General features: G+C 64.1%; 59 protein-coding genes (2 of these 59 running past the window's edge). 35 read left to right on the forward strand and 24 right to left on the reverse strand.

What is annotated here, in order from left to right; translation table 11 throughout:
• On the reverse strand, positions 1–821 hold the 5' portion of the coding sequence (locus tag ACYJ11_RS09905; protein ID WP_461647651.1) for an amidohydrolase. The gene continues 676 nt to the left of window position 1, outside the view; only the first 821 of its 1,497 coding nucleotides appear in the window; the start codon lies at positions 819–821; the stop codon falls past the left edge of the window.
• Positions 822–902: 81 nt separating this feature from the next.
• On the opposite strand from ACYJ11_RS09905, the gene hmgA reads away from it, so the two are divergent.
• Positions 903–2,120, forward strand: a complete 1,218-nt coding sequence (gene hmgA, locus ACYJ11_RS09910; protein WP_461647652.1) for a hydroxymethylglutaryl-CoA reductase (NADPH) — start codon at positions 903–905, stop codon at positions 2,118–2,120.
• 21 nt (positions 2,121–2,141) lie between these two features.
• On the opposite strand, the gene ACYJ11_RS09915 is transcribed toward hmgA, so the two are convergent.
• Both ACYJ11_RS09915 and ACYJ11_RS09920 read right to left on the reverse strand, forming a co-directional pair.
• Positions 2,142–2,495, reverse strand: a complete 354-nt coding sequence (locus tag ACYJ11_RS09915) for a hypothetical protein (RefSeq protein WP_461647653.1) — start codon at positions 2,493–2,495, stop codon at positions 2,142–2,144.
• Positions 2,492–3,016, reverse strand: a complete 525-nt coding sequence (locus ACYJ11_RS09920) for a DUF5817 domain-containing protein (protein WP_461647654.1) — start codon at positions 3,014–3,016, stop codon at positions 2,492–2,494. Before ACYJ11_RS09920 ends, ACYJ11_RS09915 begins: the two co-directional genes overlap by 4 nt.
• Before the next feature lie 92 nt (positions 3,017–3,108).
• On the opposite strand from ACYJ11_RS09920, the gene ACYJ11_RS09925 reads away from it, so the two are divergent.
• Entirely contained in the window at positions 3,109–3,447 is a 339-nt protein-coding gene (locus ACYJ11_RS09925; protein ID WP_461647655.1) for a cupin domain-containing protein, read from the forward strand.
• Positions 3,448–3,484: 37 nt separating this feature from the next.
• Positions 3,485–4,348: a hypothetical protein gene (locus tag ACYJ11_RS09930; protein ID WP_461647656.1), complete on the forward strand. Its 864-nt coding sequence runs from the start codon at positions 3,485–3,487 to the stop codon at positions 4,346–4,348.
• Here the strand turns inward: ACYJ11_RS09930 and ACYJ11_RS09935 are convergent.
• The gene (locus tag ACYJ11_RS09935) at positions 4,300–4,524 is read right to left on the reverse strand and encodes a hypothetical protein (protein WP_461647657.1); all 225 of its coding nucleotides are present in this window, start codon (positions 4,522–4,524) and stop codon (positions 4,300–4,302) included. The two genes, ACYJ11_RS09930 and ACYJ11_RS09935, sit on opposite strands and share 49 nt — an antisense overlap.
• Positions 4,525–4,605: 81 nt before the next feature.
• Here ACYJ11_RS09935 and ACYJ11_RS09940 point away from each other — a divergent pair, with 81 nt between their 5' ends.
• A complete protein-coding gene (locus ACYJ11_RS09940) occupies positions 4,606–4,833 on the forward strand; it encodes a DUF7860 family protein (protein WP_170098389.1) in 228 nt (75 codons plus the stop codon).
• 146 nt (positions 4,834–4,979) lie between these two features.
• On the opposite strand, the gene icd is transcribed toward ACYJ11_RS09940, so the two are convergent.
• Positions 4,980–6,242, reverse strand: coding sequence for an isocitrate dehydrogenase (NADP(+)) (icd, locus tag ACYJ11_RS09945; protein ID WP_005535880.1), 1,263 nt, complete (start codon positions 6,240–6,242; stop codon positions 4,980–4,982).
• Positions 6,243–6,392: 150 nt separating this feature from the next.
• On the opposite strand from icd, the gene ACYJ11_RS09950 reads away from it, so the two are divergent.
• Both ACYJ11_RS09950 and map read left to right on the forward strand, forming a co-directional pair.
• On the forward strand, positions 6,393–7,235 hold the full coding sequence (locus ACYJ11_RS09950; protein ID WP_461648432.1) for an isoaspartyl peptidase/L-asparaginase: 843 nt from the start codon (positions 6,393–6,395) through the stop codon (positions 7,233–7,235).
• Positions 7,236–7,278: 43 nt separating this feature from the next.
• The gene (gene map, locus ACYJ11_RS09955) at positions 7,279–8,175 is read left to right on the forward strand and encodes a type II methionyl aminopeptidase (protein ID WP_005535878.1); all 897 of its coding nucleotides are present in this window, start codon (positions 7,279–7,281) and stop codon (positions 8,173–8,175) included.
• A gap of 211 nt (positions 8,176–8,386) precedes the next feature.
• On the opposite strand, the gene ACYJ11_RS09960 is transcribed toward map, so the two are convergent.
• Entirely contained in the window at positions 8,387–8,584 is a 198-nt protein-coding gene (locus ACYJ11_RS09960) for a DUF7835 family putative zinc beta-ribbon protein (protein WP_170098386.1), read from the reverse strand.
• 243 nt (positions 8,585–8,827) lie between these two features.
• Between ACYJ11_RS09960 and ACYJ11_RS09965 the strand changes: the two genes are divergently transcribed.
• From ACYJ11_RS09965 to ACYJ11_RS09980, 4 genes are all read left to right on the forward strand, one after another.
• The gene (locus ACYJ11_RS09965) at positions 8,828–9,364 is read left to right on the forward strand and encodes an HIT family protein (protein ID WP_170098385.1); all 537 of its coding nucleotides are present in this window, start codon (positions 8,828–8,830) and stop codon (positions 9,362–9,364) included.
• Between the two features lie 130 nt (positions 9,365–9,494).
• Positions 9,495–10,382, forward strand: coding sequence for a ubiquinol-cytochrome c reductase iron-sulfur subunit (locus ACYJ11_RS09970; RefSeq protein ID WP_461647658.1), 888 nt, complete (start codon positions 9,495–9,497; stop codon positions 10,380–10,382).
• A 46-nt stretch (positions 10,383–10,428) separates the two neighbouring features.
• Positions 10,429–11,343, forward strand: a complete 915-nt coding sequence (locus tag ACYJ11_RS09975; protein ID WP_461647659.1) for a cation diffusion facilitator family transporter — start codon at positions 10,429–10,431, stop codon at positions 11,341–11,343.
• 33 nt (positions 11,344–11,376) lie between these two features.
• Positions 11,377–11,763, forward strand: coding sequence for a DoxX family protein (locus ACYJ11_RS09980; protein WP_170098382.1), 387 nt, complete (start codon positions 11,377–11,379; stop codon positions 11,761–11,763).
• 43 nt (positions 11,764–11,806) lie between these two features.
• Here the strand turns inward: ACYJ11_RS09980 and ACYJ11_RS09985 are convergent, their stop codons facing one another.
• Together ACYJ11_RS09985 and deoC are read right to left on the reverse strand one after the other, a co-directional pair.
• The gene (locus ACYJ11_RS09985; RefSeq protein ID WP_461647660.1) at positions 11,807–13,090 is read right to left on the reverse strand and encodes a tRNA (N(6)-L-threonylcarbamoyladenosine(37)-C(2))-methylthiotransferase; all 1,284 of its coding nucleotides are present in this window, start codon (positions 13,088–13,090) and stop codon (positions 11,807–11,809) included.
• Positions 13,091–13,140: 50 nt separating this feature from the next.
• Positions 13,141–13,836: a deoxyribose-phosphate aldolase gene (gene deoC, locus ACYJ11_RS09990; protein ID WP_005535869.1), complete on the reverse strand. Its 696-nt coding sequence runs from the start codon at positions 13,834–13,836 to the stop codon at positions 13,141–13,143.
• A gap of 153 nt (positions 13,837–13,989) precedes the next feature.
• Here deoC and ACYJ11_RS09995 point away from each other — a divergent pair, with 153 nt between their 5' ends.
• Positions 13,990–14,826: a DUF63 family protein gene (locus ACYJ11_RS09995; protein WP_461647661.1), complete on the forward strand. Its 837-nt coding sequence runs from the start codon at positions 13,990–13,992 to the stop codon at positions 14,824–14,826.
• 8 nt (positions 14,827–14,834) lie between these two features.
• Here ACYJ11_RS09995 and ACYJ11_RS10000 read toward each other — a convergent pair whose 3' ends face one another.
• On the reverse strand, positions 14,835–15,248 hold the full coding sequence (locus ACYJ11_RS10000) for a hypothetical protein (RefSeq protein WP_461647662.1): 414 nt from the start codon (positions 15,246–15,248) through the stop codon (positions 14,835–14,837).
• Positions 15,249–15,489: 241 nt separating this feature from the next.
• Here ACYJ11_RS10000 and ACYJ11_RS10005 point away from each other — a divergent pair, with 241 nt between their 5' ends.
• Entirely contained in the window at positions 15,490–15,999 is a 510-nt protein-coding gene (locus ACYJ11_RS10005) for a hypothetical protein (protein ID WP_461647663.1), read from the forward strand.
• A gap of 1 nt (position 16,000) precedes the next feature.
• Here ACYJ11_RS10005 and ACYJ11_RS10010 read toward each other — a convergent pair whose 3' ends face one another.
• Positions 16,001–16,222 carry a hypothetical protein gene (locus tag ACYJ11_RS10010; RefSeq protein ID WP_005535862.1) on the reverse strand — a complete coding sequence of 74 codons (222 nt, stop codon included), beginning with the start codon at positions 16,220–16,222 and terminating at the stop codon, positions 16,001–16,003.
• Positions 16,223–16,308: 86 nt separating this feature from the next.
• Between ACYJ11_RS10010 and ACYJ11_RS10015 the strand changes: the two genes are divergently transcribed.
• The gene (locus ACYJ11_RS10015) at positions 16,309–17,034 is read left to right on the forward strand and encodes a nucleoside phosphorylase (RefSeq protein ID WP_170098375.1); all 726 of its coding nucleotides are present in this window, start codon (positions 16,309–16,311) and stop codon (positions 17,032–17,034) included.
• A gap of 115 nt (positions 17,035–17,149) precedes the next feature.
• On the forward strand, positions 17,150–18,664 hold the full coding sequence (locus ACYJ11_RS10020; RefSeq protein ID WP_461647664.1) for an HPP family protein: 1,515 nt from the start codon (positions 17,150–17,152) through the stop codon (positions 18,662–18,664).
• Here ACYJ11_RS10020 and ACYJ11_RS10025 read toward each other — a convergent pair.
• Positions 18,661–19,869 (reverse strand): NAD-binding protein, encoded by a 1,209-nt coding sequence (locus tag ACYJ11_RS10025; RefSeq protein WP_461647665.1) that lies wholly within the window; start codon positions 19,867–19,869, stop codon positions 18,661–18,663. The two genes, ACYJ11_RS10020 and ACYJ11_RS10025, sit on opposite strands and share 4 nt — an antisense overlap.
• Before the next feature lie 29 nt (positions 19,870–19,898).
• On the opposite strand from ACYJ11_RS10025, the gene ACYJ11_RS10030 reads away from it, so the two are divergent.
• The 3 genes from ACYJ11_RS10030 (at position 19,899) to ACYJ11_RS10040 (ending at position 23,366) form a co-directional block, all read left to right on the forward strand.
• Positions 19,899–21,179 carry a potassium channel family protein gene (locus ACYJ11_RS10030; RefSeq protein ID WP_461647666.1) on the forward strand — a complete coding sequence of 427 codons (1,281 nt, stop codon included), beginning with the start codon at positions 19,899–19,901 and terminating at the stop codon, positions 21,177–21,179.
• Positions 21,176–22,966 carry a cation:proton antiporter regulatory subunit gene (locus ACYJ11_RS10035; protein ID WP_461647667.1) on the forward strand — a complete coding sequence of 597 codons (1,791 nt, stop codon included), beginning with the start codon at positions 21,176–21,178 and terminating at the stop codon, positions 22,964–22,966. The genes ACYJ11_RS10030 and ACYJ11_RS10035 overlap by 4 nt, the downstream gene beginning before the upstream one ends.
• 121 nt (positions 22,967–23,087) lie before the next feature.
• Positions 23,088–23,366 (forward strand): ubiquitin-like small modifier protein 1, encoded by a 279-nt coding sequence (locus tag ACYJ11_RS10040; RefSeq protein ID WP_461647668.1) that lies wholly within the window; start codon positions 23,088–23,090, stop codon positions 23,364–23,366.
• 18 nt (positions 23,367–23,384) lie between these two features.
• Here ACYJ11_RS10040 and ACYJ11_RS10045 read toward each other — a convergent pair whose 3' ends face one another.
• The 3 genes from ACYJ11_RS10045 to gatD form a co-directional block, all read right to left on the reverse strand.
• Positions 23,385–25,040: a histidine kinase N-terminal 7TM domain-containing protein gene (locus ACYJ11_RS10045; RefSeq protein ID WP_461647669.1), complete on the reverse strand. Its 1,656-nt coding sequence runs from the start codon at positions 25,038–25,040 to the stop codon at positions 23,385–23,387.
• A 51-nt stretch (positions 25,041–25,091) separates the two neighbouring features.
• On the reverse strand, positions 25,092–25,982 hold the full coding sequence (locus tag ACYJ11_RS10050; RefSeq protein WP_461647670.1) for a GNAT family N-acetyltransferase: 891 nt from the start codon (positions 25,980–25,982) through the stop codon (positions 25,092–25,094).
• Between the two features lie 93 nt (positions 25,983–26,075).
• Positions 26,076–27,323: a Glu-tRNA(Gln) amidotransferase subunit GatD gene (gene gatD, locus ACYJ11_RS10055; RefSeq protein ID WP_461647671.1), complete on the reverse strand. Its 1,248-nt coding sequence runs from the start codon at positions 27,321–27,323 to the stop codon at positions 26,076–26,078.
• A 220-nt stretch (positions 27,324–27,543) separates the two neighbouring features.
• On the opposite strand from gatD, the gene ACYJ11_RS10060 reads away from it, so the two are divergent.
• The 3 genes from ACYJ11_RS10060 to ACYJ11_RS10070 all read left to right on the forward strand — a co-directional run bounded on the left by ACYJ11_RS10060 (position 27,544) and on the right by ACYJ11_RS10070 (position 30,640).
• Complete coding sequence (locus ACYJ11_RS10060) at positions 27,544–28,143, forward strand: DUF5789 family protein (RefSeq protein ID WP_461647672.1); 600 nt, start codon at positions 27,544–27,546, stop codon at positions 28,141–28,143.
• A 73-nt stretch (positions 28,144–28,216) separates the two neighbouring features.
• A complete protein-coding gene (locus tag ACYJ11_RS10065) occupies positions 28,217–28,726 on the forward strand; it encodes a hypothetical protein (RefSeq protein WP_461647673.1) in 510 nt (169 codons plus the stop codon).
• A 348-nt stretch (positions 28,727–29,074) separates the two neighbouring features.
• A complete protein-coding gene (locus tag ACYJ11_RS10070; RefSeq protein WP_461647674.1) occupies positions 29,075–30,640 on the forward strand; it encodes a Na+/H+ antiporter NhaC family protein in 1,566 nt (521 codons plus the stop codon).
• A gap of 32 nt (positions 30,641–30,672) precedes the next feature.
• On the opposite strand, the gene ACYJ11_RS10075 is transcribed toward ACYJ11_RS10070, so the two are convergent.
• From ACYJ11_RS10075 to ACYJ11_RS10085, 3 genes are all read right to left on the reverse strand, one after another.
• Positions 30,673–31,320 carry an ArsR/SmtB family transcription factor gene (locus ACYJ11_RS10075; RefSeq protein ID WP_170098363.1) on the reverse strand — a complete coding sequence of 216 codons (648 nt, stop codon included), beginning with the start codon at positions 31,318–31,320 and terminating at the stop codon, positions 30,673–30,675.
• A gap of 69 nt (positions 31,321–31,389) precedes the next feature.
• On the reverse strand, positions 31,390–32,706 hold the full coding sequence (locus tag ACYJ11_RS10080) for a hypothetical protein (RefSeq protein ID WP_461647675.1): 1,317 nt from the start codon (positions 32,704–32,706) through the stop codon (positions 31,390–31,392).
• Positions 32,707–32,802: 96 nt separating this feature from the next.
• Positions 32,803–33,447: a DUF1405 domain-containing protein gene (locus ACYJ11_RS10085; RefSeq protein WP_461647676.1), complete on the reverse strand. Its 645-nt coding sequence runs from the start codon at positions 33,445–33,447 to the stop codon at positions 32,803–32,805.
• Between the two features lie 148 nt (positions 33,448–33,595).
• Here ACYJ11_RS10085 and ACYJ11_RS10090 point away from each other — a divergent pair, with 148 nt between their 5' ends.
• The 4 genes from ACYJ11_RS10090 to ACYJ11_RS10105 all read left to right on the forward strand — a co-directional run bounded on the left by ACYJ11_RS10090 (position 33,596) and on the right by ACYJ11_RS10105 (position 37,023).
• The gene (locus ACYJ11_RS10090; RefSeq protein ID WP_461647677.1) at positions 33,596–33,961 is read left to right on the forward strand and encodes a DUF5802 family protein; all 366 of its coding nucleotides are present in this window, start codon (positions 33,596–33,598) and stop codon (positions 33,959–33,961) included.
• A gap of 49 nt (positions 33,962–34,010) precedes the next feature.
• A complete protein-coding gene (locus ACYJ11_RS10095) occupies positions 34,011–34,904 on the forward strand; it encodes a Vms1/Ankzf1 family peptidyl-tRNA hydrolase (protein ID WP_461647678.1) in 894 nt (297 codons plus the stop codon).
• Between the two features lie 74 nt (positions 34,905–34,978).
• Positions 34,979–35,989 carry a DUF1611 domain-containing protein gene (locus ACYJ11_RS10100; protein WP_461647679.1) on the forward strand — a complete coding sequence of 337 codons (1,011 nt, stop codon included), beginning with the start codon at positions 34,979–34,981 and terminating at the stop codon, positions 35,987–35,989.
• On the forward strand, positions 35,986–37,023 hold the full coding sequence (locus tag ACYJ11_RS10105; protein WP_461647680.1) for a dipeptide epimerase: 1,038 nt from the start codon (positions 35,986–35,988) through the stop codon (positions 37,021–37,023). Before ACYJ11_RS10100 ends, ACYJ11_RS10105 begins: the two co-directional genes overlap by 4 nt.
• Before the next feature lie 44 nt (positions 37,024–37,067).
• On the opposite strand, the gene ACYJ11_RS10110 is transcribed toward ACYJ11_RS10105, so the two are convergent.
• The 4 genes from ACYJ11_RS10110 to ACYJ11_RS10125 all read right to left on the reverse strand — a co-directional run bounded on the left by ACYJ11_RS10110 (position 37,068) and on the right by ACYJ11_RS10125 (position 40,681).
• The gene (locus ACYJ11_RS10110) at positions 37,068–37,541 is read right to left on the reverse strand and encodes a peroxiredoxin (protein ID WP_188978012.1); all 474 of its coding nucleotides are present in this window, start codon (positions 37,539–37,541) and stop codon (positions 37,068–37,070) included.
• An 81-nt stretch (positions 37,542–37,622) separates the two neighbouring features.
• A complete protein-coding gene (locus tag ACYJ11_RS10115) occupies positions 37,623–39,569 on the reverse strand; it encodes a hypothetical protein (RefSeq protein ID WP_461647681.1) in 1,947 nt (648 codons plus the stop codon).
• 57 nt (positions 39,570–39,626) lie between these two features.
• A complete protein-coding gene (locus ACYJ11_RS10120; RefSeq protein WP_005535825.1) occupies positions 39,627–40,139 on the reverse strand; it encodes a gamma carbonic anhydrase family protein in 513 nt (170 codons plus the stop codon).
• 110 nt (positions 40,140–40,249) lie between these two features.
• Positions 40,250–40,681 (reverse strand): universal stress protein, encoded by a 432-nt coding sequence (locus ACYJ11_RS10125; RefSeq protein ID WP_170098353.1) that lies wholly within the window; start codon positions 40,679–40,681, stop codon positions 40,250–40,252.
• Positions 40,682–40,863: 182 nt separating this feature from the next.
• Between ACYJ11_RS10125 and ACYJ11_RS10130 the strand changes: the two genes are divergently transcribed.
• From ACYJ11_RS10130 to ACYJ11_RS10150, 5 genes are all read left to right on the forward strand, one after another.
• Positions 40,864–41,430 (forward strand): HTH domain-containing protein, encoded by a 567-nt coding sequence (locus tag ACYJ11_RS10130; protein WP_005535821.1) that lies wholly within the window; start codon positions 40,864–40,866, stop codon positions 41,428–41,430.
• 58 nt (positions 41,431–41,488) lie between these two features.
• Positions 41,489–43,417, forward strand: coding sequence for a threonine--tRNA ligase (gene thrS / locus ACYJ11_RS10135; RefSeq protein ID WP_461647682.1), 1,929 nt, complete (start codon positions 41,489–41,491; stop codon positions 43,415–43,417).
• A gap of 94 nt (positions 43,418–43,511) precedes the next feature.
• Positions 43,512–44,552 (forward strand): hypothetical protein, encoded by a 1,041-nt coding sequence (locus ACYJ11_RS10140; protein WP_461647683.1) that lies wholly within the window; start codon positions 43,512–43,514, stop codon positions 44,550–44,552.
• A gap of 48 nt (positions 44,553–44,600) precedes the next feature.
• Positions 44,601–45,503: a diacylglycerol/lipid kinase family protein gene (locus ACYJ11_RS10145; protein ID WP_461647684.1), complete on the forward strand. Its 903-nt coding sequence runs from the start codon at positions 44,601–44,603 to the stop codon at positions 45,501–45,503.
• A gap of 105 nt (positions 45,504–45,608) precedes the next feature.
• Positions 45,609–47,537 carry an SLC13 family permease gene (locus ACYJ11_RS10150; protein ID WP_461647685.1) on the forward strand — a complete coding sequence of 643 codons (1,929 nt, stop codon included), beginning with the start codon at positions 45,609–45,611 and terminating at the stop codon, positions 47,535–47,537.
• Positions 47,538–47,556: 19 nt separating this feature from the next.
• On the opposite strand, the gene ACYJ11_RS10155 is transcribed toward ACYJ11_RS10150, so the two are convergent.
• A complete protein-coding gene (locus tag ACYJ11_RS10155; RefSeq protein ID WP_461647686.1) occupies positions 47,557–48,399 on the reverse strand; it encodes a PspA/IM30 family protein in 843 nt (280 codons plus the stop codon).
• Positions 48,400–48,459: 60 nt separating this feature from the next.
• Here ACYJ11_RS10155 and ACYJ11_RS10160 point away from each other — a divergent pair, with 60 nt between their 5' ends.
• The 6 genes from ACYJ11_RS10160 to ACYJ11_RS10185 all read left to right on the forward strand — a co-directional run bounded on the left by ACYJ11_RS10160 (position 48,460) and on the right by ACYJ11_RS10185 (position 52,580).
• On the forward strand, positions 48,460–49,053 hold the full coding sequence (locus tag ACYJ11_RS10160) for an alpha/beta hydrolase (protein WP_188978026.1): 594 nt from the start codon (positions 48,460–48,462) through the stop codon (positions 49,051–49,053).
• Positions 49,054–49,184: 131 nt separating this feature from the next.
• Positions 49,185–49,358: a hypothetical protein gene (locus tag ACYJ11_RS10165; RefSeq protein WP_170098345.1), complete on the forward strand. Its 174-nt coding sequence runs from the start codon at positions 49,185–49,187 to the stop codon at positions 49,356–49,358.
• 66 nt (positions 49,359–49,424) lie between these two features.
• Positions 49,425–49,616, forward strand: coding sequence for a hypothetical protein (locus tag ACYJ11_RS10170; protein WP_461647687.1), 192 nt, complete (start codon positions 49,425–49,427; stop codon positions 49,614–49,616).
• Positions 49,617–49,693: 77 nt separating this feature from the next.
• Positions 49,694–51,355, forward strand: a complete 1,662-nt coding sequence (locus ACYJ11_RS10175) for a CTP synthase (protein ID WP_461647688.1) — start codon at positions 49,694–49,696, stop codon at positions 51,353–51,355.
• Positions 51,355–52,272: a glutamine-hydrolyzing GMP synthase gene (gene guaA, locus ACYJ11_RS10180; RefSeq protein WP_005535811.1), complete on the forward strand. Its 918-nt coding sequence runs from the start codon at positions 51,355–51,357 to the stop codon at positions 52,270–52,272. The genes ACYJ11_RS10175 and guaA overlap by 1 nt, the downstream gene beginning before the upstream one ends.
• Positions 52,269–52,580, forward strand: coding sequence for a DUF7126 family protein (locus ACYJ11_RS10185; RefSeq protein WP_461647689.1), 312 nt, complete (start codon positions 52,269–52,271; stop codon positions 52,578–52,580). Before guaA ends, ACYJ11_RS10185 begins: the two co-directional genes overlap by 4 nt.
• A gap of 27 nt (positions 52,581–52,607) precedes the next feature.
• Here ACYJ11_RS10185 and ACYJ11_RS10190 read toward each other — a convergent pair whose 3' ends face one another.
• Together ACYJ11_RS10190 and ACYJ11_RS10195 are read right to left on the reverse strand one after the other, a co-directional pair.
• Entirely contained in the window at positions 52,608–53,282 is a 675-nt protein-coding gene (locus ACYJ11_RS10190) for an MBL fold metallo-hydrolase (protein ID WP_461647690.1), read from the reverse strand.
• Between the two features lie 76 nt (positions 53,283–53,358).
• Positions 53,359–53,527, reverse strand: partial view of an aldo/keto reductase gene (locus ACYJ11_RS10195; protein WP_461647691.1) — the 3' portion only. 656 nt of this gene lie beyond the right edge of the window; the window shows 169 of its 825 coding nt (coding positions 657–825); its start codon lies off the right edge, out of view; it ends in the stop codon at positions 53,359–53,361.

A 53,527-nucleotide genomic window follows, 5' to 3' on the forward strand; every position in this document is an offset into this window, starting at 1 on the left:
GTTCCGGCCCCGAGCGACCCGTCGGTGTACGCCTTGATCGCGCCCGTCCGGACGCGGTCGCTCCCGTGGTTCGTCACCAGACCGAGTTCACTGATTGCATCGAGGTGGTCCGCCCAGTAGTTGAGGCGGACTCGCAGGGAAAGGGTGTTCTCGGTGTCTAAATCGCGGTACACTCGTGGGGCATGCGACTGCCGCACCATGTCGTGGACGGCGGTGATCCCCTTCGAGAGCGCCACTTCCTGTGCGGCCAGCAGGTACTCCCGAGTCTGTGTGTAGTCGGGCGCGATGGCGTCGAAGACGGCCTCAGCGGCTTCCTCGACGAGAACGCCGGTCGGCGCGCCGTCTTCGGTCCGAACGCCGTCGTCGGGTAGATCCAGCACGTCCAGCGCGGTGTGGTTCACCGATACCGTGTGGATGTCCTCCCGCGCGGCCGCGACCGGACGTTCAGTGCTTACCCGGTCCAGTGTCGCCGCCTGCAGCAGGTCGCCGTCCCAGTCACTCTCGTCGTAGCCGAAGCCGAGTATCCAGCCCTCGCCGTCGTCGGCCGCCAGCAGCCGGTCGATGCAGTCGTCTGGGCCGTCTGCCCCGGCAAGGTCCGCCTCGACCGCACGCCGGCCGACAATGTCCAGATGCGTGTGGGCGTCGATGAAGCCGGGCAACAGAACGCCACCGCGACAGTCGACGATCTCGGCACTCGCCGTCGAGAGTTCGGCCGGGTCTCCGACAGCGGTAACTGTGCCGTCCGTTACTGCGACCGCGGACGCCGGGTCGTCGCCGGTCAGTGGTCGCACCTCACAGTTCGTGAATACGCGGTCGACCATACAGACGCCGGGCGCGGCGACTGCAAAACTCTTGGCCCGCCAAGAGCAACTGTTAGGAGTCCCGAAGCCACACCGGTCAGTATGACCGACTCCGACGTCGTCGCGCTCGCAGAGCGCGTTCGTGACGGTGAGTTGCGGCTCTACGAACTGGAAGACCACGCTGACCCCGACACTGCGGCGGCGGCTCGCAGACACCTGCTGGCCGAGGAGACCGACACGGACCTCTCTGCTGTCGGCGACTACACCTTCGACGCCGCCGACGCCGAGAGCAACATCGAGAACATGGTCGGTGCGGCACAGGTCCCGATGGGCGTTGTCGGCCCGTTGCCTGTCGACGGCGGGGCCGCCGAGGGTGACCACCACCTCCCGCTGGCGACCAGCGAGGGGGCGCTGCTGGCCTCGGTCAACCGCGGTGTCTCGACCATCCGCACCGCCGGCGGTGCGACCGCTCGCGTCCTCAAATCCGGGATGACCCGTGCGCCGGTGTTTCGCGTCGAGGACGTAGCCGAGGCGGGCGAGGTGTCGGCCTGGGTCCGCGAACATGTCGACGTTCTGGCCGACGCTGCCGAGTCGACGACGAGCCACGGCGAACTGCAGGACGTGACACCCTACGTCGTCGGCGACAGCGTCTTCTTGCGGTTCTCCTACGATACCAAGGACGCGATGGGGATGAACATGGCCACCATCGCGACAGAGGCGGCCTGCGATGTCGTCGAGTCCGAGACGCCGGCCGACCTCGTGGCGCTGTCGGGCAACCTCTGTTCGGACAAGAAGCCCGCCGCCATCAACGCCATCGAGGGACGGGGCCGCACCGTCGCCGCCGACGTGCTGATTCCCCACGAACAGGTCGAGGACCGACTCGATACGACCTCCGACGCCATCGTCGAGGCCAACACCCGAAAGAACCTCGTCGGCTCCGCCAAAGCCGGCGCACTGGGGTTCAACGCCCATGCCGCCAATGTCGTCGCCGCCGCGTTCCTCGCGCTCGGGCAGGATATGGCACAGGTGGTCGAGGGGAGCAATGCTATCACGACGGTCGACGCCCGCGAGGACGGCCTGTACGCCTCAGTCACCATCGCATCGCTGGAGGTCGGTACCGTCGGCGGCGGCACGGGCCTGCCAACCCAGTCCGAAGCGCTTGACGTGCTGGGGTACAGCGGCGGCGGCGACCCTGCCGGGAGCAACGCCGACGCGCTCGCCGAAGTCATCGCCGCCGGCGCGCTGGCTGGGGAACTCTCTTTGCTTGCGGCGCTGTCCTCGCGCCACCTCTCCTCGGCGCACGCCGACCTCGGGCGGTAATCCCGGCTTCGGCGCGGTGCGCTATCGCTCCCGGCTCTGGCTCACCAGAAAGCCGGCCCCCGCGACGAGCACGATGACGCCGGCGAGCAGGAGCGCTTCCCGCCCGAGCAGCGGACCCAGCACAAGCAACGCCCACGCGACGGCGAACACCCCGTGAGCGATGGCGAACAGCCGGCGGCCCCGACGAGCGAACACGACCGTCCCCAGCGTGAACCCAAGCGTGAGAACGACCGCCGAGAGCGCGACCGGGCTCACCCGTAACGAGCCGACTGCAAATGGTTCGACAACTGGCGTGAGCAAGAACAGCAGTCCAGAGAGACCGACGAGCGTCCCGACCGCGACCGGTCCAAGTTCGAAATCCAATGTCGCGGTCATAGCAGCCGGTACTGCCCCCGGCTTTCCGATGCCTCGCCGGCGCGAACCAGTTTCTGCAGTGCCTTCCGGGTGTACGACGCCGGCACGCCGCGCTCCTCGGCGTAGCTCAGGATGTCGTCTTCGGTCGGTTCGTCCAGCTCCCGCAACGCGTTCGTTACCGTTTCCTTGCGGCTCGATCCGCCCGTCGCCCCCTGTTCGGCGCGGTCGGCAGCCGCCGATACGGCGTCGGTGTCGACGCCCGAATCTTCGAGGTATGTCTCGTCGTCTACCCCCGCGTCGTCGACCTGCCGCTCCATCTCGGCGTAGGAGTCCAGCTCCGCGAAGGCGTCGCCCTCCCCCTGTCGGTTCGCCAGCATCGACGCCCGGACCTCGCGGGCGTGGGCCTCGTCGTCCGTTTCGACAAACTTCCGGCGCTTCTCGTGTTTCCGGCGCGTGCCACACCGCGGGCACTGGGTCGTCTCCGGTCGCCCCTCGGTGACCCACAGCGCGCTACAATCACTACACCCGACGACCGCGTACATGCCTTTCTGTCAGGGCCGGACAGTACTGAATCCACCGACGTCGGATGCCGGGGGACGAAGGCTTAGGTGTGGTGGACATGACATAGCTGAGCATGGAAGAGGTACCACAGGCGGCCTGTGAGACAGTCGAGGCAGTCGACGGCGTGCACCTGACACAGATGACCGTCGGAGAGCAGATGAGTGTCCAGCAGTTCCATATCGAACCCGGTGCGGCCGTCCCGGAGCACAGCCACCGCCACGAGCAGGTCGGCTACGTCGTGAAAGGGACCTTTACCTTCCACGTCAACGGCGAAGAGTACGTCATCGGCCCTGGGGACTCCTACGTGGTTCCGAGCGGGGAACCACACGAAGCGCGCAACGACGGTGAGGAGCCGGTCCGCGGTATCGACGTGTTCAGTCCACCCAGAGCAAACCCGGACTGGCAGGACTAACCACAACTGTTTGAGTCCTGCGGTTGTATGGTAACTAATGACGCGGGCAGTGGCTGCCATCGTGACGCTCGCGCTCGTACTCGCCGGGTGTTCTGGATTCGTTCAGCCGGACAGCCCCGAGACGGTCACGCCGGCAGCGGTCCCGACCGACGGGGTCGGGTATCCGCCGGGCGTGAGCGACGGCGCAGTGGTGCCGTCAACGCTGGCCAGCGCCCACGCGCGGACGCTCAAGACGACGAACTACACGCTGGTCACCCGCCAGCAGGTCACCGACAGCAACGGGACGGTACTCCGTCGGTCCAACCACACGCGCTACGTCGCGGCGAACAAGGCGACGTACGCCGGGCAGTTCCGCCAGAACGGCACCGAACTGAACACGTTCACCACCCGCATCGACTACTGGACCAACGGTTCCATCGTCGCGGCCCAGTACGACGAGCGAGCGAACGGGCGTAACCGGATCACGTGGCCGGTCCGTGACGACGGCCCGGTTTCGGATCTCTCGGAGCGCCGGACGATACGCGGTATCGGCGAAGCCGTTACTCTCTCTGTCGCCGACCGGAGTGACGGCGTTGTCGTCCTCGTTGGGACTCGTTTCACGAATCCTGACAGGCTCAATACACCGCTGTTCGTGAGCGACCCCCGAAACGTCTCCGTCCGACTCCGCGTCAGCCACGACGGCACCGTTTCGGCGTTTCGGCTGGCCTTCGACGCTGAACGAAGCGACCAGCAGGTTCGTGTCACACAAGAGATGTGGCTACGAGATATCGGATCGACGACAGTGAAACAGCCGGAGTGGGTCGCAAATACGACCCAGCGGTCGCTTCAGGAATATAGTCTGCCAGAGAACAATCAGGCGCTACCGAGCGCAGGCATGACTCGGCGTGAGGCGAGCATATAGCTGGCGTACAGGAGGACCAGACCCATGTACACCTCCCAGGCAGCGAACGCGGAGATACCGCCAGACAGGTCGGCGAGAGCGGCCTGTTCGGTGAGTGCTCCCCCGACGGTTAGTCCGGCCGCGAGCAGCGTCGAGAGCAGGAGTTCGAATAGCTCCGGAATCGATTCTGAAACCATGTGTGTACAGATATCACTACGAACGCGTTTGTAGCTCTTTCGATCCGAGAGAGCTTAGTAGCCCCACGAGAACTCACCTGTATGAGTCAAAACTTGAACGCGGACTACGCGACACTCGCAAAGCGCGGGTTCATGCTCGGGGCAGGGCTGTTCCTCCTCGGCATTGCGGGCGAAGTCGCCGGGAGCGCCGTTCTCGGGACGCTGCCTGCTTGGGGCGACACGCTGCTGGTCGACATAGAAATGCTTGGCATTCTCCTCGGACTCCTCTCGCCGCTCGTGTTCGGCGTGGTTATGCCGCTGACCGAGTAACGCTTCTCGGACCGGATACGCTCCGTAGACAAAAGAGGCCGCCGAGCGACAGTTCTGCTCTCTTGACAGACCCCGCGCCTGTCTCGTCGCTCTCGACCCGTACTATGCGATAAAAATGGAGCGTCTCTGTAGGCAGCTCGACTCGCTTATGCGAGTTTCTCTATGTTCTCGACGACCTTCTCTGCGAACTCGCTGGTGGCGAGCTTCGTGCCGCCCTCGATCTGGCGTTCGAGGTCGTAGGTGACGTTGCCCGAGGAGATGGTCTCCTCGACGGCGTCACGAACGAGCTCGCCAGCGTCCTTCCAGCCCATGTATTCGAGCATGAGGCGGCCGGAGAGGATCATCGCGGTCGGGTTGACCTTGTCCTCGCCGGCGTACTTCGGTGCGGAGCCGTGGACCGGCTCTGCGAGACAGCGGGCCGAGCCGAAGTTCGCACCGGGGGCGATGCCGAGCCCGCCGATCTGTGCGCCGGCGGCGTCGGACATGTAGTCCCCGTTGAGGTTCATCGTCGCGATGACGTCGTACTCGTCGGTCCGGGTCAGGAGCTGCTGGAGCATGTTGTCGGCGATACGGTCGTTGACAACGAGCGCGTCCTCGGGCGCTTCGCCGTCGTACTCGTCCCACAGCTCGTCCTCGGTGATGACGTGCTCGCCGTACTCCTCTTCAGCGACCTCGTAGCCCCAGTCGCGGAAGGCACCCTCGGTGAACTTCATGATGTTGCCCTTGTGGACCAGCGTGACGCTGTCGCGGTCCTCTTCGAGAGCGTAGTCGATGGCCTCGCGGACGAGGCGCTTGGTCCCGAACTCGGTGATCGGCTTGACGCCGATGCCGACCGGGCCGTCGTGGATGGTCTCGTCGAAGTTCATCTCGTCCTCGACGAACTCCTTGACCTCCTCGACTTCGTCGGTGCCGGCCTCCCACTCGATGCCGGCGTAGACGTCCTCGGTGTTCTCCCGGAAGGTGACCATGTCCATCTCCTCGGGGTCTTTGACCGGTGACGGGACGCCCTCGATGTGGTAGGTCGGGCGGACGTTCGCGTAGAGGTCGAGCGTCTTGCGGAGTGCGACGTTCAGCGAGCGGAAACCAGCGCCGACCGGTGTCGTCAGCGGGCCCTTGATAGCGACGTTGAACTCCTTGATGGCTTCGACGGTGTCGTCGGGGAGATTCTCGTCGTACTTGTCCCGGGCGGACTGGCCGGCGTAGACGCGCATCCAGGAGATGTCACGACCGGTGGCGTTTGCGGCGGCTTCGAGCACCTTCTGTGCGGCCGGTCCGACGTCCGTTCCGATACCGTCCCCGTGGATGATGGGGATGATCGGGTTCTCCGGAACGTCGAGTTCGTCGTCCTCCGTGACCTGAATCTGCTGTCCCTCGTCGGGAACCTCCACTTTGTCGTAATCGTAGCCCATATTCCGCCAATTGATAGTCGCCCCTAAAGGCGTGCCGCTTTGCCTCAGACGTGGTAACACAGTGCGTAAAGAAAGGTCACGACCGCACGCCGGCACGTCACTATCGCAACTGTCGGAGGTGATATGCCTTTCGTGTGTCAACGGGGCTGTATGCAGGTCATCGTCCACGGCGGCGCGGGCAGTCCACCGGAGTCACCGGCTACTCGGCAGGAAACGCTCACAGACGCCGCTGAACTGGCAACGGCGGCGGAGGGTCCGATGGAGGCGGTGCTGGCCGCGCTTCGCCCCCTCGAATCTGACCCGGCGTTCAACGCTGGCGTCGGTGGCGCTGTCCAGAGCGACGGCGAAGTCCGCACTGACGCCGGAGTGATGACCCATGATGGCCAGACCGGCGCGGCGTGTGCAATGTCTGGCGTTGTACACGCTGCGGACGTAGCCTATACTGTGGCAACTGAGACGCCACACGTCCTCCTTGCCGGCGACGAGGCCGTGGCGTTCGCGGCGGGTTCCGGCGTCGAAACCGGTCGCGACCTTACGACTGCAGAGACCCGACAGCGATACGAGGCCGCTGACCCACCCGACGGAGGCCCTGCTGACCATCTCGACTGGGTCCGTGAGCATTTCAGCGGTACTGACACCGTCGGCGCGGTTGCGACCGACGGGGACCGGCTCGCCGCGGCGACTTCGACCGCCGGGCGCTGGTACGCGCTGGCTGGTCGGATCGGGGACGTACCCCAGATCGGTGCTGGCTTCTACGCGGACGACCGCGGCGGCGCGAGCGCGACCGGTGAAGGGGAAGCCATTGCCCGGTTCGGGCTGGCTCGTCGCGCCGTCGAACTCCTAGACACGTACGGCCCGAAACAGGCCGCCGAAGAAGCGATCGCCGAGTTCGAGGACGCGACTGGCGGGCGTGCCGGCGTAATCGTTCTCGACCATGCCGGCCACACCGGAGCCGAACGGAACACCGCCGCGATGCAGACCGCGACGAGATAGCCAGAGGGAAACCCCTTTGCCCGCCACCGACTAACCGGCGTGCATGACTGACGTGGACTTCGATTCCGAGGAGTACGAGAAATGCCGCGAAGCGGGCGAGATTCTGGCACAGGTGCGCGACGAGGCGGCCGAACGCGTCGAGGTGGGCGTCTCCCACCTCGAAGTTGCCCAGTGGGCAGAGGACAAGATCCGGGAGCTGGGCGGGAAGCCGGCGTTCCCGGTGAACATCTCCATCGACGAGGAGGCAGCCCACGCTACGCCCGAGCGCGACGACGACGCCACGTTCGGCGAGGAGATGGTCAACCTCGACATCGGTGTCCACGTCGATGGGTGGCTCGCTGATACCGCCGTAACCGTCGACCTCTCCGGGCAGGACGAACTCGCTGAAGCGCCTGCGGAGGCCCTAGACGCCGCGCTGGACGTCGCCGGCCCGGGTGTCGACGTGGGCCAGATCGGCGCAGCCGTCGAGGAGGTCATCGAAGGGTACGGCTACAACCCCGTCGTGAACCTCACCGGCCACGGACTCGGCCACTGGGAGCAACACACGTCGCCGAATATCCCGAACCGCGAAGTGGCACAGGGCGCGACGCTCGACGTGGGCGACGTGGTCGCTATCGAGCCGTTCGCCACCGACGGCCGTGGCAAGGTACAGGAAGGAGCTGACGAGGAGATTTTCGCCCTCGAACGGGAAGGGTCGGTACGGAACCGGCAGGCCCGGCAGGTCCTCGAACAGATCACCGAGGAGTACCGCACGCTACCGTTTGCCGCACGCTGGCTCGACTCGCCGCGAGCGGAGATGGCACTTCGCCGCCTGAAACAGCAGGACATCGTCCACGGCTACCCAGTGCTCAAAGAGCAGGACGGCGCGTACGTCAGCCAGAAGGAACACACCGTCATCATCACCGAGGACGGCTGTGAAGTGACGACGCGTTCGCGGTAGCGCGATACCGGTTTCGAACCCGTCGGGTGGTCTCGGACTACTGTTTTCGAGTAGCAACGCTATCGCTCGGAAGGCGTGTGAAAGGGTGGGGTGTGTGGCCACACAGTCAGAGACCGTGTGGCGTATTGAAACGGGTGGGTGGGGGGTGTGTAGCCACGCAGTCAGAGACCGCGTGGCGTACGGAAAGGGTGGGGTGGGGTGTGTGGGATGGTTAGGCGTTGTTCATCCGCGTCGACGTGGTTGTCCCACAGAGTTGACACTCGCTAACCCGATACGGCTCTCGGGAAAACGCCGCGTTTTCGCGTTTATCGGACTCTGTCTGTATCTGGACACGCACGGCGTGCGGTGTCTCACGGTCACACGTCGAACAGTGTTCGGCCATGTCAACGCCGTCGTTTATCGCTGCCATCCCGTCTGATACAAACCCGGTAGAGAGTATAAAAACCACCTTCAGTTCTGGTCCGTTCAGCACTGTTTATCGCAAGACAGCGACCGATTTTAGTCGATTACAACCGTAGGTTCGGCGAGAATGTTTAAAAAGCCTTCTGAGGCCACAGGACCCGGTCAGATTGCGTGAACGGCCAATGCTTTTATATACCACTTTCCCGGCATCAGTCACGTTGTTTTTGCTGATGGGTCGACAACTGGCGGTATGGACAAGGTGTTTGCGCCGTGGCGCATCGAGTGGGTCGAACGCGAGGAGGCGAACCCAGATGTCGATTGCGTGTTCTGTGCGTTTCAGGCACAGGACGATGACCGGACGAACAATCTCGTGGCGCGAAGCGACCACGCCTTTGTCCTCCTGAACAACTATCCGTACAATCCCGGACACGTGATGGTCATTCCCCATACCCACACTGGCGAGTACGGCAACCTCGACGACGAAACCTTGCTTGACCACGCCCGACTGAAGCAGCGGACGTTTGACGCTCTCGAAACTGCGCTCTCCCCAGACGCGTTCAACGCCGGGCTGAATCTCGGCGGCTCCGCGGCCGGCGGTTCCATCGATGACCACCTCCACACCCACGTCGTGCCGCGGTGGAACGGCGACACCAACTTCATGCCGGTCATCAGTGATACGAAAGTCATCGTCGAGGCCGTCGAAGAGACGTACGACCGGCTCTACGCTGCGTTCGCGTCACAGGACGGGACGACCGCTCCTGCGGATGGGGCTGTCCGAGTCGAGTAGACCGGCTATCCTAGCATCCAGCTAAGCTACGGTCTTCGCCGGTGGAACTGTGGTAAAACAGCCGATTTCCGGTGGCTGAAAAGCATCGGGTGGGCCTTTTTCAGTGGCCGTCAAACCGTCGTATGGTCCCATGACCCAAGAAGGCCCTCCAAATCACGGCCAGCGTGATAAGTACCCGGCTCCATCCGGTCGCCGCCGCTTCGTCAAAGGACTGGTCGGCGCCAGTGCGCTGTCGGGGATGACAACCGTCGGTGGCCTCGCAGTCGACGCAACGACCGACCAAGGCGGCGTCGGTGGCGGTACCGTGTCCTATGTCGGCATCCGGAACATCGCTGGCCCGGCGAACCGACCGATGCCGATCGTCCCGCTGGAGATATCCGATGGCGCACTCCGCGGCATCTGGCCGTCCGTCTCAGAAGAGACAGCGGGCGGTGATACCTTCCGTATCGCCAAGGGCGAACTGGGAGGTCTGACGTACTCCCAGCAGTGGTTCCAGTACTGCGGGCTCGAAGTCGCCGCGGGACTCGAACCAGACCCCGAGCGCGATGGGTTCCTCAGGTCGAAGGCGACGTATGACTGGCAATCACAGTTGAACGACGGGGATAAACTCCGTGTCAAGCACTTCGAGGACTACAAGTCGTGGGGAAACGACATCGGTAGCGACGGTCTCGGCAAGCCAGCGGTCGCGACCTGGCGCTCACAGGCCGAGGACGTCAAGGAGATTCAGATTCAGGTACTCCGGACACCCTCGGTCTCGAAGATGGCCGCCGGTGAAGACAAGTACGCCGACCTCGCCGGTGAGATACGTGAATTCATAGACGCGGCCACCGCCGAGGATTTCATCGCATGGGTGAACCGCTGTACGCACCTCTGCTGTAACCCCGGGTACAAAAAGACGCCTGGAAGCGCGAAGTTCGAAGCCGCCGACAAGGTGTACTGTAACTGCCACCAGTCGGTGTATGATCCGTTCTCACCAACGAAGGCAACCTTCGCGTCCCGGCCTCGGCCACAGGGATAGGTCAGTGTCGAAGCGGCTTTGACGGCGGCCCGACAACGGGGGAGCAATGTCACGCCGCGCGACGCTCAGGCGGGTCGGCCTGCTCGTTCTCGGCGTCAACCTTCTCCTCGTGCTGCTGAAAGCCGGCGTCTGGCTCACCACCGGGAGCTTCGCCGTCCAGTCTGAGGCGATCAACAGCGCCGCCGACACCGCCTATTCGCTGGTCATCGTTGCCGGGCTGTATCTGACGACCCGCCCGCCGGACTTCGAGCACCCCCACGGCCACGAGCGCATCGAGCCGTTCGTCTCGCTGTTCGTCGCCGCGGGTATCTTCGCCGCCGGCGGGTTCGTCCTCTGGAACGCCGGGACTGCCCTGTTGACCGGGGACGTCTCGGTGACACAGGGGCCAGCCGCTGTACTCGTACTCGTGTTCTCGGCCGTCGCGAAGTACGCCCTCTATCGCTACTGTCTCCGCGCGGGTACGGACCGGAACTCCCCGGCGCTCATTGCGACGGCGAAGGACAACCGCAACGACATCCTCACCGCTGGAGCGGCGCTGGTCGGTGTCGCCGGTGCAATGGCCGGCTATCCCATCGCCGACCCGCTGGCCGCACTCGTCGTCGCCGTCGGCATCATCTACACCGGCATCGAGGTCGTCCAGGAAAACGTCACGTATCTCGTCGGCGGCGCACCGCCGGAAGACCTCCGGCGCGAAATCCTCCGCCGCGCGCTCGACCACGCGAAGGTCAGCGGCGCACACGACGTCATCGCTCACTACGTCGGTCCCGAAATCGACGTGAGCCTCCACATCGAGGTGGAGGGCGACCTGACGCTGTTCGAGGCCCACGACATCGAGACGGCGGTCATCAAATCCATCGAGGAACTTCCGGAGGTCGACGACGCGTTCATCCACGTCGACCCGAAGGAACTGGGGGAGTGGAAAGACGACGAAGAAGTAGAGCGGCTTGCCGATCTGGAGTGACGTTTTAGTAGCTTCCGTGCCATGCCGTAGCATATGGGTGACGACTCATCACGTAGCTGGCTCGCGCTTGGACGACTGTTGTTCGGTCTCGGTCTGGCTCTGCAGGCCACCGAGGACTTCCGCGACATGGAAGACGCCATCGAGTACGCCGAGTCCGCGGGCGTCCCCGCGCCGGACCTGCTGGCCCCGCTGGCCTCAGGAATGATGCTGGTCGGCGGGCTGGGGACGGCGTTCTGGCGGCTCCCCCGGATTTCGACCGGTGCGGTCGCCACGTTTCTGGCCGTCGTCACGCCGACGATGCACGACTTCTGGAACGCCGACCCGGACGACCGGGGCGGCGAGCGCTTGGCCTTCTTCGGGAACCTCGCGATGTTCGGCGCAGCGGTCACGTTCCTTCGCGAAGCCTATCGCGGCGACTGATTGTCCAATCGATTCCGACTGAAAATTTGCGACGGCGGCCCGCTCAGTCCGCGACCTGCGCCCGCTCGATTGGCTCGCCGAAGGCGTACACGGTGTTGTGGCTCGTGATCTCCACCTCGACCGTGTCACCGATTTCGAGGCCGCGCTCCTGTGCGTCGGCGATGACGACCTGCCGGTAGGCCTCGTCGTAGCCCACCAGCGACTCGTCGGTCCCGTCCTCGACGAGCAGGACCGAAGACGTGCGGCCCACCATCTCCTCGTAAGCCTCGGCCATCAGTTCCATCTTCGCCTCGCTCATCTCCTTCGAGCGGTCCTTCTTCGTCTGGCCGCCCAGCCCTTTCATGTCGGCCGCGTCGGTACCGGGCCGCTTCGAGAAGCGCGTGACGTTGATTTTCTCGGGGCGGGTCTCGCGCAGCAGCGCCATCGACTGCTCGTGATCGGCCGGCTCCTCGGTCGGGAAGCCGACGATGAAGTCCGTCGATAGCGTCCAGTAGTCTAGGTGATCGTCCAGCGTCTCGACGACCTCAAGATACTCCGAAACGGCGTGCTGGCGGCGCATATCTGCCAGCACGTCGTCGCTGCCGGACTGGACGGGTGCGTGGATGAAGTTGTACAGTTTGTCGTGCTCGGCGAACACCGCCGCGAGTTCGTCGCGGACGCCGTGGAGGCCCTTCGGGTTCGCCATGCCGACACGCACCCGGAACTCGCCGTCGATGTCGGAGCAGATGCGGTCGAGTAGCTCCGGCAGGAGGCTCGTCCCCTGGTTCGTATCCCAGCCGTAGACGCCCGTGTCTTGGCCTGTGATGCGGATTTCCTTCGCGCCGGCGTGGACGAGCGCGCGAGCCTTCTCGACGTTTTCCTCGACCGAGGGTGATTCGATCCGCCCGGTCGCCTGCTTGGTGATGCAGTACGAGCAGTCCGACATACAGCCCCGGGCGATGGGGAGGATGCCGACGACGCCGTTGAGCACTGTTCCAGTGTCCGGCGTGATTGTCGGGCACTCGCCGTTGAGGACGTACTGCGGGACGTCGTCCCAGTGGAGCACCTCGGCGTCGATGTCGGCGCTCTGGAACTCCTCGCCCTGTGCGAGCGCCATACAGCCCGTGATGACGAGGTCGGCCGGCGTTTCCTTGTCGAGTTCTTTGGCCCGTGCGAGCATGTTGCGTTCGGTCTTCTCAAGCACCGTGCAGGTGTTGAGTATCGCCACGTCGGCGGACTCCGGGCCGTCGGCGGGGTGGTGCCCGCCCTCCCGGAGCGCCTGCTCGATCTGCTGGGTCTCACCTCTGTTCGAGGTGCACCCGTACGTCTCGATGTGATACCGGGCCATTCATCCAGACACTATCGCCAGGACGGCAAAAGGGCGACGGATTGGACCGGTCAGTAGCCGTTATCTGTATCCGCGTCGTCCCGATCTGTCTCCGGTTCGGTTGGAGTCTCGCCTTCCGTCGCGGCCTGCCACTCCCGAACGATGGTATCGCCGCTCGACGCACCGATCCGCTCGGCTCCAGCCTCGAACATCGCCTCGGCGTCGGCCCACGACCCAACGCCGCCGCTGGCTTTCACCGGGAGGTACTTGCTGAGTATCTCTACGTCGTGGACCGTCGCGCCGCCCTCGCTGAACCCCGTCGCCGTCTTGAGGTACGCGGCGTCGGCGTCTGCGACGATCTGTCCGACCCGTTCGAGTTCGTCGTCGGAGAGCAGCGGCGCTTCGACGATGACCTTCACGGGAACTGGAACGCTGGCGACGACTTCGGTGATGTGGTCCCGGACGGCGTCGTCCTCCCCGGCCTTGAGCAAGCCTACGTTGCACACCATATCCAGTTCGTCGGCTCCGGCATCCCAGGCCAGCTTGGCCGCTTGACAGACGCTGTCGGTCTGCCCCTGGCCGTGGGGAAAGTCGATGACCGCCGTGAGCGGGACGTTCGCGTACTCCGTCGCCAGCGGGAGGTAACACGGTGGAATGCACGCCCGCATCCCGTACTGCAGCGCCTCGTCGAGGCAGGCTCGTACGTCGTCCGGTGTCGTCGTCGGTCCGAGGACCGTATGTTCGATGCGGTCTGGTATATCGTCCATACCGCGGGGTGACACGCGGTGCCTACGTAAAGACGGCGGGCGGCAAGCGGTAGGTGCTACTGGCTCCCTGTCCGACGGTCGCCGCTCGTGCTGATGTGCCCTCCGTCGGTCTCGTTCGGAAGGTTTTCCCTCGTAGGCGTCGGCGTGAGGGACATGGTACTGCCTTCGGGGTTAGCGCTCCCGCCGCTTGAGTACACTGTGGCGCTGCTTGCGGGCACACTCGTGGTGACAGCGCTGTTGTACGCCCTCGAACCACCGGTCGACCAGCGGACCGTGGTCGCCCTGACGCCGTGGATGGCACTTGGCGGCGCGCTCCACGCGTTCCACCAGCCGCCGATTGCAGCGTACAGGCCCGTGGTCGCACCGCTGTTCGGCGCACCGGCAGTGTACCTGACGACGTTCGTCACGCTGGGCGTCGTCTGGATCACGCTGACGCTGTTCAGCGTCCGGCGCGGCCACAGCGAGACGATATCGCGCAATCTGGGGTACATCGGCATCGGACTCCTGACCGTGTTGCTCGTCATCGCCGTCGTGATGGCACTGGAATCCGGCCTACTGGGGCTCATCTGGCCGACCGTCGCCGTCGTCGTCGCAATCGTCGTGACTGCCGTGACGGTGCTTGCGGTCGCGCTGTGGCGGACCCCGGTCGTCGTCCGGATGCGCTATGCGGCTCCGACGGTCGTGTTCGCGCATATGCTCGACGGCGTCTCGACGGCGGTCGGCGCTGACGTTATCGGCATCACGGAGCGAACGCCGATACCGGCCCGTATCATGGAGTTCGCCGGCACGCTCCCGACAGCGCCGTATCTCGGCAAAGGCTGGCTGTTCGTGTTCGTCAAACTGCTCGTGGCGATTGCGGTCGTCTTCCTGCTCGATGACTATCTTGAAGAAGACCCCGCGGAAGCCAGCCTGCTACTCGCCCTCGTGACTGCTGTCGGCATCGGCCCGGCCACGAACAACATCGTCCTGTTCCTGTTCAGCCCGGTCTGAAGGTGGCGTTATTCTGCCACCGAATCGCTGAATCGCTCCTGTCGTTCCTGCTCGAGCCGCTGACACCCGAACACTAGCGAATCCGGCACGTCCGTCGCGTTGGACTGTAGCGATTCGAGCACGATTGCCACCTCTTCGAACCGCGGTCCGCGACCGGCGACCAGTGGCTCTGTATCCCACGTAATGAACTCGTGGTCGGACAGCATCGGCAGGTGACAGTGGTACAGTCTCTGTCGAAGGACCGTCGGGTCGCGCGGGATGTTAGGGTTTACGGCACTTTCGGGGAGTGGGACTGTCTCGTCGGGGTGGGCGTCCGACAACGAGAGAATGAGCTGTCGCCGCGGCTCGGCCGTAACGGCCTTGAAAACATCGTCCCAGCGTTTGATCACCTGCTTTCCGTTCTGGTAGCGCTGCTGTGTCATGATATAACTTGTGTCACTTTTCTACACGACTACATATATATCATCGTGGTGTACTATATTGAGTGAATCGACTGCTGAGGGCGGTATCTGGGTATACCGAGACGCCACAGTTGCGGACGCTGAAACAGGCCTGCTGGCACTCGGTGAGGCATACTGACCAAAATCCTGACAGTAGGCTGTCCTAGCCACAGATCCCGCATTTAGAGCGGTCGTCGGTTTGCCGTTCTGGTCTCATGACACAATGCTCATTGGCACTGCGAACGAGGGACGATACGTGCTTGACTACCCCATCGCGCAGTGGGCGTTCGTCTGTGTCGTCGCCGGTGCGGTCGTCGGTCTGTTGTTGAATATCCCGATGGTGACACAGGATCAGGGGTATCTGCCGGCACACGTCGCCGCGGCCGGCCTCACTCGCGCCGACCCGGCCGCAGTGAGCCGCCCCCTCGCTGTCGCTGTCCACCACGGCACTGCCCTCGTCGCGGCGCTGCTGTACGGCGCGGTCGTCGCTGGCCTCTCGTTTGTGCTCCCGACGGCGGTCTCGCTCAACGGTGTCCCGCTGATACCCCATATCGTCGGTATTGCCGGCATCTCCGCGTTCATTTACTACTTCTTCGCTCGGATCGCCATGCCTCGCTTCGGCGGTAGCGTCCGGGCCGACGCTGACGAGATCATCCGACAGTGGGCACTCACGGCGTTCATCTTCGGGACGGCGCTCGCGCTGTTCGTCCCGGTGCTCGTCACCTGGCTGTAGGCTACGTATCCTCGACCCGCTTCGAGAGGTTTCTGTAGGCCCCGAGATACAGGAAGACGCTGGCGAGCAGCGCGAACGGGACGACGAGGGTCCACGAGGGGCCGTCCGGCGTTCCCGCGCCGACGGTGTAGCCGGTCAGCAGTCCGAGGACGACTCCGGCGGCGAGAGCGATACCCGCCGGCCCTCGCATCCGCCTGTCGAACAGCGAGATATCGTCTGCCATACGTCCTCTCTCGCGGCCGTCCTACCTCACTGTTGTGACCGACGGGAATCCACTGACTACTAAATAGTTCCGTGCGACTGGCCTGTATGGCGAAACAACCGCATCTACTCGTCGAACCGGGTGACCTGACAGACATCGCGCTCGTGCCGGGCGACCCCGGCCGCGTCGACCGCATCGCCGGTCTCTGTGACGACCACGAGGTCGTCGCGGAGAACCGCGAGTACAAACTCGTCAACGCGACCTACGACGGCCGCGAACTGACGATCTGTTCGACCGGAATCGGGTCGCCGTCGACGGCCATCGCCGTTGAGGAACTGGAGGCGGTCGGCGTCGAGACGCTCATCCGCGTCGGAACGACTGGCGCGCTTCAGGAAGGCATCGAAATCGGGGACATGGTCGTCGCCAACGGCGCGGCCAAGGACGAGGGAACGTCCCAGCGCTACGAATCCAAGTCCGTCCCGGCCGTCCCCGACTACGACGTGCTCTCGTCGCTGGTCGACGCCGCTGAGGCGAACGACGAGGACGTTCATGTTGGTCCCATCGCCACGGACGACGCCTTCTACGCCGAGACGGACGAATACATCAACGACTGGGAGGCCGCTGGCCTGCTGGCCGTCGAGATGGAGGCCGCCGCGCTGTTCTCCCTGTGTCGCCGCAAGGGCCTGCGCTCGGGCGCTATCTGTACCGTCGACGGGAACCTCGTCGAAGGGACACAGAAGGGCGAAACCGAGGACGAGGAACTCCCCGAGAAAGCCAAGAACAACGTCGAGCGCGCCATCGAAATCAGTCTGACGGCGGCTGCGTCGCTGTAACTGTCGGAACTGCTGGATTCTGCGAGCGCTGTCGGGGCTATCGGACCCGCATGAGCGGCCGACCGCGCCGCTTTCCGGCGGAGGGCTTAACAGACGTTCTCCCGTGGGAAACTGTATGCTCGACCAGTTCCGGAAACGCTTCCGCGCGGCGGTCAGACGGCTCCGGCGGGTTGAGCGCCGTGAACTACAGGACTTCAGACGATGGGCCGAGGTGACCGAAAACCTCGTCCACCTCTCTATGCTGGTGTTCGTCCCGCTGGCTATCGTGCTGGTGACGACGCTGGCGAACGCCGTCCCACAACTGAGTTTCCTGCTGTTTCCGCCGCTCGCTGCGGGGTCGTACACGCTGTTCGTCGACCCGACGAGCAAGTACTCCGACCCGAAGCGGTTCGTCGCGGGACTCACTATCGGCGCGGTCTGTGGGCTGGGGGCGCTTGCTGTCTCGAACAGCTATCTCACAGCCGCGGGCGGACAGTTCGGCGTCAACGCGCTCGGTGCTGGCCTTGCCGTTTTCGCGACTGGCGTCGTCACCTGGCCGCTGGACATCGAGGAGCCGTCGTCGTACTCTACCGCCCTGCTGGCGCTGCTGGTCGAACCGAACCAGCGGGCGACGTTCGTTGCCAGCATCTTCCTCGCCAGTACACTCGTGGCAGTCCTCTTTGTCATCTGGCGCGAGCAGTTCTACGAGCAGCGAGCGACGTACCTGTACGAGTCGATGTCCGGTGACGACCACGTTCTCGTCCCGATGCGTGGCGACTCCGCGGGCCAGACAGCGATGTTGGGCGCACGACTCGCGGCCGCCCACGAGGCCGGCAAAGTCGTCCTGCTGGACGTGGTTTCGGACAGCGATACCGCCACGGCCCGGCAAGCCCTCACGCGGGACACAATACAAATGGACATCCGGTCGGAGAGCGGGTCGGACTCACCATCGGCCCGGACCCGCCTCGCCGGGGATGGCGGTGACCCGGCCACTGCGGGGATGTCGCCCGACAAGACCGACCTCGAAGCGGAAGTCGACTGGCTGGAGACCCACGCCGATCGGATCGAGACGCGAACGGGCGTCTCCTGTCAGGTCGTCGTCGCGAGCGACGATGGCTCGCCGGCCAAGACGACGCTGCAAACCGCGGACGAAACTAACTGCGATCTCATCGTCGCACCCTACGAGAGCCAGCACGGGGCGCTGACGCCGTATCTACAGCGGCTGTTTCGCAGTAAGAGCGACATCGTCGTCCATCGGTCCCGGAGCGACCGGACCCGCTGGAAACAGGTAATCGTGCCAGTGCGGTCTGTCAGTGACGTGGCCCACAACATGGTCGACTTCGCCACGCGACTGGCCGGTCGGAGCGGGCGGGTCGCCGTCGCGACCTGTATCGGCTCCCGCGGGGATCGCCGCCGGGCTGAAGAGATGCTCGCGGACCTCATCGAACCGTACGAGGGCGCGTTCGAGACGAGGGTTCCACGGACAAGTATCCAGACGTTTCTGTCCGATACTGCATCGCAATACGACCTCGTCATGATCGGAGCAAGCCGTGACCGGAGCAAGGCGTCGCGGTTCATCTCCCCGCCGACGTTCGAACGGCTGGAGGACGTGGAGACGGACATCGCTATCGTCGACCGCGGCCGGCCCTAGATATCTGCGTCGTCCTCGTCGTTCACGTCGAGCAGGTGGTCGGCAATATTCTCCATCCCCTTCCGACCCAGTGCCGACTGAACGATGAGGTGGCCACCGAGCACTGCCGGGCTGATGACTGTGTCCGCGCCCGCTCGGCGGAGCTTCTCGATGTTCTCGCGGTCGGTTGCCCCGGCGACGATGTTTACCTCCGGATTAAGTGTCTGTGCCGTCAGTACCGCCAGCGCGTCCTGTGCGTCGTCGTTCGTCGCTGCGACGACCGCCGCGGCTTCTTCGATACCGGCCCGTTGCATCGGCTCTTCGTCGCTCGGGTCCGCGGTCAGAACGGCGATGTCCTGTTGTTGGAGCCGTGTGGCCGTCTCCGTGTCCGGCGTGATGACCACGAAATCGATTGCGCCGGTCAGTTCTTCGATAATCGGTTCCGTCAGGTCGCCGTGGCCGAGTACCAGTACGTGGTTCTCGAGCAAGTCCAGTTGTGCGTCAGTCATATTTCCGAGTGCCTCCGAAAGCCGCTTCTCGATTGCCGGGCCCAGCAGCGACCCCAGCGCGATGGCGAAACTGGCTGTTCCGAGGACGACCACCGACATCCCGAACAGTTTCGCCTGCTGGCTCTGTGGGGTCACGTCGCCGTACCCGACGGTACTGGCCGTGACCAGCGTGTAGTAGAACGCGTCGGTCGCCGTCGACAGATTGGTGAATTCATCGCGCAGGGCGTACGAACCCGCCGTTCCGTACATAAGCGAACCGAGGAGTGCCGCGCCAGCGGCCAGTTGCGCCGTCGAGAGGTCGACCGCCCGGTCGAACCGCCGTCGGTTCAGCAACATTGCCGGGAGCGAAATCAGCGAGAGCACGACAAGCGGAATCGACACCGCCGAACTCGGCACGGGGCCAATAAACGGAAGCGTTACCGCCGAGTTCTGCACCAGCCCCTGAATCGCCGCCACAGGAAGTAAGACGATGGTCGCGTACCACGCGATTCGCAGGCGACGTCGGAGTCCGACGACGCTGACGAGTAGCGTGAATCCCGTGAGTGCACCGGTGAACCCGGCGGTGCGCTGGATGCTTCGCGGAATGAGGTCCCCGAGCGGCCCGCTGATCGACACGGCACTGATGTTGACCACACCGGTGATGAACGACAGCACTGCCACCAGCACCGGCAGGATGATGGTCGCGCGTGCCCCCAGCCAGTCCCGCGGTCTGTCCATACCCATCCAGATTACAGCGGTCGGTGTAAATGTACTGTCCGCGGGCCGGAAGCGATTTACTACCGGCCATGCAGGATGTGGACATGGCTTCGCTCCCGGTCGAGGTGTTGATGGGGATCTATCTGGGGCTGTTGGTGGGAGTGATACCGGCGCTCGTATCGTGGGCGCTGGGGTTTACTTTCAAGTACTTTACTGGTATTACCGTGCCAGGGTTCGGTGTTGTCGTGCTGGCAATCGCGCTTGCCGGCGTCAGCGGCGGCCTCATGGCACTGGCGGATAAGTCGATTACGCAGGCACCAAACGCCGAACGAATAATTACTGCAATCATCCTCGTTGGGATGGTGTCGCTGTACGCTCACAGCAAGGGCGACCAACTCGGGGCAAACTTCCCGAAACGACTCTCCTTGCAGGGGTTGCGCGAGAAGAAACTCTCCGCCGACGTGGTCGAATTCGTCGGCGGCCGCGACGAGGTCCGTATTCGTATCGTCGGCGACGTGGCCGACATGGAGGGGTATCCGCCACTTTCGGAGCCGCTCCGGGCCGAAATCCGCAACGAGGACTGGCGGTTCCCGGCCGACCTCCGTATCGGCGAACTCGAACGCCGGATGGAGGAGCGACTGAAATCGGCGTTCGACCTCGGCGATGCCGCCGTCTCGATAGACGAACAGGGGCGGGCGACGGTCGTCGCCGCGCCGCCGTTTTCGGGTCTGTCCAAGCGCGTAGGCGACAATCGCCACGCCGTTTCTGTCGAGGCGCTGTTGCCGACCGGACTGGCCCGCAACGACGAGGTGACAGTACTGACTGAGGACGCACAGGCTCGGGGGACTGTCGTCAGTGCCCGGTCGGACCCAGTGGCAGATGAGACGCCCGCCGAGACACCGACGGAACCGGAGATCGCCGACGCCGAGGCACCCCCGACGCCGGTCCAGGCACCGACGACCGACGGCGGTGAGGGCCGACTTACCGTCGCCGTGACTCGGACGGATGTCCAACCACTCTTGCGCTCAGCCCGGCCAAAGGTCGTGGTCGAACCCCGCGGGACACACCGGGAGTACGAACTGGTCTCCCTCCTCCGGCGGGCCGGGAGCCGGTTTCGCCGTCTCACGGTTCGCGCCGACGGCCCGCTCGACGGGACGACGCTCCGGGACGCTTCCGTTCGAGAGGTCTACGACGTTGCTATCGTCGCTATCAGGACGCCGGACGGCTGGCAGGTCGCGCCGCGTGGCGACGGGGCCGTCGAAGCCGGCGACGAACTGTACGCGATTGGCCGCCGCACCGACCTCGATGCCTTCGTGGAGGCGGTCGCATGACGCCGCTCGGCCCGACACTGCTTGCACAGATCGGCGCAAACCTGCAACTGGGTACGGTGTCACGGACGCTTGTCGAGGGCGTTGTCAGGCTCCTCGCTATTACGGTCCTCGCCGCGACGCCAGCGGGCGCGATCGCTGTCTTCTACCGCTGGTACGTCCGTGAACGCATTCAGACCGGGCTGGCACTCCTGTTTGGGCTGACTGCGGTCGTCCTCGTTATCGGCGCGACAACCGCGCTCAGTGAGGTCATCCTCGGCGACGACGACGTGCTGGCGGCCAGTGCGGTCCTGTTGAATCTCGCCGCGTTCCTCGCCGGCGGTGTCGGGGCCTACAGCGGAATGCGCATCGGGGACCGGCTGGGCGTTGACCTCTTTGCCGCAACCGGGGGCCGAAACATCGACGCCGACGTGAGCGAGATTGTCCAGACCGTCGGCCGCGTCACGTCCGTTCGCCTCCCGGAAGACATCGACGACATCATCGGCTACGATCCGATGCCCGAGGAGACGAAAGAAACGCTCGCTGACCGCCGTTTTCTCTTCCCTCGGCGGCTGACGAAAGACGAACTCCGCGACCGTCTGGTTGGCCGGCTCAAGACCGACTACGGCGTCGGCCACGTCGACGTCGAACTGGCCGACGACGGCACCGTCGAGTATCTCGCCATCGGCTCGCGGGCGGCCGGTATTGGCCCGACGCTGCCGCCCTCGACGAACGCCGTTGCCATCCAGGCCGACCCGGCCCATGCCGCGAGCGCTGGCGATCTGGTTCAGGTCTGGGACCAAGCGCCGTCGAAACGCGTGCTCACCGGCGAGCTCCGCGGCGTCGCCGACGACGTGGTGACGGTCGCTATCGACGCCTCCGACACGCCGAAACTCGATCCACAAACGCAGTACAAGCTCGTCACGCTCCCGGTACAGGACCGCTCCGACCGGGAATTCGCCTCGCTGCTCCGGGCGGCCGACGAGACGATGGGCACGGCCACCGTCGAAGCAGGGAGCACGCTCGACGGCGCACCGGTCGGTAGTCTGGCGGTCTCAGTGGTCGCGATTACCCGCGACGACACAGCGCCGGAGACGATCCCGTCCCGCGAGCGCGTCCTCGCGGTCGGTGACACGATCTACGCAATCGCTACCCCGGACGCGCTGCGGCGGCTGGAGGAAGCCACGGAAGGGACAGGCGAACCGGCCCCCACGGCGGCTGTGACGGACGCGCCGGAAGACGACACTGCTGACAAAGACGCTCAGCCAGGCGCGTCTGGCGCTGTTGACCGGTCCGAGCAGACTGACGGACCGGAACCGACAGCGTCCGACGCGACCGACGACGGTGCTACGAACGTCGGCGGAGCCGAGACTGCTGCCGATGACACGACCGACGCCGACACGGACACAACCACGGCTGACACCGCCACTGCTGACGAGCCAGCAGACACCACTGTCGAGGATGAAGCGGCTGATACTGGCCTCGCCGACGTTGGCGCTGACGAGCGGACAACCGAGACCGGTGACGAATCTCCCGATGACGACCCGCTGGAGGCACTCCGGAACGCCGACGTAGAGGACGCAAGCGACGATCTGGCGGCTGATGAAGCGTTCGACGACCTCCCGTCGGACAACGGCGACGACACCGTCGAGGTGTGGGACCCGGAAGAGCGGATCGGCGAGGCTGACGGCGAGTCTACTGCCGACGACGCCGACGACAGCGACTCGACGGACTCTGAAGCGCCGACCGAGGACGGCGACGGCGCAGACGACGAACCGGCCGCTGGTGACGATTCAGAGAAACCAAACTGAGAGGCAGGTCTCGTTACTGCCAGATGCACGCCGTCGCAGGCTGCCCTTCTCCCGTTCGTCTGAACGGACCGGTCACGCTATCGTCCGGAACCCTCTTTTGCCGGACGCCCGGAATACGGATATGGAGTGGAAACTGTTCGCACACCTCCGGGACGCGGCCGACGGCCAGTCGGTCAGCGTCGATATCGAGGGGAACGCCACGGTCGAGACGGCGCTCGATGCGCTGCTCGCCTCTCGACCGGCGCTCGCCGAGGAGGTGCTCGACGAGAACGAGGAGTTGGCCGACCACATCCGGGTGCTCGTCAACGGCGAGGACCCGTTCGCCGCCGCCGATGGGCTGGCGACAGCAGTCGACGAGGAGACGGAACTCGCGTTGTTCCCGCCGGTCAGCGGCGGGTAATACGGACTGGTGGCCGGATCAGTTCTCCAGCGGTCCCGCCACCGTCACGTTCGAGATGACGATACGAACGCCGTCCTGATATTCGGTATCGAGCGTCACGTCCCACCCGTGGGTCCGGGCGAGCATCCGCAGGTTCGGGAGCGTCATCCCGGCTTCGGCGTCCGGCATCGCGCCGCCGTACTCGAAAAAGGCCTCAGCCGCCGTCTCGCCCGCCGGGGTCCCGTCGTCAGTGATGACGATTTCGTCGGCCTCCCGGGACACCGTGATCGTCGACGCGTCGTTGTGTGCCGCGAACGTGAACCCGCTCTCGAAGAGGTCCCGCAAGCGTGTCGGGTCGGCGATGACCTGTCCCTCCACGTCGACCGCCATGGTGAGACCGTCAGTGTCGGCACGGTCCCAGGCTCCTTCGATGACGGGCTGGAGGTCGACAGGCATCGTTTCGTCGATTGTCTGCCCATGTCGAGCCAGCGTCGCGAGTCCGTCGACGATTTCGGACATGCGGTCGGCCGTCTCGGACGTCGACTGGAGGGATTCTTTCGCTAAGTCGACGTTCCCACGGTCCAGCGCGTCACCGGCGGCGGAGACGCGGCCGGTGATTATCTGGAGCGTGTTCAGCAGTTCGTGTCTGATTGCAGTGGCGAACCCCTCTAACTGCTCGTTCTGTCGGTCGAGTTCGCGACGGCGCCGCTCGCTTTCGGTCACGTCAGTGAACACGAGTATCCGACCGATATCGACCTGTCCCAGCGAAAACGAGGTGTCGCTGACGAGGTAGTACTCCGTCCCGTTGTCCCGGTTCCGTTCGAGAATCTGCTCGTCCGTTTGCAGGACCTCCGAAACGGCCGGCAACACTGTCTCAAGCTGTTGTCCGCGGCTCCCGGACAGGGTCGGAAAGAGCCGCTGTGCTTTACCGTTGGACTCCTTGATGTGGTGCCCGTCGTCGAGATATACAACAGCATCATCGACGCCGTCGGTCAACTGCACGGCGAGAAACGCCTCGTCGTACACGTAGAGGACGCCGAACGCGAACAGTGCGACGCCGAGCGGCTCGTGGTTGATGTCGAGCAGGATATCGCTGACGTACCCGACGATATCGAGGACCGCTGGGATCGCCGTGATCCCGACGAGAACGCCGAGCGGACGGGTGTCGTAGTCCGCTTCGAGGAACAACTCGAACAGCATGAAAAAGCCGACAGTGACGAGTGCGTAGGAGAGCCCCGTCACAACCCAGTGAAACACGCCGTGTGTGATCGCCAGATGCGGGAACGGGTCGGCAATGAACTGCGTGGCGAAGTAGAGGCCGTGAAACGGGTTTGTCAGCTTTATCATGACGATACCGAGATACGTGCCCACAGCGACCGCACGGTACAGTCGGTTCCGGTGGAATGCCCGCCCGGTGTACGCCGAACAGAAGTACAGCCACGCGCCGACTGTTGCGAGACCGACGATGAGGCTGCCAAGGTAGAACGCGTATCCAAGCGTCCCAGGCGTGATCAGGAAGCCGAGTTCCAGCGCCGCCCAGCCGCCGCTACAGAGCAGGAGTCCGACCATCCCGCGGCGGGTATCGGGGTCTTCCATGCGAGTCGCTCTGTAGAGCCCGACACCGCACCCGACTGCCGCGAGGCCGTACGCCGCGACGTACGCGAGAAATGCCGGCTGGCTCCCGATCAGATTCATCTACCGACGGTATGGCGAGTATTTCAATGAGTGTTATGTCCTCGTTATCGGTTATGATAACCCTTCGAGACCGTCTATCTCGAACACGAAGTCCGGGCACTCATCGATGTTCCCGCTGGCGTACGCGGTCTGGGCGACGTGACGCGGTGTCTCGGGGATGAGGACCCGCGTCCCGTCAACGCCAAGGCTCGCTGCGTCGGCGGCTATCGCCGTGAACAAGGCCCGTGCAGCGTCGACATCGCGCCACACCCCGACCGCGTACTCCGCGAGTTGCTCGCCGTCAGCTTCTGCCGTCCGGACCCGACAGGCCATTCCTTGTGGCTTATCCCCGACGGTCAGGACCGCTTGGTCAGTCGCCAGCTGGTCGAGCGTTTCCCGCGTCAGCGTCGAGAGCGCCCAGCTCTCCCCGCTGTCGAGCGCGAGCCCTGACAGGATATCGCGGCCGTCGCTCTCCTGCCAGTAGCGCCACGCTGCCGCGGGGTCGTTTCCGACAGCCATGTCGGGCGTCTTGTCGGCCGGGTCAGGGTGTGCCCAGCGGAACGACGTGACCGCTTCGAAGCCAGCAGCCAGCGACTGGCCGAGCCCGGCCTCGTTCCAGGAAAACACCATGCTTCGACCGACTGACACACCAGCATCGGCCGCCCATTCAATGAGGTGGTCGGTCAGCAGCGACCCGATCCCCTTCCCCCGGTGGTCCGAGTCGACACGCATCCCCTGAAACCATGCCTCGGTTTCGGTGAGTATGACGGCCTGCGCGATGCCGACGGCGTGGCCGTCGACGTCTGCGACGAGGGTTTTCCGGTCCGCGCCGTCGTCGTTGACCCAGTCGCGGAACACGTCGGGGATGTAATCGGCCATCGCACGGTCGGCCCAGACATCGCTGGTCAGGTCGACAATATCGTCGTAGTCGTCGTGACGAGCCGTCCGAACAGTCGGCGACATACCGAGAGACTCGCCCGCGACAACAAAAAAGAGACGCTCCGGTGCCAGGGCCGCTGTTCGCAACACGACCGCGTCACAGCGCCGGTTCCAGTCCTACAGCCAGGGTGTCGAGCGCTGCTGAATCTCGCCGGCAAGGGGCTCCTGCATCGTATCGGCAACGTCGTCGCTGTTTGCCAGCGCCCACATGAGTTTGACCTTCGCTGTGCCGGGGAGCATGTCCTCGCCCTCGATGACGCCGGCGTCGAGCAGGTCCCGGCCGGTGTCGTAGACGCGGTCACAGACACGCCCTTCGAGGCACTGGCTGGTCATAATCAGCGGGATGTCCAGTTCCTCGATGGTCCCGATCCAGTCGGTGTTGACGTGGCCTAGTCCTGTCCCCTCGATGACGATGCCCTCGCTGCCCTCGGCGGCAGCTTCGAGCAGCGACGGGTCCATTCCCGGCGAGAACTTCAGGAGTTCCACGTCCGTCTCGATATCGTCGTGCAGCGCCAGGTCGACGGCGTCCCGTTCGGCGTATTCACGGTGGAACGTGACCGTGCTCTCGCCGTCGATGTCGTAGTCGACCTCGCCAAGCGGCTTCGCGCCGACCGTCTCGAAGGCGTCCCGGCGCGAGGTGTGGTTCTTCCGAACGCGAGTTCCGCGGTGGAGCGCACAGCGGTCGTCGGACTCGTCGGCGTGCATACAGACCAAGACCTCCGCGCAGTCGCTCGTCGCAGCCTCGACGGCGGAGACGGCGTTCATCACGTTATCGGAGGACGGACGGTCAGCCGACCGCTGGCTGCCGGTGAAGACGATTGGGACCGGCGTGTCGAGCATGAACGACAGCGCCGACGCGGAGTACTGCATCGTGTCGGTGCCGTGCATGACGACGATGCCGTCCGCTCCGTTCTCGATTTCCTCGTGGACCGCCTGCGCGAGGTCCTGCCAGACGGCCGGGGTCATGTTCTCTGAGAGGATGTTGGCGACGACGCGGCCGCGGTAGTTCGCCATCCCGGCCAGATCCGGGACCGCTCGTAGTACGTCCTCGGCGTCGAACTGGGCCGTCACCGCGCCGGTGCGGTAGTCGACCGTCGAGGCGATGGTTCCGCCAGTGGAGATCAGCGACACCGTCGGGAGGTCGTCGTCGAACTCTATCGCTGACTGGCTCTGTTCGTCCTGTGCGCTCTCGACGTCGTAGACATCCGACTCCAGCACGTCGACGGATGCGTCCTCGCGGTCGATGCCGACGTTGTACCCGCCGTCAAGCTTGACGACGAGATGTTCTGGGGTGCTGGAGGGGAGCAACACGCCCTCGTAGGTCTGGGCCGCGCGCTCGACGCGGACCCGGTCGCCTGCGTTCATGCGCGGCACTTTCCGCCGGTGGGACTTGAACCCACTCGTTTCGGTGTGCAGCGCGGTGAGTCTCGGCCCGTCCTGTCGCCGTGCATCACTGCAACCGCCGCTACCCCACCCTGTGACACTCGCCTCTTGTCTGGCAACCCTGAGAGAACAGCGTTGCAACTGCAAACCACGGATGGTGTCGTCCCACAGCGTTATCCCACTAGACAGCTATCTAACAAGTATGGCAGACAACAAGAACGGCCGCGAAGCCCAGGCCCGAAACGAGGAGCGCCGCCAGCGGAAGCGCGCTATCGCCGAGGAGCTTGAGCGCGCGGACGAACCCGAGCCGCCGGTCGATCCGGCGGAACTCGCGTACTTCGAGACAGAACTCGAATCGCTCGAATTCCCGGCAACAGCGGCTATGGTGGTCGCGACGGTCGGCGATCACGAGATAGAGTCTGTCGACGGGACGTACACCGTTGCGGACCTCCTGCCCGATGTGGAGGTCGAGTCCTTCGAATCGCCAGCTGAGGTCCGGACGCGGGTCCAGCGGCCAACGGTAGCAGGGGCGATGAAACGCGTCGTGGAGGCCGCCGACGAGCACCAGAGCGCGTCCTTTGGGGCCTCACAGCGTGACGGCTACGAGCGGACGTTCCGGGAACTGCGGGCTATCGACGCGGATGACGACGACGAGGGCATCCGTGTTGTCGCCGACTGGATTATCGAGCGCATCCACGAGAAGGAGACGCTTCCTGGGTCCCGCGACGTCCGCCGACAGGCGGCGAAGTTCTGCCGGTCGAACGGCTACTCGGTTCGCAACGACGAGTGGCTCGGTATCTGAGCGACACACCACTGTTCCCCTGACTGCCGGCAGACCCCACAAGGACCATACTACTCGCGGTCCCACACTCTGTATGGCCGAACGAACCGAGGAACGGACCCGCGACGCGAACGCGAACTCGGGCAGTGACCTCGGCGTCGATGTTGGCACAACCGAGTCGGTCGAGACGGATGTTGCTGTCGGGGAATCGGGCGGAGCGGAGCCGTCTGTCACCGAAACGTCTACGAAAGACAGCGGGAGCTACTTCTCATTGCGGGCGCTGCTGTTCGCTTTCGGAGCGGTCGGCGGCGGAATGGTGCTCGGCGGGCTGATACCGCTCGTGCCGTTCACCGAACTGGTCGGTATCCTGCTTGGCGGCTTCGTTTACGGACTGCTCGCCAGCGAGCGCCGATACGTCGAACTGGGGCTGGCGGGCGGTGTCAGCGGCGGTGCGACGGCCGTTCTGTCTCTCCTCCCACAGCTCGCCGCGGGGCTGAACGGCACTAGGCTGTTTGCCATCGCCGGCGGCGTCGGCCTCGTACTTGCGCTTGTCGGGCACTACTTCGGGCGTGACCTCCGGAGTGGGCTGACGAAAGACCTGTAGTTCGCTCGACGGTACATTCTGGCCAGTGGGGCGACCGCCCCTTCTGGGCTTACTGTACTTGATGATCCTGTCGTCTGATATGCCGCACATCAGTCGGCCAAACGATTTCGAAGTGTCCTGCCGATAGCCTGCCTGCGAAAGAGTCCCCGATAGCAGTGTCGACGTGAATGGACTTCATGTTGCGTAATATCGATTGTCTCGGTCTTGTCATATAGTAGTAAAATAAACCCATATATCCAGAATATTGGGCTGTATCTGACCATCTGATACACTTTCCTGTATTTAGGTCACAGTATCTTGAGTTAGCAATGCTTATAACTCTCGTATGTAAACTGCGGAACAGAACGCATGGCACCAGAAACGTACGGGCTTATCAGCCTGTTTCCGGCGATGCTCGCCATTGTACTGACGTTGTTCACTCGCCAAGTACTGCTCTCGCTGTTTGCAGGTATCTGGATCGGCGCGACAGTGCTCGTCGGTTGGAACCCAGCCGCCGGCGCTGCTCGGAGCCTCCAGTTTGTCGTGGATAACGTGACAGAGTCGTTCAATGTCAAACTCCTCTTGTTCACGTTCCTTATCGGGGCAATGCTGGGGATGATCTTCCTCTCCGGCGGGATGAATGCGCTGGCATCACAGATGGTCAAGCGTATTCGGACTCGTCGCCAGGCGGCGCTTGGCACGTCGCTACTGGGGATGACGATCTTCGTCGACTCGTACGCCTCGACGATGATTACCGGGTCGGTCATGCGGCCGATCACCGATAAGTTCGACATCAGTCGCGAGAAGCTGGCGTACATTCTCGATTCCACCACTGCACCAACCGCGTCGATATCGGTCGTCTCGACGTGGCTTGGATTCGAGGTCGGACTCATCGCCGAGCAACTGGGTACAATTGGGGTCGATCGTAGCGCGTTTCTGCTGTTCCTCGAATCGATTCCCTATCGGTTCTACAGCCTGCTCGCACTTGCAATGGTTTTCATTGTCGTCATCGCGGACCTTGACTTCGGCCCGATGGCGAAAGCCGAACGCAGAGCCAGAGAAGAGGGCAAAGTCCTCGGTGACAACGCTGATCCCCTCATGGAAACGCAGGAGGATGATATCGTGACGCCGGACCATGTCGAGCCGCGGTGGTGGTACTTCGCCGCGCCAATCGCCACACTCGTCGGGGTGACCGGGTTTTCACTGTATTACTCCGGCGGTGGGTTCGCCGGACGGAGCCTCACCGAGGCGCTGTCGAACGCGGCCACTGCGGATGCCATCGTCTGGGCCTCGTTCTCGGCCTGTCTGGTCATCCTGACGATTCTGGTCGGCCACGCACGGATCGCGGTCGACGAAGTGAGCGACGCTATCTTCGAGGGGTTCAAAATGGTGATGTTCCCCGTTGCGGTGCTCTCGCTCGCGTGGTCCATCGGTGCTGTGAGCCAGGCACTCGGCGTCGGTCCCTACGTCGTCGCTATCAGTGAGGGGATTATTACGGCTGGGATGCTGCCTGCCATCATTTTCCTCAGCGCCGTTATAATCAGCTTCAGCATCGGCACGTCTTGGGGGACGATGGGTATCCTGTTCCCGGTCGCGATCCCGCTTGGACACGCGCTCGGCGCGCCGCTGGCACCGGCTATCGCAGCGATTCTGACCGGTGCGCTGTTCGGTGACCACTGTTCCCCCATCTCGGACACCACGGTGATGTCGAGCATGTTCGCCGCCAGCGACCACGTCGACCACGTGAACACCCAGATTCCCTACGCAGTGCTGGCCGGCATCGTCGCAACCGGACTGTTCCTGATGGCCGGCTACGGTGTTCCGGCGTACATTGCGCTTCCGATCGGACTGGCTGCTGTCGGGTCAGTGACGTACCTGCTCTCGGAACAGCTCTCGGTCGAGGTCCCGAGTTCGTACGGATCGAAGGCGGACTGAGACTGCCCCGTTCCGAAGCGCTGTTCCACGGTTTAAACGATTTCCCAGCCGTCGTCGGTTCGTTCGACCACCTCGTCGTCTTCGAGCCGATGAAGCGCTTCCTCGACGATCTCCGGCGGGGCCTCTATTTCCCGGGCCAGCGCCGGGACGGTATCGATACCGTTTGCGAGTCCGCTGACCAGTTCTGCGTACAGCCGGCCGTCGCCGTTCTCGAAGCCGGAGTCGATTCGGTCCCGCACGTCGGTCAGACGGGCCTGTACCCACCGCTGGGCCAGCGACAGTTCGTTCTCTAGCTGCTGGAGATGCTCTAGTTCGCGTGCCAGGTCGTGAAAGTTCCCAGCACCCTCCTCCCCCACGTCTATCGAGAGGTGGCGGCAGGAGGGCATCTCGAACTCGGGGTTCGCCGGATAGGCGCTCTTGGTACCGAACTCGTAGGGAGAGACACGGACCTCCAGACGGAGGTTCCGGGCGATAGAAAAGTACTTTCGGCGTTGGTCGTCCGTCCGAGAGTCGATGAGCCCGGCGTCTTCGAGCTTCTGGAGGTGGTCGATGACGGCTTTCGGGCTGACGCCGATGTATTCGCTGATTTCGGTGACGTAGCAGGGCTTGTGTGCGAGTAGTTTGAGAATCCGCCGGCGGTTGGCGTTTCCAAGGAGATTGAGTAACTCGGCGGAGTCCATCGATACGTAGGTAGCGGGTCACGGTTCAAAAGCATGACTCTCGTCAGGCGGTTTGCTGGTGTCACCCGCCTACGATAGCCGGTCTATCCACGACTCGCTCTGTGAGCCGCTGTTCCCGCTCCCCTGACCGCTTCCGCCATCACCGCTCTGTCCGCCACTGTTCCCTTGCCCGCCACCATCTCCTCCGTTATTTGCATTGTCGTTGCCACCGTCAGCATCGTCATTGCCTCCGCTAGAACTGTCGTCGGAGCCGTCGGCACCGTCACCGTCGGAACTGTCGCCAGAATCGTCGGTATCGTCACCATCGGAACTGTCGCCGGAGTCGCTGGTATCGTCACCGTCGGAACTATCGCCAGAATCGTTGGTATCGTCACCATCGGAACTATCGCTGGAGTCGCCGGTATTCTCACTGCCAGAACTGTTGTCCGAATTCGACGAATCGGCTGAATTGTCTGTTCCGTCGCCGTCAGAACTCTCCCCCGAGTTATTGCTGCCTTCCGCGGTATCGTCGCCGTTGTCGCGTTCATCCCCGGCTCCGCCGCTGTTACCCCTGTCGTTTCCCTCTTCAGCCCCGTTTCCCTGCGTTGTTCCGTCGGACTCGTCGGTTTCGTTTTCGCCGTCGTCAGGTCCATCGTCCGGTGGCCCTTGATCACTCTCGTTACGCTGCTGTCCCGGGGCATCAGAGGGCGGTCCCCGCTCGCTTTCGTTGGCACGCTCCCCGGACGCGTTGGCTGGTGGACCCTGCTCACTCCGGTTGACTCCGATGTCGTCGGGCGGCCCTGTCTCACTCTGGTTGACGCCAGCGTTGTCCGGTGGTCCCTGCTCATCCGGGCCAGCAGTCTCTGGCGGTCCGGCGATGCCGCGAGCGACCGCTGCGACCTGCTGACCGGAAAGCTTGCTTGCGTTCTGTTTCAGTCGTTCCAGTGCAGTGTCGTCCACGCCGGTCTGTTCGGCGGCCGTGTCGGTGTCGTTGATCGCGGTCTGTAGGCCTGCGATCTCCGCAGTGAGCCGGCTCTGTTGAGCTACGTAAGCCTGCTCACTGATGGTGCCGTTCTCGTATCGCTGTTCGAGTGTGGCGTTGCGCTCCTGTAGGCGTTCGAGTCGGCGTTCGAGCGAGCCGGCTCTGTCTGTAACCAGTTCGGCTCGTTCGGTTCCGTTCGATTGGTTGTATGCCGACTGCCACATCCCGTTCTCGACCGTATCGTTCGCGGCAGCGGAGTTCGACTGCAAGAACGCAGTGAGTTGCGTTCCCATCCCGTTGGCAGAGTCGTTCTGCGTGGCCACTGTCTCCGTCGCGGTCTCCTGTGCTGTCACAGCCGGGAGGCCGACAGCCACAGTCCCGACGATGACCAGCACTGTGAGGAGCGTGGCCTGGCGTGGGCTCATTCCTATCCCTACTTCTGCCCTCCCACATCAAAAAGAAACGCCTTCGTTCGTGTCGTTTACAGACGATTGAAACTACCTCAGATAGTCCAAGAGTGTTTAAGATGTCTTTTGTGCCGGCTTCTCCATCGGCAGCAGTCGCCAGGCGATTCCAACCGACAGCACCGAGAGTGCGACAGTGGCGAGCGGTAACACGAGGCCGGGGTCGTACCGCAACGGCGGATGATATCCGAAGCCGTAATCCAGCACGTCGTTACCGAGTGCCAGCACCAGCGCGGCCACGAGCGCACCCTTCGTTGTTCGAGCGTAGTGCGGGACTAACAGCCCCTCGGCGACGAAGCCGAGGTGGGTGATGATGATGCCGAAATACGCCCACGGGGCGGGGAAGTAGGCGTCGAAGCCGATGTTTAACGCCACGACGGTCCACAGTCCCATTTTGACAAGCCAGACCAGCGCGATGGTGTGGAGATACGCGAGCGGCACTGTCAGCGGGACCTCGTCGAGCGACTTGCCAAGGAACGGCAGGAGAGTAGCTACCGACAGCGTCATCAGGAATAGCGCGGCCGGCGAATCGGCGTACAGCGGCCAGAGAAACGTCGACACCTCGGGCATCGTCTCGACGTAAAACCGGACACCGACGAGCATCGCGACGGCGTTGACGACCAGTAGCCACACGAGACTCGGCGTCTGTTCCAGGTAATACCGCGCGTACCGACGTGGCAACGGTCCCCACTGCTCGCTCATAGGTCGACTCGGGGCCGGCCGTGGCAAAGCCCTGTCGGACGGGAGTCGCCATCGGCTCACCGGCCCCCGAATCCGCGCTGTTTGCACGACGGCAAAAGGTTGCCGGCGAACACTTATGTATGTCAATAACACACATTCAGTTGCACCGATGTTCGAACAGTTTTCGCGCGGATACTACCTCGGCCGCCTCTACGTCGAACCGAGAGACGACGCGGCGGCCGCGATGTGTCGCGAGCAGCACGAGCGAGTGAACGAACAGTTGTACGCCTCCAGCGAGGGAGTCGAACGCACAGACTATCCGCTGGTAATGAAACTCGGCTCCCAGCACTTCGCCGTCCACGGGGACGAACAGGTCCCGGCGGACACACTCGTTGTTCCCGAAGCGATGCTCGAAGATGCCAACGTCCGGAACCCGCCCAGCCTCGAAGAGGTATTCCTGGCGAAGGCGGACCACGCCGCACAATTGCTCTCTATTTCAGAGGAGACGCCGACACTGCCCGACACCGCCGTCTGAGGGTCGTCGGAAGTCACTTTTAAGCCCGTCCCCGTCTGCCATCCAGTCGATGCTTGACCGGTTGCTGGGACGAGCGTCGCTGAAAGAGCGGGTGGCCGAACTCGAAGAGGAGAACCACCACCTCGAACGACAGCTCGACGCCGAGAAGGAGCGCCGCGCCGACGCAGCGACCGAACGCCAGCGGGCCGAGACCGAGGTCAATCGGTTGGAGGACCGCGTCGCTGAACTTCAGGACCGAGTCGAACGCCTGCAAGACGAGGAGGGTGAATCGACGTTTCGGGCCGAGGAGACGCTCAGCCGGGCACGCCTGAGTGAGGTCCTCGACCGGCTGGAATCCGTCGAGACGGAACCGGAAGGCGTCTTTACCGCCTACGTCGACGCGGAGCGCTCCCTTCCCGGCCCGGTTCGGGACGCTTTCGGTGACCGTGCGTCGCTGGTCGCCAGCGCCGCGCCGTGTCTGGCTGTGACGGATGACGCCGGCCTCCTGTCGGCGTGTCTGTCCGTCCCTGCGCCGCCGTCGCCGTTCACCGGGTGGGCCGACACTGTCCAGCTGGAGCGGTCGTGGTTCGAACCGACCGGCGAACACGTCGTCGCGCTGGTTCGCTCGGACTTGTTCGCCATGGGCGAGTATGACAGCCGCGAGCGGACCGCGTTCCACGGGTTCGACTCGGAGCTGAAAAGCCAGCACTCGAAGGGCGGCTTCTCGCAGAGCCGGTTTGAGCGGCTCCGGGACCAGCAGATCGACTCCCACCTCGACCGCTGTCGGGCCGCCATCGAGGAGGTGTCACCCGACCGGCTGTACGTCGTCGGCGAGGGATCGGTCATCCACGAGTTCGAGGATCTCGCGACGGCGATGAAGCCGGTCGACGCGACCGGGGAGCCGGACGCGGCGCTCGATGACGCCGTCCGGTCGCTGTGGACCGTTCGGCTTCGGGTGCCGTAGCTCAGCCCCGCTCGCCGCAGTTCCGTCGGTGTCGGTTCCGTAGCTTTTTCGCGGGGCGGCGATTCTGTCCGGCTATGGCCGTAGCCATTTTGACACACGACGCCTTCCCCGACCGAGCCAAGACGGCGGTCGGGTTGTTGCGGTACGGTGACCGAACGGTGGAAGCACTTGTCGACCGCGAACGGGCCGGCCAGCGCGTCCACGATTCGCTGCCGGACGTGCAGGACGCCCCGATTGTCGCGTCGATGGCCGATGCACCCGACGTCGACGCGCTCGTCATCGGCATCTCGCCCATCGGCGGCGAGTTCGACGAGTCTTGGCGAGAGGATGTCCGCACGGCGCTCGAACGCGGCTGTGACGTGTACTCGGGACTGCACGACTTTCTGGCTGACGACGAGGAGTTCGCCCGCCTCGCCGAGGAACACGACGCCGAACTGCACGACCTCCGCAAACCGCCGGAGGATCTGACCGTGGCAGCGGGGACCGCCGGCGATGTCGACGCGACGGTTGTCACGACCGTCGGGACCGACTGCTCGACGGGGAAAATGACTGCCTCGTTCGAGATCCGTGACGCCGCCCGGGAGCGCGGCCTCGACGCCGCGGTCGTTCCGACCGGCCAGACCGGCATCGCCATCTCCGACCGGGGTATCGTCATCGACCGCGTCATCGCCGACTACGCCGCCGGTGCGGTCGAACGGCTAGTCGAAGAAGCGCAGGCGGCGGACCTCCTCGTCGTCGAAGGGCAGGGTGCGCTGGCACATCCGGCCTATTCGGGTGTGACGACGAGTATCCTCCACGGATCGGTCCCGGATGCGCTCGTCATGTGTCACGAAGCCGGCCGGGAAGTCATCCACGGCTACGAGTCGTTCGATATTCCGCCGCTTCCCGAGTACGTCGACATCTACGAGCGTCTGGCCGCGCCCATCTCGGACGCGTCCGTCGTCGCGGGCATGTTGAATACGCGCCACCTCGACGACGGTGCGGCCGCGGATGCCGTCGCAGGATACAGCGACGCTCTGGACGCACCGGCGACTGACCCCGTCCGCCACGGCGTCCCCGACGAGGTACTGGACGCCATCCTATGAACTGGCGCGTCGATTGCCACGACCTGCCGCTGTCGACCCCGTTCGGCATCTCGCGGGAGACCAGCGAGACCAGCGAGACTGTCGTGGTCGAGGTTACACACGAGGGAACCACCGGTATCGGGGCTGTCACGCCGTCGGCGTACTACGACGAGAGCGCCCAGTCGGTGGCTGAAACGCTCCCCGCGCTCTGTGAGACCGTCAACCGCATCGGCGACCCACACGCCCAGCAACGCATCGAACGGGGCCTCGCCGAGCAAGCGCCGGACCAGCCCGCCGCTCGGATGGCACTCTCTATCGCCGTTCACGACCTCGCTGCTCGGCAGTTGGACCTGCCGCTGTACCGCCAGTGGGGACTCGACCCGGACGCGGTCCCGCCGACCACCTACACGGTCGGCATCGACTCGCCCGAGCGGATGGCCGAGAAAGCAAGGGAGGCGGCCAACAGCGGCTTCGGCCACCTGAAAGTCAAACTCGGGACCGACGACGACCGGGCGCGACTGGATGCGGTCCGGGACGCTGTTTCCGACGCAGAGATACGGGTCGACGCCAACGCCGCCTGGACTGCACAGGAAGCTATCGACAATGCGGACTGGCTTGCCGACGCTGGCGTCACGATGCTTGAACAGCCGGTTGGGGCCGACGATATCGACGGCCTCCGCCGCGTGACCGACGCAACCGATATTCCCGTCGCCGCTGACGAGTCCTGCTTGACTGCGTCGGACGTGCCGCGAGTCGCCGACGCCTGCGACATCGTCAACGCCAAACTCGTCAAATGCGGCGGCCTCCGGCCCGCAACCCGACTGCTCAACGCCGCCGACGCCCACGGCCTTGGGTTGATGCTCGGATGTATGGTCGAATCAAACGCCAGCATCGCCGCGGCGGTCCACCTCGCGCCGTTAGTCGACTACGTCGACCTCGACGGAGCGCTCTTGCTGGCGTCAGACCCCTACGCCGGCGTGCCGCTCGACAGCGATGTGTTCGACCTCACTGCAGTGTTGGCCGGCACCGGGGTTCGGCGGATGCGAGACGCGTAGCTGCGTAGTCGCACAATAAAAAATCAGGTTCGCCCAGTGACTGCTTACGCCGACTTGACGGCGTCCAGCAGCTCTTCGTAGTCCGGCTCGTTGGTCGGGTCGTCGGCGACCCAGCTGTAGGCGACCTCGCCGTCGTCGTCGACGACGAACACGGCGCGGTTCGAGACGCCGAGCAGCCCGAGGTCTTCGATGTCGATTTCGAGGCCGTAGTCCTGAATCGCCGACCGGCCCATGTCACTGAGCAGGTCGAACTCCAGCCCGTGCTCGTCGCGGAAGGAGTTCAGCGAGAACGCCGAGTCGGCGCTGAGGCCGAGGACCGTCGCGCCGGCGTCGTGGAAGTCACCGAGGTGCTCCTGCAGGGCCACCATCTCGTTGGAGCACGGCGGTGTGAACGCGCCCGGGAAGAAGGCAAGCACGACCGGCCCGTCGCCCAGGTGGTCGCTCAGTTCGAAGTCCTCTACCTCACCGTTCGCGATTGTCGCCGAGATGTCCGGCGCTGTGTCGCCTGTGGATACCATCACCCGAATATAACGGCGTCAGCCGAATAAATACCCGCCATCCGGCAGGGGATTCCCGGCGCGCTAGCAGGAGCAGGCTGCTTACAGCCACTCCTCGAAGGAATGGTGTTCGCGGCTCGCCGCAATGTAGTCCCGTTGCATCGACTCGATGGCTGTCGAGAGGTCATCGCCGTCGTCGATGTACTCGCGGACACGGGCGATTTTCCAGTCGCTCGGGGTCATACCGGCTTCGTAGCGGGCTTCAATCGGGTCGAGATACTCGTCGATGCGAGCCTCGGGCACGCCCTGCTCGGCCAGCCCCAGACGGGCGTACTGGAAAACCTCGTCGTAGATGTCGTCGTGATCGACCGTCCGCTCGCCCTCGGCCGTCACCCACGAGAGGTCTGCGTCGGAGCCGTCCTGTGCGGCGCTGTAGAAGCTCCGCTTGGCCTCCTGCCACGGTAGTTCCGCGGCGGGGTGGTCGGCGACGACTAGCCCGCGGATGAGGCCGACTGTCAGCGCCTGCAGCCCGATCATGTCCTTGGCGTGGGGCTGGGTCGGGAGCGGGCGGTACTCGATGCGGAGCGACTTTTCGGTGCTGGCTCCCTCGACCGGGGTTCCGCCGGCGACACAGCGGAGCCAGCGCCAGTAGGTCCCGCGCTTGTGGTCGAACTCCCAAAACTCGTCTTCGAACCCGGTCCGGTCGTCGTCGTGCAGGAACTCCCGCAGGAACGGCGCGAACAGGTCGTCGTCGACGACACGGCCGACAACATCCCTCGTGTCGTCGAGGTCCTGCGGGACCCGAACCTTCGGGTTCTCGCTGGTGTTGACCGACTGCTCAAAGGCCGCGATTCGGAGTTCGTGGTGGGTGTTCGCACAGAGCCACTCGCCGTCGGTATCACCATACATGTCCGCGGGGAGGAACGGCGAGTTCACCGACAGCGCAAGCAGCGGCCCGAGCGTCCGGATCGCGGCGTTGTAGTACTCGGAGAATGCCTCGGCGTCCGGAATCTGGAGGTGGGGCTGGATCGAGGTGGCCAGCGACTCGAACAGAATCGTCGGGAACGACCCGCTGTACCCTGGCACGTCGAAGTCGATGCTGCCGCCGGCGTGGTCGAGCGCCTCGTTGTCCAGCGCCACGTATCTGGGGGCCTGCCGCATGTTGTCCGCGAGGACGACGCCGTCGTTCGTCTCGTGCGCCGAGAGGTACTGCTCGCTGCCTTCCTCGGGTGGGATGGTCCACATCGCGTCGAGGACGAGTTCGCAGTTGTGCTTGCTCGCTTGCTGGCGGGCCTGTTTCGTCTGCATCTCCACCGCCGTCGTCTGGACTTCCATTCCCGTCTCGTCGAAACTGTTCGGCTCGGTGTTGACCTCGGCGTTGTGCAGGCCCAGTTCCTTGTTGGCCTCCCCCTCGAACACCACGTCGGGTAAGGGGGTCAGCCGCCCCTTCCAGTCCTCGGGGTCCATGTACGGTTCGTCACTTTCTTCCTCGACTGACGACTCGACGGCCGGTTCGGCCTCTTCCTCCTCTGGCGTCTCCGGTTCGTCCTCGGCCAGCGGACTGTCCGGGTCGATGTCGAGCGACGGTCCCTCTCCGGGACCGAAAGAATCCTCGGGCTCGTCGGCGGTTTCGCCAGCATTCTGGTCCGGAGACGCATCGCCGTCGGGTTCCAAGGGGTCGCCCTCGTCTGGCTCCAGTGACGCCCCGTCGCCGTTTGGTTCCAGTGATGCGCCACCACCGCCTTCTGGTTCCGCTGGCGCGTCGAGTGACCCGCTCCAAGCCGCGCTGCCCGATCCGCTCAGGTCGTCGTTCAGCTCCTCTTCGGTTGCTACCTCGCTGTCTTCCCCATCGTCCGGTTCGGGCGGGTCCGGCTCGGCGTTGATCGCGTACAGTTCGATTTCCAGACCGACGGAGAACGCCTCGTTGTCGAACTCCCCGGCCTCGATGGCTTTCCGGAGCTGCATCGCCTGTTCGTCGACCCGCTCAGTGAACGCCGCGGCAGTCTCGTCAGCGAGCGACCGGGTCACCAGGTCGACGATATCGTCCATGCTCGGTACTGTGTGGGTTCTTCCACTATAAGTGACCCGTCGTTGTCCGACGGGATGTTACTCGAAGAGGTCTTCGTGGCGGGCCGCGAGGTTCGCGTAATCGCCGGAGCTGAACGCCTCGAACACTTCGTTGGGATCGATAGTGGTCTCGGACAACGGTGTCACTGTGGCCGGACTCCCGCGGACAAAGGACTCCGCGGGGACCTCGTAGCCCGGTGGGACGACCGTTCCCATCGCGACGATAGAGCCTTCACCGATGGTGGCGTCGCTGACCGTCGAATTGAACCCGACGAGCGCCCCGTCCTTGACCGCTGCATCGTTGAGGACGGCCCCGTGGCCGACCATCACCTTCTCGCCGACGGTCGAGGCGTGGACGATGGCCCCGTCACCGATCGCCGATTCGCGGCCTACCTCGACGGGGGCTACGTCGCCACGCAACACGACACCGGGCCAGACGTTCGCGTTCGGGCCGACGGTGACATCACCCACCAGTGTCGCCTCGCGGCTGACGTGGGCGTATCCGTGGATGTCAGGTGTGGCTCCTTCGAACTCGTACTCTCGGCTGTCCATACTGCCACCATCGTGTCGGCGGCTCGAAAAGATACCGGTCAGAACGAGGTGGTACCGGTCGTATAGCCGCTGTCGCGTCCGTCCTCACTGCACCTGCCAGCGATACAGCACTATTCGATGTGGACGACGAGAACGGGGACGGGTGCGCTCTGCACGACGCGCTCGGTGACGCTCCCGAGATTAGCGACCCGGTCCCGCCCGGTTCGGCCGTGAGTGCCCATCACGATGAGATCAATGTCCTCCTCTTCGGCGTAGTCGGTGATCGTCTTGTGGGGAATCCCCTCCGCCATGGTCGTGACGACCTCGACGCCGGCCTCCTCGCCGCCGACCACGATGTCGTCGAGCGCGACTTCGCCCTCTTCCTCCAGCGACTGCCGAACCTCGTCCTGATTGGCCTTGTCGGCCGCGACGTACAGCCGTCTGTCCACGACGTACAGCCCGTGGAGGGTCGCGTCGTTGTCGCGCGCGATCGAGGTGGCGTGTGCGAGCGTCTCCGTCGTTCCCGAACTGCCGTCTGTGGCTACGAGCACCGAATCGTACATATCCGGCTTCTCATGCGAACTGTGCCCACATAGTACTCCCTATCACACTGATACGGTCCGTGACTGTCCAACCGACGGTGTAATCGTTTGATTCAGTTTCCGTCGTTCAGTGTATAACTGTTCTAACCATTATTTGTCAACAGGAATACTTTTGCCAGTAGCTACCCATTGATATCGATACGATGCAGGGGAGCACGCAGCCAGACGGTACACGGGCAGAACTGTACGTTCGTTCACTACTGCCCGACGGGCACACGCAGCAACAGGCTGCGGTCATCGATCGACTTCAGGGGCTGTCGGACACTGATGCTCTGTCAGATGTCTCTGTTCAGGTTATTGGTCGGCAGATACCGTCCACACCAGCGGAGGCACGGACCGAACTCGGGCTATTCGCACTCAACCGAGTTAGCGTCTTTCAGGAGTGGGCAAAACGCAACGGATGTTCACTCGAACCTGCGTTTCAGGTCCGGTCGGTTGACTCCGAAATATCGGGAGAGCAGTACCGGGCACTTGTGTTTCCGGTCCAACTATTAGCCGAGTACACCGGGTCGGAACTCAGGTGCGTGACGCCGCACACGACCGATGGAGAGACCGTCACTGTCATGGACCGGCTTACCATGATCGAAGGCGAGGAAGAATCGACGTTCGCATCGCTGGAACGGGCAAGCGCGGCACGGCCGCCGGCCCAGTCCGAGCTGTCGGCGGCCGACACCGCCGACGAGGATTCGGACCCGCCGTTACCAGAGTAACGCCAGCGTCGCCCGCGTCTCAATACACTTATCCCCGGCCGCCGTCGTATCCTCGGGTATGAGTACGGTCACGGTCACGCTGCCCGACGGGACCCCACTAGAGGTCGAACGCGGCAGCACGGTCGAGGATGTCGCCTACGAAATCGGGCCAGGGTTAGGTGACGACACGGTCGCCGGCGTCGTCGACGGCGACCTTGTCGACAAACACGCGCCGTTGACAGAAGACGTCATGCTCGAAATCGTCACCGAGAGCAGTGACGAGTATCTCGACGTGCTTCGGCACTCCGCCGCCCACGTCTTCGCGCAGGCCCTGCAGCGTCTCTATCCCGATGCTAAGCTCACAATCGGGCCGTGGACCGACAACGGGTTCTACTACGACATCACCGGCGTCGACATCGATGAGGACGACCTCGAAGCCATCGAGGCCGAAGCCGAGGAGATCATTGAGGAGGACCTCGATATCGAACGCGAACTCGTCGACCGCGACGACGCCTTCGAACGCTACGAGGACAATCAGTTCAAACAGGACATCCTCGAAACTGAGGCCGCGGACGACGAGGAAGTCTCTTTCTACACGCAGGGTGAGTTCGAGGACCTCTGTCAGGGGCCGCACGTCGAATCGACCGGCGAAATCGGCGGCTTTGCACTGCTCGAAATCTCCGCGGCCTTCTGGCGCGGCGAGGAGGACAACGAGACGCTGACCCGCGTGTACGGAACCGCCTTCCCGACGGAGGACGCGCTCGACGAGTTCCTCGAACAGCGCCGCAAGGCCGAGGAGCGCGACCACCGCAAGATCGGCCAGGAGATGGACCTGTTCTCCATCGACGAGACGACCGGGCCAGGCCTGCCGCTGTACGAGCCCAACGGCAAGAAGATCCTCAACGAACTGTCGGACTACGTCGCCGGCCTCAACCGCGACGCCGGCTACGACGAGGTCGAGACGCCCCACGTCTTCCGGACTGAACTGTGGAAGAAGTCGGGCCACTACGAGAACTACGTCGACGACATGTTCCTGCTCGACGTCAACGACGAGGAATACGGCCTGAAGCCGATGAACTGCCCGGGCCACGCCACTATCTTCGAGCAGAACTCTTGGAGCTACCGGGACCTGCCGGTACGGTACTTCGAAGACGGGAAGGTCTACCGCAAAGAGCAGCGCGGCGAACTGTCTGGCCTCTCCCGGACGTGGGCGTTCACTATCGACGACGGCCACCTGTTCGTCCGCCCGGACCAGATCGAGGAGGAAGTGCTGGCGACGGTCGACATCATCCTCGACACGCTCGACACGTTCAACCTCGACTACACCGTCCAGTTCGCCACCCGGCCCGAGAAGTCCGTCGGCGGCGACGAGATCTGGGAGAAAGCCGAGTCGCAGCTCGAAGCCGTCCTCGACGAGCAGGACATCGACTACGTCGTTGAGGAGGGCGACGGCGCCTTCTACGGCCCGAAGATCGACTTCGCCTTCGAGGACGCGCTCGGCCGCCACTGGGACGGCCCGACCGTCCAACTGGACTTCAACATGCCCGAGCGGTTCGACCTCTCCTACACCGGCGAGGACAACGAGGAGCACCGCCCGGTGATGATCCACCGCGCGCTGTATGGCTCCTACGAGCGGTTCTTCATGGTGCTGACCGAGCACTACAACGGGAAGTTCCCGCCGTGGCTCGCCCCCGAGCAGATCCGCTTGCTGCCGGTCAGCGACGACAACATCGCCTACTGCGAGGAGATTCAGGACGAACTCGACGACTTCCGGGTCACCATCGAGGACCGTTCCTGGACCGTCGGCAAGAAGATCCAGCAGGCCCACGACGACCGCGTCCCCTACATGTGTGTCATCGGTGACAACGAGGAGGAAGCCGGGACTATCTCGGTCAGAGACCGCAAGGAACGCGAGGAGAAAGACATCGACATCGCCGAGTTCCGCGACCACCTCGACACCGAAGTCGAGCAACAGCGCACTGCGGTGACGTTCCTCGCCGGCCGATAGCTGCTGTTCGCTCGGCCGATTCTCGCTGCCGATGTACTGACTCCCGGGATGTGTCGGGCACGTCCTTTTAACCCCGGCGGGCGAGCCGACCTGTATGACCACTGACAGCGGTGAGTCGAGCGACACCATGCGGGGGCGCGCTGCGGGGGACACGCGACTCCTCTGGTTCCTCCTCGATGCGGACCGCTGGATCGTTACCGCCCTCCTCTCCGGTGTCCTATTTTTTGGGGTTCTCGCAGCCGGACACTTGCACCCCACACCGGCTATGACGCTGCTGACCCGTGGCGACCCGGTCGAAACGCTGTTCCAGGCACTGATTACGGGGACCATAACCGCCGTTACCCTGGTCCTGACACTGAATCAGCTCGTCCTGTCACAGGAACTCGGTGCGGTGGGCGATCAGCGCGAGCGGATGGACGGATCGATGCAGTTCCGCGCCGACGTGGCCGACGCCGTCGACACGCCAGTCAGTCCCGCAGAGCCCTCGGCGTTCCTCCGGTCGCTGGTCCGCGGGACCGCCGAACGGGCCGAGAATGCCCAGAACGCCGCTGAGGGGGCGGCGCTCGATGACGACCTGTCGGCGTTACTGTCGAACTATCTGGTGGACGTGACGAGCAACGCCGACAGGGTCACCGACCAGCTCGACGGCGGGACCTTCGGCGAGTTCGATGTCGTCAAGGCCGCACTGAACTACAACTACTCCTGGAAGCTGTACGCCGGTCGCCGCATCCGGGAAGCCTACGCCGACGAACTCACTGACGAGGTCGACGACTCGCTTGCGGAACTCGTCGAGACGCTCGAACTGTTCGGCCCGGCCCGGGAACACTTCAAGACGCTGTATTTCCAGTGGGAACTGTCCGACCTCTCCCGGACGCTGCTGTACGTCGCCATCCCGGCGCTTACCGTCGCAATCACCTCGCTGTTGTTCCTCGATGTGCAGGATTTCGTCGGCGTCACGGCCGGCGTTTCCGACGCGTTGTGGCTCCTCGCGGTGACGGCGACAGGGTCCCTGCTTCCGTTCACGGTCCTGATATCGTACGTCCTCCGTATCGTCACCATAACTAAACGAACGCTTGCAATCGGCCCGTTCATCCTCCGCGCGACGAACCGGAGTGTCGACGTCGACTGGGAGTGACGCCGTCACATCACACGGTATAAGTGCCGGTCCGGACTCGCTAATACTATGCAAATTGGCTCGCGTCGGTGTATCCTCAACCCCGTCAGCGGCGACGGCGAACACGCAGACTACGTGCCGCGGCTGATGGAAGCACGTGGGTTCGAGGTGTACGAAACCGAAGCGGCGGGCGACGCTGTCGAACTCGGCCGCGAGGCCGGCAGGGCCGAAGCATCTGAGGTTGCCGTCTGTGGCGGCGACGGGACGGTGAACGAGGTCGTCCGTGGGCTCGACGACGCTGGCCACCTCGACTCGGTGACGCTGAGTGTTATTCCGGCCGGAACGGCGAACCTGCTGGCCGGGAACATCGGTGTCACGGACATCGAACACGGCGTCGAAATCGCCGATGTCGGAGAGGCGCGGCCGGTCGACGTGGGTGTCGCCGGCGACGAACCGTTTCTGGTCTCCTGTATCGCTGGCCTCCCCGCAGACGCCAGCGTTTCGACTCCGGGCGACCTCAAAGAGCGGTTCGGCACGCTGGCGTTTCTGCTCACCGGCGCACAGGAGGCGCTCCGTTTCGACGGGCTCGACATCACTATCGCGGCTGTTGGCGAAGACGGGCCGTTCACCTGGTCCGGCGAGGCCACCTGCCTGCTGGTGGGCAACGCCCGCAAGTTCGTCGCCGAAGGTGGGCAAGCAAACATGGAAGACGGCCTGCTCGACGTGGCTATCGTTGAACAGATGCCAACAGGGAACCTCGTCGCGGAGGCCATCGGCCAGCGACTACTGGCGCTTGATACCGACGGCGTGACCCACGTTCGAGCGGAGGAGATTACCGTCGCCGGGCACGGCAAGGAACTCACGTTCAGCCGCGACGGCGAACTCAGCACGCACGAGACGCTGTCGCTGTCGGTGCGTGAGACCACACTGACGCTGCGAGTCGGGCCGGGCTACAAGCCAGACCCGGCGTGACGAGACGGTGCGACCGGCGGGCAGTGGTGAGTGAGCCGCGTCCGCTTGCGTAATTCCCTGACAGCGCCCCGGACGTTTTTATCGCCGTCCGTCGAGGGAACTGGTATGCCCTCGCTTTCGATGGGCGCGCTCGTGGTCTTCGCGCTCGTCGTTGTCGCCCTGACGCTGTTCGTCACCGAGTGGCTCCCGCCTGATATGACGGCCATCGCTGTCCTCGTCGCGCTGGTCGTGCTGGAACCGTACACCGGCGTCCCGGCGCGGACAGCCATCGAAGGGTTCGCCAGCCCGGCGGTGGTTACCATCGTTGCGATGTACATCCTCAGCGCCGGTGTCGAATCGGCCGGCGTTGTCGACTGGCTGGCCGGGCGGCTCGCGGCGCTGACGGGCGGCGACGAACGGCGTCTGCTGACCGCCATCGTCGGCACGACGGGCGTCAGCGCGGGCTTCGTCAACAACACGCCGGTAGTCGCGGTCTTCATCCCGCTGGTCACCGGGCTCTCGGAGCGATACGGTATCTCGCCGTCGAACCTGTTGCTGCCGCTCTCTTTCGCCGCGATGCTCGGCGGGACGCTCACGCTGGTCGGCACTGCGACGAACCTGCTCGCGAGCGACCTCTCGGCGCAGTTGCTCGGCCGGCCGTTCTCGATGTTCACGCTGACGCCCGTCGGCGTCGTCGTCCTCGCTGTCGGCGTGGGCTACCTGCTGACGGTGGGTCGGGCGCTTGTCCCCGAACGGGTCCACCCCGCGGCCGACTTCACCGAGGAGTTCGAGATGGACCGCCACCTGGCACAGCTACGTGTTCGCGAGGCGTCACCGCTGGTCGGCCTGACAGTGCGAGAAGCGCTTGAGGGAAGTGCCCCCGACGACGCAGTCGAGGCGGTCGTTGACGCGGTTGACGCAGGGGAGTCACTGCCGACCGAGGCCACCGTCGAACAGGTCCTCGCCGTGAGTGACCCGCTTGACGTCGACGTGCTCCAGATCGACCGCAACGGCGAGTCGTTCTTCGCAACGGCCACCGACCGGCCGCTTGAACCCGGCGACGTGCTGACGGTCCGTGGCAACCGCCAAGCTGTCAACCAACTCGCTCAGACGCTTGATCTTCGGGACCTCGCCCGCGAGTCCGTTACGGCGGACCTCCTGGCGGAGAGCGGGCATCCGGGCGTCCTCGCGGAGGCCGTCATCGACAGGGAGTCGCGCCTCCGCGGGCGAACGCTCGCCGACGTACAACTCCGCAGTCGGTTCGACGTGACGGTCCTCGCCGTCCGCCGCGGCGACGAGATCATCCACGAGAACCTCACGGCTATCGAGCTGTCCGCTGGCGACCTGCTCTTGCTCCAGACGCCCCTGGACGAGGTGGGCCACCTGCAGGACGAGGGCTACCTGACCCTGACCGAGGGGCCGCCGGAACTGTTCGACGCGCTCGACGGCGGCCCGCCCTCGCTCGACGCCGCTGCGGCGGTCCCGCTCGCGACCCTGCTCGCCGTCATCGCGCTCGCGGCGCTGGACCTGCTGCCCATCTACATCGCCGCGCTGGGTGGCGTCGTCGCCACCGTGGCGACCGGTACGCTGAGCGCGTCGAAAGCCTACGACGCGGTGAGCTGGAACGTCGTGTTCCTCCTCGCCGGCCTGCTCCCGCTGGGGCAGGCGATGCAGGCCACCGGCGGGGCCGCGTTCGTCGGCGGGCTCCTCGTCGACGCCGCCGGCGTCCTCCCGCCGCTTGCGCTGCTGGCACTGGTGTACCTGTTGACGGCCGTCCTCGCCAGCGCCATCACCCCGCCCGCGACCGTCGTGCTGATGATCCCGATTGCCGTCGCCACCGCCGCCGAGATCGGCGTTTCCGGGTTCCCGTTCCTCGTTGTGGTGACGTTTGCGGTCGCGACGGCCTTCCTGACACCCATCGGGTATCAGACGAACCTGATGGTCTATGGCCCCGGCGGCTACCGTTTCACCGACTTCGCACGCGTCGGCGGACCGCTGCAGTTGCTTCTGTGTGTCGTAACGACGCTCTCGGTATCGGTCGTCTGGCCGCTGTAAAAGTCCCGCGTCGCCGGCGCTACTGCTCGTCCTCTTTCAGCTCGTCCAGCTCCGACTCGACTTCGCTCTTGTCGACATCGACCTGCGTACTCTCGTCGGCGAGTTCCTGTTCCAGTTCGGCCTCGGAGACATCCGCGTCACTCGATCCGCTGTCGCCGTCCTCGGCTTTCCCCATCTCGGCTTTCAGCGTGTCGAGTTCGGCGTCGACTGACCCTTTCTGTCGGACTTCTTCAAGCTCCCGCTCCAGTGAACTCTCATCCGATATCTGACTTTCGAGAACACCGTCTTCCCGGAGTTCGTCCATCGCCTGCGAACGGGCTTCCATGTCCTCTGTACGCTCCTCTGCGCGCTCGATAGCCTGATTGATGTCCTGCATCTCGTCGCCCGCGCCGGTCATCGCCTCGTTGACGCGCGCCGACGCCTTGGCGGCCTCGTGGCGAGCCTTCATCGTTTCCTTCTTCGTCCGGAACTGCTCGATCTGTTTCTGGAGTTCGTCTTTCTGCTCGACCAGCTGGTCCTGCTGGTTCTGTAAGTCCTGTATCTGGCCTTCCAGATCTTCGATCTGGCTCATCTTCTGCTTCTTCTTCTCCAGCGCCTGCCGAGCGAGGTCCTCGCGGTCCTGCTCGACGGCTTGGCGCGCCTGTTCGTTGTGCTTCTCGACGTTCTCTTCGAGGCGGCGTTTCTGGATCTCCAGTCGCTTCTTCTGGGTCGTCAGGTCCGCGATGCCCTGCTTGACGTCTTGCAGTTCGTCACGCAACTGCTCGTAGCTGTAGTCGAGGGTCTCTGTCGGGTCCTCCGCTCGGTTCAGGACGGCGTTGAGCTTCGAGCGGATGACGTACGACGCGCGCGAGAGGATTCCCATGTATGCGCATTGGTCTCTCCAACCTTAAATTTCTTACAGAGGGCTGGTGAGTGAACACGTATGACTACCATCGGGATACCGGGCGGGCGAGATGTCACCGCTTCGCTCGACCGGCCGGCATCGGACACCGTCGTTGTCGCGTGCCCGCCACATCCACAGTACGGTGGCTCTCGGTCTGATAGTCGCCTGAAAGCGGTCAGTGACGCGCTGGACCCCGAGATCGGCTGTCTCCGTTTCGACTACGGCCCGTGGGACGAGGGCCGTGGCGAGCAGGCCGACGCCGAGAACGCGCTGGCGTGGGCCGACGAGCGGTACGACGCAGTCGGCCTGTTTGGCTACAGTTTTGGTGCGGCTGTGGCGCTCTGTGCAGCCGCTGAACACGACACTGCGGCCGACCCCGCGGCCCTGTCAGTCCTTGCCCCACCGGCCGGAGTAACGGACCATCTCGATGCGACCGCTGCGCTTGACGCCATCGACTGCCCGGTACAGGTCGTCGTCGGGAAACGTGATGAGACAGTTGACTGGGAACCGGTCCTCGACCGGGCCACCGAGCTGGGACAGACGGTTGAGCGCCTGCCAGCTGACCACCATTTCGTCGGTCAGAGCGGCCGTATCGGCGAGACGGTTGGGCCGTTCCTCCGTGACCACCTGTAGCAACTGCGACCACTGTTCAGGGTCCGCAGTCGATTGTTGCCGCTAGTTCAGCACCAAGCGAAAGTATAGTTCGGACTACATATTCTGGACAATGTCGAAAGACAGAGGCGCTGTCGACCCAATCCTCGAGTATGGATCGCCCGCTCGCGTTCGCTGCCGTGTCGTTTGTCGCCACGCTGGTGACGCTGTTAGTACTGATGCAGACGGCGCTCGTCGCGGGCGGGCTGCTCCGGGCGCTTGTGCTCGCCTTGGCTGGTGCCATCGGGACGTACTTCGCCATCCGGTCCGGTGTGCTCAAATCCTGACCGTCGCCGAACCCGCCCAGGGATACCGAAGGTACATTTATACTATATACCAATAAATAATGATATATGTCAACGCGAACCAGAACGGCGATGTCTCACTCGACACGGCACGGTGTCGTCTCGTTTCTGGGTGGGTTCGTCGCCGGCTACCTGTTGTTTGTCGCCATCGGCTCAAGCCCAAGTGATGCGGTGTTTTCGGCGCTGACACTCGCTGCGCTCGTGGCTGCGTGGCGCGTTCTCACGCAGCCCTCACTGTAGCCGCGTTGACACTGCGACCGGGTGGCGAACAGTGCGCGCTCCGAAACCGTTTAGACTACGCGGGGTTCACCGTCGGTATGCCGACCGAACCCGAAACGGACTACGACCCGGAACTGGGTCGGAAGTTCATCTTCGTCACCGGTGGCGTGATGTCTGGCCTGGGGAAAGGCATCACCGCCGCCAGCACAGGTAGATTACTCAAAAACGCCGGGTTCGACGTTACAGCGGTCAAAATTGACCCGTATCTGAACGTCGACGCCGGTACCATGAATCCCTTCCAGCACGGCGAGGTGTACGTGCTCAAAGACGGCGGGGAGGTCGACCTCGACCTGGGGAACTACGAGCGGTTCCTCGACATCGACATGACCTTCGACCACAACGTCACCACGGGAAAGACCTACCAGCACGTCATCGAGAAAGAGCGGTCCGGCGACTACCTCGGTCGCACGGTCCAGATCATCCCGCATATCACCGACGACATCAAGCGCCGTATCCGCGAGGCCGCCGAGGGCAACGACGTCTGTATCATCGAAGTCGGCGGCACGGTCGGGGACATCGAGGGGATGCCATATCTCGAAGCGCTCCGGCAGTTCGCCCACGAGGAGGACGAGGACGATATTCTCTTTACCCACGTCACGCTCGTTCCCTACTCGAAAAACGGCGAGCAGAAGACGAAGCCGACCCAGCACTCCGTGAAGGAACTGCGCTCTATCGGTCTCCAGCCCGACATTCTCGTCGGCCGCTGTTCGGACAAGCTCGACATCGACACGAAAGAGAAGATCGCACTGTTCTGTGACGTGCCGACGGAAGCCGTCTTCTCGAACCCGGACGTCGACGACATCTACCACGTCCCGCTGATGGTTGAGGAGGAGGGCCTCGATCAGTACGTGATGGAGGAACTCGACATCGCCTCGGAAGCGCTGCCGGAAGACGAACGGGAGAACCGCTGGCGCGACCTCGTCACCCAGAACACCGAAGGCGAGGTCGAAGTTGCGCTCGTCGGCAAGTACGACCTTGAAGACGCCTACATGTCCGTCCATGAGGCGCTGAAACACGCCGGCCTTGAGAAAAACGTCGACGTGAACGTCCGGTGGGTCAACTCGGAGAAGATGAGCGACCACCACGCCGACCGGATGCGCGAGGCCGATGCCATCGTCGTGCCGGGCGGCTTCGGCGCACGGGGCACGGAGGGTAAAATCGAGGCGATTCGGTACGCCCGCGAGAACGACGTGCCGTTCCTCGGCCTGTGTCTCGGCTTCCAGATGGCTGTCGTCGAGTATGCCCGCAACGTACTGGACCTCGACGACGCCCACTCGGCGGAACTGGACGAGGACACGCCACACCCCGTTATCGACATCCTCCCCGAGCAGTACGAAATCGAGGACATGGGCGGGACGATGCGGCTGGGTGCCCACGAAACCGAAATCGACGCGAACACGCTCGCCGCGACGCTGTACGGCGGCGAGTCCTGCACGGAGCGGCACCGCCACCGGTACGAGGTCAACCCCGAGTACATCGACGACCTCGAAGCCGCCGGGCTGAAGTTCTCTGGCCGCGCTGGGAACCGTATGGAGATACTTGAACTCGGCCCCGAGGACCATCCGTACTTCATCGGGACGCAGTTCCATCCTGAGTTCCGCTCCCGACCGACCCGCGCTAGCCCGCCGTTCGTCGGCCTGCTCGAAGCAGTCCTTGGCGACGACCCCCACACTGCGACGACTGAGGAGGTGAGCCACTGATGGTGAACGTCGACGAGTTCATCGAGGAAGCGAAAGCCGAAATCGCCGAGGAAATCGGGGACAAGCACGCCGTCATCGGGCTTTCCGGTGGCGTCGACTCCTCGACGGCCGCCGCGCTGGCCTACGAGGCTATCGGCGACCAGCTCACCGCCGTCTACGTCGACACCGGGCTGATGCGGAAGGGTGAGACCGACGAGATCCGCGAGACCTTCGACTACATGGATTCCCTGCGTATCGTCGAGGCACAGGACCGCTTCCTCGACGAACTCGAAGGCGAAACCGACCCCGAGGAGAAACGGCACATCATCGGCGAGCAGTTCATCCGGGAGTTCGAGACAGTCGCCCGCGAGGTCGACGCCGACTACCTCGTGCAGGGGACTATCTACCCGGACCGCATCGAGAGCGAGGGGACGATCAAGTCCCACCACAACGTCGGCGGCCTCCCCGAGCGCATTGACTTCGACGGTATCGTTGAGCCGATGCGGGACCTCTACAAGGACGAGGTCCGTGAGGTCGCCCGCGCGCTTGACCTCGAAGAGATCATCTCCGAGCGGATGCCGTTCCCCGGTCCGGGACTCGCCGTCCGTATCATCGGCGAGGTTACCGAGGAGAAACTGGAGGTGGCCCGCGAGGCCAACCACGTCGTCGAGGAGGAACTGGAGGAGTACGAGCCGTGGCAGGCGCTGGCCGCCGTCATCGGCAAGGCCACAGGCGTCAAAGGCGATAACCGCGTCCACGGCTGGGTCGTCGCCGTTCGCTCCGTCGAGAGCCGGGACGGCATGACCGCCCGTGCACAGGAACTCGACTGGGACACGCTCCAGCGCATGCAGTCGCGCATCACCGGGGCGCACGAGAACGTCGCCCGCGTCGTCTACGACGTGACCCACAAACCGCCGGCGACCATCGAGTACGAATGAACGTCGTTCTCGTCGGCTCGGACCCCAACGGACTCACGGACGCGCTCGAAGCCGAAGGACAGACTGTGACGGTTGCCGATGTCGGTAACCGCCCCGGGCTGGAGGAGGCCGGCATCCACGAAGCGGACGTGTACCTGCTGACCGAGATGTCACAGGCCACCTCGATCGCCGTTGCGAAGGAACTCAACCCCGACTTGCGGGTCGTCGTCTACGCAGAGGGCTCCCTGCCCGACTTCGCCAGCCGACAGACGGACCTCGTCGTCGACCCGGGCCTACTCGGTTCCGACGCGGTTGCCGAGGAACTGTAGCGCAGTCCCGCGTCTTCCGGCGCTTGTTCACACCGTCGCCGCGAGGCGGTCCAGACGCTCCGAGCCGTTTTTTTCGAAGGGAACGCCGTGGCCCGGGACCGCGACCTCGAAGTCGGGCGCACGCTCGACGAACTCACTGATACTCCGGGTGACGGCGTCAGTGTCGTAACTCATAAGCCACGGCGAGGGCTCGAAGCGGCCGCCGTCCTCACGGACGAGATCGCCCAGCAGTCCCAGCGACAGTTCCTCGCTGACGTAGCAGACGTGTCCTGGCGTGTGTCCGGGAGTGTGATAGGCCGTGAAACTGCCGACGGTGTCGTCGTCGGCCAAAGGGACAATGTCGTTATCCGGTGTGTCGACGAACGGTGAGACAAGTCGCTGGAATGCGCCCTTGTGATTGCCCAGCGGCGGCGCTTGCTCGCCGGTGACCAGCGGTGCGTCCCGCTCCCCGAGGTAGATTGGCACATCGATGCCATCGAAGGCAGCCAATCCGCCGACGTGGTCGAGATCGAAGTGCGTAAGGAGGATTCGGTCAAGATCCCGGAGTTCGTAGCCGGCATCGCTCAGGCCGGCGATGAGTCCGTTGCCGTGCCAGGGTAGCCCTGTGTCCACGAGCGTGAGCGCGCCGTCGTCGTCGACGAGCGTCGCGTTGACGCCCGTGAGATCGTACCACCAGATATCATCGGAGAGCGCCGCGACCATACCCGGGATTGGAACGGCGATTCCTAAACCCTTGGTCACGACGCTGTGTGGCCACAGCTCCGGTCGGCCGTGATACTCAGAACGGTAACTGCGACCGGACGAACTGCACGCCGGTTTTGACCTTCGACGGATCTCGAATCCGTTCCATCTCAGCGTCCGTTAGCTCGAAATCGAAGACGGCCATGTTCGCTTCCAGATGCTCGCGGCTGGACGCCTTCGGAATCGCGGCCACGCCGTCCTGCTGG

This window comes from Haloarcula sp. H-GB5, assembly GCF_054850705.1.

What these genes read in the sequence shown, in the direction of transcription:
- hmgA (WP_461647652.1), top strand. Translation starts at nt 903, where the DNA reads ATGACCGACTCCGACGTCGTCGCGCTCGCAGAGCGCGTTCGTGACGGT.
- ACYJ11_RS09915 (WP_461647653.1), bottom strand. Translation starts at nt 2,495, where the DNA reads ATGACCGCGACATTGGATTTCGAACTTGGACCGGTCGCGGTCGGGACG.
- ACYJ11_RS09920 (WP_461647654.1), bottom strand. Translation starts at nt 3,016, where the DNA reads ATGTACGCGGTCGTCGGGTGTAGTGATTGTAGCGCGCTGTGGGTCACC.
- ACYJ11_RS09925 (WP_461647655.1), top strand. Translation starts at nt 3,109, where the DNA reads ATGGAAGAGGTACCACAGGCGGCCTGTGAGACAGTCGAGGCAGTCGAC.
- ACYJ11_RS09930 (WP_461647656.1), top strand. Translation starts at nt 3,485, where the DNA reads ATGACGCGGGCAGTGGCTGCCATCGTGACGCTCGCGCTCGTACTCGCC.
- ACYJ11_RS09935 (WP_461647657.1), bottom strand. Translation starts at nt 4,524, where the DNA reads ATGGTTTCAGAATCGATTCCGGAGCTATTCGAACTCCTGCTCTCGACG.
- ACYJ11_RS09940 (WP_170098389.1), top strand. Translation starts at nt 4,606, where the DNA reads ATGAGTCAAAACTTGAACGCGGACTACGCGACACTCGCAAAGCGCGGG.
- icd (WP_005535880.1), bottom strand. Translation starts at nt 6,242, where the DNA reads ATGGGCTACGATTACGACAAAGTGGAGGTTCCCGACGAGGGACAGCAG.
- ACYJ11_RS09950 (WP_461648432.1), top strand. Translation starts at nt 6,393, where the DNA reads ATGCAGGTCATCGTCCACGGCGGCGCGGGCAGTCCACCGGAGTCACCG.
- map (WP_005535878.1), top strand. Translation starts at nt 7,279, where the DNA reads ATGACTGACGTGGACTTCGATTCCGAGGAGTACGAGAAATGCCGCGAA.
- ACYJ11_RS09960 (WP_170098386.1), bottom strand. Translation starts at nt 8,584, where the DNA reads ATGGCAGCGATAAACGACGGCGTTGACATGGCCGAACACTGTTCGACG.
- ACYJ11_RS09965 (WP_170098385.1), top strand. Translation starts at nt 8,828, where the DNA reads ATGGACAAGGTGTTTGCGCCGTGGCGCATCGAGTGGGTCGAACGCGAG.
- ACYJ11_RS09970 (WP_461647658.1), top strand. Translation starts at nt 9,495, where the DNA reads ATGACCCAAGAAGGCCCTCCAAATCACGGCCAGCGTGATAAGTACCCG.
- ACYJ11_RS09975 (WP_461647659.1), top strand. Translation starts at nt 10,429, where the DNA reads ATGTCACGCCGCGCGACGCTCAGGCGGGTCGGCCTGCTCGTTCTCGGC.
- ACYJ11_RS09980 (WP_170098382.1), top strand. Translation starts at nt 11,377, where the DNA reads ATGGGTGACGACTCATCACGTAGCTGGCTCGCGCTTGGACGACTGTTG.
- ACYJ11_RS09985 (WP_461647660.1), bottom strand. Translation starts at nt 13,090, where the DNA reads ATGGCCCGGTATCACATCGAGACGTACGGGTGCACCTCGAACAGAGGT.
- deoC (WP_005535869.1), bottom strand. Translation starts at nt 13,836, where the DNA reads ATGGACGATATACCAGACCGCATCGAACATACGGTCCTCGGACCGACG.
- ACYJ11_RS09995 (WP_461647661.1), top strand. Translation starts at nt 13,990, where the DNA reads ATGGTACTGCCTTCGGGGTTAGCGCTCCCGCCGCTTGAGTACACTGTG.
- ACYJ11_RS10000 (WP_461647662.1), bottom strand. Translation starts at nt 15,248, where the DNA reads ATGACACAGCAGCGCTACCAGAACGGAAAGCAGGTGATCAAACGCTGG.
- ACYJ11_RS10005 (WP_461647663.1), top strand. Translation starts at nt 15,490, where the DNA reads ATGCTCATTGGCACTGCGAACGAGGGACGATACGTGCTTGACTACCCC.
- ACYJ11_RS10010 (WP_005535862.1), bottom strand. Translation starts at nt 16,222, where the DNA reads ATGGCAGACGATATCTCGCTGTTCGACAGGCGGATGCGAGGGCCGGCG.
- ACYJ11_RS10015 (WP_170098375.1), top strand. Translation starts at nt 16,309, where the DNA reads ATGGCGAAACAACCGCATCTACTCGTCGAACCGGGTGACCTGACAGAC.
- ACYJ11_RS10020 (WP_461647664.1), top strand. Translation starts at nt 17,150, where the DNA reads ATGCTCGACCAGTTCCGGAAACGCTTCCGCGCGGCGGTCAGACGGCTC.
- ACYJ11_RS10025 (WP_461647665.1), bottom strand. Translation starts at nt 19,869, where the DNA reads ATGGACAGACCGCGGGACTGGCTGGGGGCACGCGCGACCATCATCCTG.
- ACYJ11_RS10030 (WP_461647666.1), top strand. Translation starts at nt 19,899, where the DNA reads ATGTACTGTCCGCGGGCCGGAAGCGATTTACTACCGGCCATGCAGGAT.
- ACYJ11_RS10035 (WP_461647667.1), top strand. Translation starts at nt 21,176, where the DNA reads ATGACGCCGCTCGGCCCGACACTGCTTGCACAGATCGGCGCAAACCTG.
- ACYJ11_RS10040 (WP_461647668.1), top strand. Translation starts at nt 23,088, where the DNA reads ATGGAGTGGAAACTGTTCGCACACCTCCGGGACGCGGCCGACGGCCAG.
- ACYJ11_RS10045 (WP_461647669.1), bottom strand. Translation starts at nt 25,040, where the DNA reads ATGAATCTGATCGGGAGCCAGCCGGCATTTCTCGCGTACGTCGCGGCG.
- ACYJ11_RS10050 (WP_461647670.1), bottom strand. Translation starts at nt 25,982, where the DNA reads ATGTCGCCGACTGTTCGGACGGCTCGTCACGACGACTACGACGATATT.
- gatD (WP_461647671.1), bottom strand. Translation starts at nt 27,323, where the DNA reads ATGAACGCAGGCGACCGGGTCCGCGTCGAGCGCGCGGCCCAGACCTAC.
- ACYJ11_RS10060 (WP_461647672.1), top strand. Translation starts at nt 27,544, where the DNA reads ATGGCAGACAACAAGAACGGCCGCGAAGCCCAGGCCCGAAACGAGGAG.
- ACYJ11_RS10065 (WP_461647673.1), top strand. Translation starts at nt 28,217, where the DNA reads ATGGCCGAACGAACCGAGGAACGGACCCGCGACGCGAACGCGAACTCG.
- ACYJ11_RS10070 (WP_461647674.1), top strand. Translation starts at nt 29,075, where the DNA reads ATGGCACCAGAAACGTACGGGCTTATCAGCCTGTTTCCGGCGATGCTC.
- ACYJ11_RS10075 (WP_170098363.1), bottom strand. Translation starts at nt 31,320, where the DNA reads ATGGACTCCGCCGAGTTACTCAATCTCCTTGGAAACGCCAACCGCCGG.
- ACYJ11_RS10080 (WP_461647675.1), bottom strand. Translation starts at nt 32,706, where the DNA reads ATGAGCCCACGCCAGGCCACGCTCCTCACAGTGCTGGTCATCGTCGGG.
- ACYJ11_RS10085 (WP_461647676.1), bottom strand. Translation starts at nt 33,447, where the DNA reads ATGAGCGAGCAGTGGGGACCGTTGCCACGTCGGTACGCGCGGTATTAC.
- ACYJ11_RS10090 (WP_461647677.1), top strand. Translation starts at nt 33,596, where the DNA reads ATGTTCGAACAGTTTTCGCGCGGATACTACCTCGGCCGCCTCTACGTC.
- ACYJ11_RS10095 (WP_461647678.1), top strand. Translation starts at nt 34,011, where the DNA reads ATGCTTGACCGGTTGCTGGGACGAGCGTCGCTGAAAGAGCGGGTGGCC.
- ACYJ11_RS10100 (WP_461647679.1), top strand. Translation starts at nt 34,979, where the DNA reads ATGGCCGTAGCCATTTTGACACACGACGCCTTCCCCGACCGAGCCAAG.
- ACYJ11_RS10105 (WP_461647680.1), top strand. Translation starts at nt 35,986, where the DNA reads ATGAACTGGCGCGTCGATTGCCACGACCTGCCGCTGTCGACCCCGTTC.
- ACYJ11_RS10110 (WP_188978012.1), bottom strand. Translation starts at nt 37,541, where the DNA reads ATGGTATCCACAGGCGACACAGCGCCGGACATCTCGGCGACAATCGCG.
- ACYJ11_RS10115 (WP_461647681.1), bottom strand. Translation starts at nt 39,569, where the DNA reads ATGGACGATATCGTCGACCTGGTGACCCGGTCGCTCGCTGACGAGACT.
- ACYJ11_RS10120 (WP_005535825.1), bottom strand. Translation starts at nt 40,139, where the DNA reads ATGGACAGCCGAGAGTACGAGTTCGAAGGAGCCACACCTGACATCCAC.
- ACYJ11_RS10125 (WP_170098353.1), bottom strand. Translation starts at nt 40,681, where the DNA reads ATGTACGATTCGGTGCTCGTAGCCACAGACGGCAGTTCGGGAACGACG.
- ACYJ11_RS10130 (WP_005535821.1), top strand. Translation starts at nt 40,864, where the DNA reads ATGCAGGGGAGCACGCAGCCAGACGGTACACGGGCAGAACTGTACGTT.
- thrS (WP_461647682.1), top strand. Translation starts at nt 41,489, where the DNA reads ATGAGTACGGTCACGGTCACGCTGCCCGACGGGACCCCACTAGAGGTC.
- ACYJ11_RS10140 (WP_461647683.1), top strand. Translation starts at nt 43,512, where the DNA reads ATGACCACTGACAGCGGTGAGTCGAGCGACACCATGCGGGGGCGCGCT.
- ACYJ11_RS10145 (WP_461647684.1), top strand. Translation starts at nt 44,601, where the DNA reads ATGCAAATTGGCTCGCGTCGGTGTATCCTCAACCCCGTCAGCGGCGAC.
- ACYJ11_RS10150 (WP_461647685.1), top strand. Translation starts at nt 45,609, where the DNA reads ATGCCCTCGCTTTCGATGGGCGCGCTCGTGGTCTTCGCGCTCGTCGTT.
- ACYJ11_RS10155 (WP_461647686.1), bottom strand. Translation starts at nt 48,399, where the DNA reads ATGGGAATCCTCTCGCGCGCGTCGTACGTCATCCGCTCGAAGCTCAAC.
- ACYJ11_RS10160 (WP_188978026.1), top strand. Translation starts at nt 48,460, where the DNA reads ATGACTACCATCGGGATACCGGGCGGGCGAGATGTCACCGCTTCGCTC.
- ACYJ11_RS10165 (WP_170098345.1), top strand. Translation starts at nt 49,185, where the DNA reads ATGGATCGCCCGCTCGCGTTCGCTGCCGTGTCGTTTGTCGCCACGCTG.
- ACYJ11_RS10170 (WP_461647687.1), top strand. Translation starts at nt 49,425, where the DNA reads ATGTCAACGCGAACCAGAACGGCGATGTCTCACTCGACACGGCACGGT.
- ACYJ11_RS10175 (WP_461647688.1), top strand. Translation starts at nt 49,694, where the DNA reads ATGCCGACCGAACCCGAAACGGACTACGACCCGGAACTGGGTCGGAAG.
- guaA (WP_005535811.1), top strand. Translation starts at nt 51,355, where the DNA reads ATGGTGAACGTCGACGAGTTCATCGAGGAAGCGAAAGCCGAAATCGCC.
- ACYJ11_RS10185 (WP_461647689.1), top strand. Translation starts at nt 52,269, where the DNA reads ATGAACGTCGTTCTCGTCGGCTCGGACCCCAACGGACTCACGGACGCG.
- ACYJ11_RS10190 (WP_461647690.1), bottom strand. Translation starts at nt 53,282, where the DNA reads ATGGTCGCGGCGCTCTCCGATGATATCTGGTGGTACGATCTCACGGGC.